Origin of the sequence: Streptomyces sp. NPDC057253 (assembly GCF_042669125.1) — a bacterium.
Lineage (GTDB): Bacteria > Actinomycetota > Actinomycetes > Streptomycetales > Streptomycetaceae > Streptomyces.
The window spans coordinates 1-55,502 of sequence record NZ_JBHUXV010000032.1 but is presented as its reverse complement, the minus strand read 5'-3'; the positions used below and the strand labels follow the sequence as shown (position 1 = coordinate 55,502).

The window sequence follows — 55,502 nt, the reverse complement described above, 5'->3', positions numbered from 1 at the left end:
GGCGGGGTCCGGGTTGGCGGGGTCGGGGTTGACGGGGTCCGGGTTCGCGCCGTCCGGATTGGCTCCGTCCGGCTGGGCGCCCGAGGTGCCGCCCGCGAGCCCCTTGTACCGGTAGGCGACGTACCGGTCGGAGTTGCTCCAGTAGGCGTAGGGGGTGGCCTGCTTGCGGGCGTAGGGGCGGGTCTCCTCGTAGGCGAGGTAGTAGGTGTGCGTGTAGTCCGTCCAGCCGCCGAAGATGACGACGTGGGAGCCGTTCTCGGGGTTGGACGGGTTGTGGAAGAGCAGGATGTCGCCGGGCTGGAGGTCGTCCTTGGCGATCCGGACGCCGTACTGGCCTAGGCTGCCGGTCCATTCGTTGCGCGGCAGGCTCCAGGCCATGGAGACGAAGCCGGAGCAGTCCTGCCGGTAACCGTCGCCCCAGTACTCGGACATGCTGTACGGCACCCGCGCGGCGACCCACTGCTTGGCCCGCCTGATGATGTCGGCGCGGGTGGTGGTGGGGGTCTTGACGGGGGCGGGTTTGGCGCCGGGGCCGTGCAGGGGGGCCTTGTCGCCCTGGGGGGTGTCGGGCTCGTCGGCCGTGGGGGTGCGGGGGCGGGCGGGGGCCTGGGGAGCGGCGAAGGCGGGGGCCGCGTGCAGGGCGCCGAGGGCGGTGGCGGCCGTGGCGGCGAGGATCACGGCACGGGCGGCGGCGGGGTGAGCGCTGGTCGGGCGGGGGAGTACGCGGCGCCAGTGGACGCAGCCGGGGCAGTCGCAGTCCTTCTCGGGATCGATTTCCTCGAATACCGGAGTCTCCATGCGGCGCCCCTCACACTCCAGGTCGAAATGTTCGCAACTGTGCACAATCGTCAGTTTCTCAACTGTCACCCGGACACGCATGCTGACGGTCCGAATGATGTACGGCGCCCCTGGGCGCGGTCCGCGGCACCCTCCCGCATCCGGTAGAGTCATGCAGGTCAGCAGGCGCCGCTAGCTCAGTTGGTTAGAGCAGCTGACTCTTAATCAGCGGGTCCGGGGTTCGAGTCCCTGGCGGCGCACGCATGATCGAAGGCCCCCCGTGGAAACGGGGGGCCTTCGACGTAGACGGACACACCACACCCGCATGCCGCAGCCCGAGGATCAGGAAGAGGCGGCTGGGGGTCCGGGGGTCATCCCCCAGAAGACACAGCATCAGCGGGTCCGGGGTTCGAGTCCCTGGCGGCGCACGCATGATCGAAGGCCTCCTGCGAAACCTGGGGCCTTTGATGTTGAGGGCGTCCCCGGCGGCCCACGCGCACCGGCTCGTCCCTGGCGGCGCACGCACACCGGTTCGAGCCCCCCGTGACACACGCGCATCGGTTCGAGTTCCTGGTGGCGCGTCGGCACAGCAGGCGCTTTCGTCGGGCGACAGGCCCTCTTTGATGACAGGCGCCACAATGAACGCGTATGACCGGTAAACACCGCGTTTCGCATCTTGCGATCATGAGGAGCGCCGTAGAACCCTGGTTTGCAAGATGCTGCGTATACGCGGCAGTTGGGGGGCAAGGAGTCGGTTGCCTGGGTTGCGGGGAAAGGGGCCCCGCCGCTGAAGATGCCGGAGGGGGCGTCTGCAACCGGAAGGTCGCTGTTACCTGTCTAATGCTGTGAAGATTGTGGTGACTGCGGCCCACCACTGATACGTCTGTGAAGGTCGAGGGGGACCTGACCAGCCGTAAGGAAACGACAACACGCGGTTCGTTCGCGTGTGGGGGGATGACTCATGACGTCGACGCCGACGGGCGCCCGGCAGAATTTCGACCCGTCCGACACCACTCAGCTCAGGCTGCCTTCGCACCGGACCGGCACCCTGGGCCGGATAAAGAAGACGCTTCCGAAGTACGACTACGAGCACTACAGCCGATTGGCCGGCCCCCTGACGCAGCCCGACCCGGGCCAGCCCTACAAGGTGCAGTACCGCTCACTGATCTCACAGGAACCGCACCGCATCAGAGTCGCCCTGATGCTCGCCGCGGCCCCGGTGCTCTCGCTCGTCCTGCTGTTCTGGCTGCTCCAGCCCGAGCACTGGACCGAGCGCGACTACCCGGCCTTCTCGTGGCTGCCGGCCCTGGACATCGTGATGCTCGTCTCGATCGGCCTGATCGAGTTCTTCCGCTGCATGAACGTCCTGTCCAACGCGCACGCCACCCTCGTCGCCCGGGACCCGATCCCGGTCGTGCCCGAGACCGGCACCAGAGTCGCCTTCCTCACCTCCTTCGTGCCCGGCAAGGAGCCGCTGGAGATGGTGACGAAGACCCTGGAAGCCGCGGTGCGCATCCGTCACCGCGGCCTCATGCACGTCTGGCTCCTGGACGAGGGCGACGACCCGGCGGTCAAGGAGGTGTGCGCGCGCCTCGGTGTGCACCACTTCTCCCGCAAGGGCGTCGAGAAGTGGAACCAGCCCAAGGGCCCGCACCGCGCCAAGACCAAGCACGGCAACTACAACGCCTGGCTCGACGCGCACGGCGACCAGTACGACTTCTTCGCCTCGGTCGACACCGACCACGTGCCGCTGCCCAACTACCTGGAGCGGATGCTCGGCTTCTTCCGCGACCCGGACGTCGGCTTCGTGATCGGCCCGCAGGTCTACGGCAACTACGACAACTTCGTCACCAAGGCCGCCGAGTCCCAGCAGTTCCTCTTCCACGCCCTGATCCAGCGCGCCGGCAACAAGTACGGCGCCCCGATGTTCGTGGGCACCTCCAACGCCGTACGGATCAGCGCGCTCAAGCAGATCGGCGGGCTGTACGACTCGATCACCGAGGACATGGCGACCGGGTTCGAGATCCACCGCCACAAGAACCCGGCCACGGGGAGGAAATGGCGCTCGGTCTACACGCCGGATGTCCTCGCCGTCGGCGAGGGGCCCAGCGCCTGGACCGACTTCTTCACCCAGCAGATGCGCTGGTCGCGAGGGACGTACGAGACCATCCTCAAGCAGTACTGGAAGGGCTGGTACTCGCTGCCGCCGAGCAAGCTCTTCAACTACACGATGATGATCATCTTCTACCCGATGTCCGCCCTCAACTGGATCCTCGCGGCCCTGAGTTGCGCGCTGTTCCTGGGCCTGGGCGCCTCGGGTGTGAACATCGACCCCACCGTGTGGCTGATGCTCTACGGCAACGCCTCCGCGCTCCAGATCGGCCTGTACATCTGGAACCGCCGCCACAACGTCTCGCCGCACGAGCCCGAGGGCTCCGGCGGTGTCGCGGGCATGGTGATGTCGGCGCTGTCCGCCCCGCTGTACGCGAAGGCGCTGGTCGACTCGGTGCTGCGGCGCAAGAGCAAGTTCGTGGTGACGCCCAAGGGCGACTCGGCCAGCCCCGACCGGTGGTTCGGCACCTTCCGCTACCACTGGTACTTCATCGCGATCTTCGGTGGCTCGATCGGCGCCGGTGTCGCGCTCGGGCACTCGCACCCCGCGATGATCATCTGGGCGACCTTCGCCATGCTGATCACCGCGACACCGATCTTCACCTGGCGGCACATGCTGCGGCAGGCCCGCAAGAAGTCCGCGGGCGCACCGCCCGCCGCAGTGGTTCCGGCTCAGGCGCCGGCTCAGGCCGCGGCACGGACCGAGTACCAGCCGCAGCCGCTGCCCTCCGCCCAGCACGCTCCGGCCCACAAGCCGAGCTGGGCGGACTCGCACACGCACGACGAGGGCAACGACCAGACGATGCAGATCGCCCTCGGTGGATTTGGGGGACGTAAGGAATGAACGACCGTGCAGGCCGCCGTCGCGCCCGTCGACTCGCGATCGGTACGGCGGTGGTGCTCGCGCTGGCCGGGATGAACGGCCCGTGGCTGTACCGCTTCGGGACGGCGAAATACCACCAGTACCAGATCAACAGACCCGAGTACAAAGCCGAGAACGGCAAGTGGGAGATCGTCCAGTTCCCCAAGGAGTACCGGCAGAACACCATCCACGCGGCGCTGCTGCGCACCGGGAAGGTGCTGCTGGTGGCCGGCTCCGGCAACAACCAGGACAACTTCGACGCGAAGAAGTTCGACACCCGGATCTGGGACCCGGTCAAGGGCACCATCAAGAAGGTCCCGACGCCGGCCGACCTCTTCTGCACAGGGCACACCCAGCTGGCGAACGGCAATCTGCTGATCGCCGGCGGCACCAAGCGCTACGAGAAGCTCAAGGGTGACGTGACGAAGGCCGGCGGCCTGATGATCGTCCACAACGAGAACCCGGACAAGCCGATCACCCTGCCGGCGGGCACCAAGTTCACCGGCAAGGAGGGCGGCAAGACCTTCGTCTCCAAGGACCCGGTCGTCGTCGAGCGGGCCACGAAGGTCTTCGACAAGAAGACCGGGAAGTTCCTGCGCAACGACCCCGGGCTCGGGCGGATCTACGTCGAGGCGCAGAAGAGCGGGCGCAAGTACGAGACCGGCACCCAGGACAACTACCGGATCCAGGGGCTGACCGGGGCGGACGCGCGCAACACCTACGGCATCGCGCAGAAGCTCGCGCTCGACAAGAAGGACTTCCAGGGGATCCGGGACGCCTTCGAGTTCGACCCGGTCGCCGAGAAGTACATCAAGGTCGACCCGATGAAGGAGGCCCGCTGGTATCCGACGCTCACCACCCTGAGCGACGGGAAGATCCTCAGCGTCTCCGGGCTCGACGACATCGGTCAGCTGGTGCCGGGCAAGAACGAGGTCTTCGACCCGAAGACCAAGAAGTGGACGTACACCTCGAAGATCCGTCAGTTCCCGACCTACCCGGCGCTGTTCCTCCTGCAGAACGGCAAGATCTTCTACTCCGGGTCGAACGCGGGCTACGGTCCGGACAACGTGGGGCGCGACCCCGGCGTCTGGGACGTCGACAGCAACAAGTTCACGAAGATCCCGGGGCTCAGTGACCCCAAGGAGATGGAGACCTCCGGGACCGTGCTGCTGCCTCCGGCCCAGGACGAGAAGTTCATGGTGATCGGCGGCGGCGGGGTCGGTGAGTCCGCGAAGTCCAGCAACAAGACGCGGATCGTCGACATGAAGGCGGACAGCCCGAAGTTCGTGGACGGGCCGACGCTGGAGAAGGGGACGCGGTATCCGCAGGCGTCGATCCTCCCCGACGACACCGTGCTGGTGTCCGGGGGGTCGGAGGACTACCGCGGGCGCGGGGACTCCAACATCCACCAGGCGCGGCTGTACCACCCGGACACCAACACGTTCGAGTCGGTGGCCGATCCTCTCGTGGGGCGCAACTACCACTCCGGGTCGCTGCTGTTGCCGGACGGGCGGGTGATGTTCTTCGGGTCGGACTCGTTGTACGCGGACGCGGCGAACACGAAGCCGGGGGTTTTCGAGCAGCGGATCGAGATCTACACGCCGCCTTATCTGTACCGGGATTCGCGTCCTTCGCTGTCCGGGGGGCCGCAGACGATCGCTCGGGGGGCGTCCGGGACGTTCACCTCACCGCAGGCTTCTGTGATCAAGAAGGTGCGGTTGATTCGGCCCAGTGCGTCCACTCATGTGACCGATGTGGATCAGCGGTCCATCGAGATGAAGTTCACGGTGTCGGGGGACAAGGTGAAGGTGACTGTGCCGGAGAACAAGAATCTCGTGCAGTCGGGGTGGTACATGCTGTTCGTCGATGACGATCAGGGGACGCCGTCCAAGGCTCAGTGGGTTCGAGTTCCCTAGCTTCAAAGACGCTCCCGCACCTATGTCTTCGGGTGCGGGAGCGTTGTGGCTGGTCGCGCAGTTCCCCGCGCCCCTAGGGCGTTGAAGCCTTTGCCAGTTTCAATGCGTAGGTTGGCCACCACTCCCCCGCCTTCGGGCCGCCCTTGCACTCGCCGTCCGACTCTCCTGGGCGCTTGACCCACAGGTACGCGTCCACCAAGGGGTCTGCCGTCTTTATCGTCGGGGTTTCTCCCAACGCCCTTCCCGGTGGGTTGCACCAGCGTTCGCTCTCGTCGCCGGACTTGTACGGGCCGTTGCCGTTGCGGCTGGTGTCGATGACGAAGTGTTTGTTGCCCACCTTTGAGGAGAGTTGCTTGCCGTAGGCGATGGAGTCCTCGGTGGAGTAGAAGTTGGAGACGTTGACCGAGAAGCCGTCGGCCTTGGCGATGCCGGCCCATTTGAGGGGCTCGTAGATCTGGTCGGGGTGGCCCCAGCCGGCGTTCCCCGCGTCCAGGTAGACCTTCGTGTTCTTCAGGGACTTGAGCTTCTCGATGGCGCCGCTGAGGAGGTCGTAGCGCTCCTCGTGGAACTCGTCCTTCGTGCAGCCGTCGACCAGGTGCAGTACGGCGTCCGGTTCGAGGATCACCGTGGCCGCGCGGTCGCCGATGCCCGCGGCCACGCCGTCGATCCAGGCCCGGTAGGCGTTGCCGTCGGCGGCGCCGCCCTGGGAGTACTGGCCGCAGTCGCGGTGCGGGATGTTGTAGAGGACCAGCAGGGCCGTACGGCCCGCCTTGTCCGCGGCCTCGGTGAAGCCGCGGGCCTCCTGCTCGGGATTCTCCACGCCGATCCACTCGCCGGTGGGCTGCTGGGCGATCTTGCGGATCTGCTCGGCCTCGTCGTCCTTGCCGCTCTTCTCGTACTGCGCGACCTGTCGGGCCGCGTTCCCGTCCGGGTTGACCCAGAACGGGTCGGCCTCCTTGGGCTGCTGGGTGATCCGCGCACCGGCCTTGTCGCCTTCGTCCCCCTTGTTCCCGCCGTCCGGCGTGGAACACGCGGCGAGCAGCAGTGCCGCCCCCAGCACCGCCGCGGAAGCCCCTGTGCGGGTCGCCGTCCTGGCCCCCCTGCTGACGTACATCCAATTCCCCCCTGGGTGCACCGTGGCAAGTCTCAATCGTGACACACCGGTCGCGCCGCTCACGAGGTCGCCGGAGCCTTGTCCAGGAGCTGTTACAGCCCCGAGGGTCGGGGTGGGTGCGCGCCCGTACGGGGGCGCTCGTCGGTGAAGGGGAGTGCTCAGCGATGCGGTACGCCACCAGGGAGATCCGGCTGGCCTCGGCGCTGGTGGAGGCGGCCGACACCCTCGTCGACGGCTTCGAGGCGATGCACTACTTACAACGGGTCTCCGATCACTGTGTGGAGCTGCTGAACGCCCGGGCGGCGGGGGTGATGCTGATCGACGGGGGCCGGTCGGTGCTGCTGGCCGCGAGCAGCCGGCACGAGCGGACGGCGCTGGACCTGCTGGAGGCGCAGCACGGCGGCGGACCCTGCCTGGAGAGCTACGGCTCCGGCCAGCCCGTGCCGCCGGTGTCCGTCCGGGTCGCCCACGCGGCCGCCCGTTGGCCCGACTTCACCGAACAGGCGCTCCGGCACGACATCGTGACGACCTTCGCGGTCCCGCTGCGCCGCCGCGAACACACGCTGGGCGCGCTCAACGTGTTCGTGCCGGCGCCGGCCGAGGCCACCGCCCCGGCCCCCGACGCCACCCTCGGGATCCAGGTCGCGCAGGCGCTCGCCGACGCCGCCGCGCTCGGCCTGCAGAACCGCCGCGCCTACACCCGGTACCGCACGCTGTCCGGGCAGTTGCAGGAGGCCCTGTCGAGCAGGGTCCGCATCGAGCAGGCCAAGGGGATGCTCGCGGAACGCTGGGGGGTGCGCGCCGACCGCGCCTTCGTCGCGCTGAGGCAGTACGCGCGGCGGCGCCGGCTCCCCCTGGACCAGGTGGCGGGCACGGTCATCGAGGGCACCGAGGACGACGCCGAACTGCGCCGCGAGATCGACGAAGGCTCCGCGGGGCCCGTGTAGAACCCTGGCCCAGCAGGGCTGATGACGGAGAGCCACGGGTTCGGGACCTGGCGTCAATCGGCCTCTAGGCCCGGGCGCTCATCCGTTCTAGAGTCTTCCCTTAGGGATACGGCCCCAGCCCCTGGCCGCAGTCAGCACCGACCGTGCTTCCCAGGCCTCCCGCGCCGTCGCCGGGCTACTCCCGCAGCCCGAGCGCGCGCGGTCGAGGACCAGCCCGGTCGGCGACTTCGGGGGGAGCGGGTCGCCGACCGGGCCGGGTGGTGCCCGCCCCCGCCTACAGACCGGTGCCGGTCAGGTACGCCGAGACGACCACGTTCGCCGTGTAGCTGCGGCTGGACCGGTCGAAGGTGCCGCCGCAGGTGATCAGGCGCAGTTCGGCGCGGCCGGGCTCGCGGGGGCCGTAGGCGCGGTGGGCGTCGAAGGCGTTCCGCGTGAGGACCTGGACGTCGTCGACGGTGAACTCGGCGACCCGGCCGTCGTCACGGATCACCCGGACCGTCTCGCCGGGCTTGAGCGCGCTGATCTTGTAGAAGACGGCGGGCCGGGTCTCGGTGTCGACGTGCCCCACCATCAGGGCGGTCCCGGCGGCCCCCGGTTTCGCGCCGGCCGCGTACCAGCCGACGACCCCGGGCTGGTCGAAGGGCGGCGGGTCGAGGGCGCCCCGCGCGTCCAGGCCACGGGCCACCACCGGCGCCTGCACCCCGAGGTCCGGGATGTCCAGGCGCTGGGGCCGCGCCGCCTTCAGGGGCTCGGCGGCGGGGGGCAGTTCGACTGATCCGGGTGGGCGGCCGACGGCGGCCACGTCACCGGTGGTCGGCGCGGACATGCCGTGCCGTACGTCGGTCACCTCGCGCCCCCACAGCCACAGTCCGAGCAGCAGCATCGCCCAGGCCACACCGGTCAGCAGCCGGCCGGTACCGGAGCCGCGGTCCCGCCCGGGGTCGTCGCCCTGGTCCGCGAAGCGGTCGGAGAGTCGCTCGGACATCGCCGGTCAGTCCGTCCCGCGGCTCCGGCGGCTGCTCCGCAGCACGACGGCCACCGCGGCGACGCCGGCGAGCACCAGTCCGGTCACCGCGTGGCCGGTGCCGGGGCCGGTGGCGCGGGGCTGCATGGTGGTGAGGTGGGTGGTGGAGAGACGGGTGGCGGAGAGGTGGGTGGCCGAGAGGTGGGTGGCGCTCCAGCCGCCGCCCGCGTCGACGGGGGCGGCGGGGGACGCCGGTGCCGTGGGCGAGGGGGCGGTGGTGGAGCCCTTCGCCGCTACGACGGTGATGCGGCCCTTCACCTCGAAGTCGGCGCAGGTGATCTTCACGTCGTAGGGCCCGGGCTTGATCGAGGAGCGGACCCGGGTCTCGCCGGCGAGGCTGCCGCCGGACCCGGTCAGCCGGGCGTCGGCGACGAACGCGGCCGAGGCGGCGGTCGCCGTCTTCCCGGCGCAGCCGGTCACCCGCAGGGTGAGGTCGGCGCCGGGGGCGGGGGTCGAGGGGGTGACCGAGACGCTGCCGCCGTCGGCCGCCTGGGCGACCGGGGTGAGGGCGGCGACGGCCAGGGTCGCGCCACAGAGAGTGAGACGTAGGGAACCCATCGTGAACCTCCAGATATCTGGAGAGTCCCGCGGGGCGGGCGGGACCGCATCCCGGGGTGGCCGGTCACTGCTCCGGATGGGGGACGGGGAATGCCTCGGAGCAGGGAAAACAGGGGATCCGGGGCCGTGTGGAAGTGCCGGGGGCCGAGACGCGGGAGTGCCCGGGGGCCGAGACGCTGAAGCGCGCTCATTGCTGTCGCGGAGCGGCTGCATAGCATGGTCGTCTCACCCGCTCACCGCACGCAGGAGTCCGCACCCATGACAGAGCGCAAGCCGATCGAATCGTGGCTGACCGACATGGACGGGGTGCTGATGCACGAGGGCATCCCGGTGCCAGGCGCGGACGCCTTCATCAAGAAGCTGCGCGACTCGGGGCGGCCCTTCCTGGTGCTGACGAACAACTCGATCTACACCGCGCGCGATCTGCACGCCCGGCTGAGCCGGATCGGCCTCGACGTGCCGGCCGAGAACATCTGGACCTCCGCGCTGGCCACCGCCACCTTCCTGGACAACCAGCACCCCGGCGGGACCGCCTATGTGATCGGGGAGGCGGGTCTGACCACGGCACTGCACGACACCGGGTACGTGCTCACCGACTCCGACCCCGACTTCGTGATCCTCGGGGAGACCCGGACGTACTCCTTCGAGGCGCTGACCAAGGCCATCCGGCTGATCAACAACGGGGCCCGGTTCATCGCCACCAACCCCGACAACACCGGCCCCTCCCCCGAGGGCGCGCTGCCGGCGACCGGGTCCGTGGCCGCGCTGATCACCAAGGCGACCGGCAAGGAGCCGTACTTCATCGGCAAGCCCAACCCGCTGATGATGCGGACCGCGCTGAACACCATCGGCGCGCACTCGGAGACCAGTGCCATGATCGGCGACCGGATGGACACGGACGTCCTGGCCGGTCTGGAGGCGGGGATGGAGACCTTCCTGGTGCTGACCGGGCTGACGACCAAGAAGGACATCGACCGGTACCCGTACCGGCCGACGAAGGTCGTGGACTCCATCGCGGATCTGGTGGACCGCGTCTGAGCGCTGGGGCCGCTGGGCCTGCTGGGTCCGCTGGGCCTGCTGGGTCCGCTGTGCCCGCTGTGCTTGTGGTCACCGGCGTCTGCGGGTCAGGAGGATCGCGGCGCCGGTGCCGAGGAGGACCACCGTGGCGACGAGGGCTACGCCGGTGAGCGGGCCGAGGCCGGTGCCGGCGAGTTCGTCGGCGAAGGGGAGGCGGGGGTCGCGGGTCGCGGATCCGGTCGCGGTTCCGGTCGCGGGGGCGTCGGCACTGCCGGGCTCGCTCTCGATGCCGAAGCGGTAGTCGTTCGACTGCCCCACCCAGTCGCCGTCGTCGTCATGGCGCTGGACGACGGACGCGTTGACGGTGACGTCGTTGGGAGCGGTGTCCGCCGTGAGGGCCAGGCGGATCCGCACCGTGAGGGTCTTGCCGGGGGCGACGGTGAAACCGGGGAAGCCGTCGTCGAAGGCGCCCACGAGTTCGTCGGCGTCGGTCTTCTCGAAGCGGACGGGGTGGGCGCGCTCGCCGTCGTAGAACTCCAGGTGGGGCTGACCGGGTTCGAGGGCGCGGCGGTCGTCGACGAGGACGACCACGGGGTGGATGTCCGTCCGGGTGCGGGTGGTGGTGTTGGTGAGGTCCAGGTACCAGGTGCCGAAGCCGCCGCCGGGCACGTAGGTGGCGGGGCCGCCGTGGAGACGGGTGGTGATCGGGAAGTCGCTCCGGTCGGAGCTGGGGTCCGCGTGTGCGGGGGGCGTGGGCAGGAGGAGGGCGGCTGCCGCCGCGAGACCGACGGAGGCGGGTGTGGACAGTCGCATGAACACATGACCATGCCGGACGGGGGCGCCCGTGCGGGGCGCCATTCCGGTGAGTGCCCTCGAACGGTCCCGGGAGACCGCCCGATCGGCCGACCGTCCGCGCCGTCAGGCGTCCGCCCTGCCGAAGAGGGGGGCCAGGACGAGCTGGGCGGCTCCCTCGGCGATGTCGCCGGGCGCGGTCCGGACGGGGACCGCCGGTTCGCCCGCGCGCCGGGCGCGGTCGTCGAGGACGGCTGCGACGCCTCGTAGGAACGCGTCCGGGTCGGTGGCGACGGTACGGCCGCCCAGCAGGACCAGGTCGATGTCGAGCAGGGCGACGAGGTTGCCGGCCGCGATGCCGAGGACCCGGGCGGCTTCGGCGAGGTCGCCGCGGGTCACGGCGGCCAGGCAGAGCGCCTCCACGCAGCCGCGGTCGCCGCAGCCGCAGAGCGGTCCGTCGAGCTGGACGACCTGGTGACCGAACTCCCCGGCCCCGGTCCTGGCAGCCCGCCGCACGGCCCCGTCGATGACGAGCCCGGCACCGAGCCCGGTACCGAGGTGCAGATACGCGAACGATCCGCGTTCCCCGGCGACCGCGAGCCCCAACGCGGCGGCGTTGGTGTCCTTGTCCACCACGACGGGCACTCCGAGCCGCCCCACGAGCGCGTCCCGCAAGGGAAACCCGTCCCACTCGGGAAACCCGGTGACGCGGTGGAGTACGCCCTGCACGTGATCTAGAGGGCCGGGGAGGGCTAGGCCTACGCCTAGGAGGGGTGGTGGGGAGAGGGGCGTGCGGGGAGCGGGGGTGTCGGGGGCGGGGAGGGTGTCGGGAGCCGGGAGGGGGGTGGGGGCCGGGCGGGTGCCAGAGGCAGGGAGGGGGGCGGAGGCCAGAAGGGGGTTGGCTGCGGCGGGGGGCATGGCGGTGATCCCGGGGGAGGAAGCCGGGTTTGCAGGGGAGGAAGCCGGATCTGTGGGCGCGGCGACCTGGTCTGTGGGCGCGGCAGCAACGGGGGACGTGTCGGCTTCCGCAGGCCGGGCGGGCGAGGGTGCGCCCCGGCCCACCAGCGTCTCCACCTCCCCCGCGACCGCCGCCATCACCGCCTCCGCGCCCGCGCCCAGGTCCAGCGGCACGCAGCGCTCTGCCACCACCGTGCCCGCGAGGTTCACCAGGACCAGACGTAGAGCGTCCCGGTCCAGGTGTACGCCCACCGCGTGGCCCGCCTCCGGTACCAGGCGCAGTACTGTCCGCGGCTTGCCGCCCGTCGAGGCTCGGCGTCCCGCCTCGGCGGCGAGGCCCTCCTCCCGGAGTCGGCCGGTGATCTTGCTGACGGCCTGGGGGGTCAGCCCGGTGCGCTCGGCGAGTTCCAGCCGGCTGATCCCCTCGACACCGGCCCGCCGCAGAAGATCCAGCACGAGCGCGGTGTTGTGGTTGCGCAGCGCCAGAAGATTGACACCACCACCCACTTCTCGCGAGCCGCCCACTCCCCGCAAGCCACCACCCTCCGCCGTGCCCGGCGTCTCTCCGCCCGGCTGCCCACTCGTCCCGTTCACGCCCCCCATTCTCCTCCCCGCTTGCACTTTGGCAACAGCGTTGCGAAAGTGGGGGGCATGACTGCTGCTGACCTCCGCGTGGGCCTCGTCGGGTACGGCCTCGCGGGCTCCGTCTTTCACGCCCCGCTGATCGCCGCCACCGAGGGGCTCGTCCTCGACACGGTGGTCACCTCGAACCCCGAGCGGCAGGAACAGGCCCGCGCCGAGTTCCCGGACGTCCGTACCGTCGCCGACGCCGACGAGCTCTTCGCCCGCGCCGCCGACCTGGACCTGATCGTCATCGCGTCGCCCAACAAGACGCACGTCCCGCTCGCCGCCACCGCCCTGAAGGCCGGCCTGCCCGTCGTGGTCGACAAGCCGATCGCCGGTACGTCCGCCGAGGCACGCGAGCTCGCCGCCCTCGCCGAGGAGCGCGGTCTGCTGCTCTCCGTCTTCCAGAACCGCCGCTGGGACAACGACTTCCTGACCCTGCGCAAGCTCCTCGACGAGGGCGAACTCGGCGACGTATGGCGCTTCGAGTCCCGTTTCGAGCGCTGGCGCCCACAGCCGAAGGGCGGCTGGCGCGAGTCCGGCGACCCCGCAGAGATCGGAGGTCTGCTCTACGACCTCGGCAGCCATGTCGTCGACCAGGCCCTGACCCTCTTCGGCCCCGCCGCCACCGTCTACGCCGAGACGGACATCCGCCGCCCGGGCGCCTCGATCGACGACGACACGTTCATCGCGATCACCCACGCGAGCGGAGTCCGCAGCCACCTCTACGTCTCCGCCACCACCGCCCAACTCGGCCCCCGTTTCCGGGTCCTGGGCTCGAAGGCGGGCTATGTGAAGTACGGCCTCGACCCGCAGGAGGCCGCCCTCAGGGAGGGCGCGCGGCCCGGCACGTCGGCCGAGTGGGGCCGCGAGCCCGAGTCGCTCTGGGGCCGGCTCGGCGCCGGAGAGTCCCCCGTGACCGGCGGTGGCAGCCCCGTCCCCACCCTCCCCGGCGACTACCCGGCTTACTATGCGGCCGTGGCCAGGGCCCTTTCCGAGGGCGGCACCAACCCGGTGACCGCGCTGGAGGCGGCCGCCGCCCTCGACGTACTGGAGGCGGCACGCCGTTCGGCCCACGACGGAGTGGCGGTGAAGCTGTGACGCACAACACCGAGCTGACCCCGAAGTTCCACCCGGAACTCACCCCGCCCCTGGAGGAGCTGGAGGCGCAGGAACGCCGCCTGGTCTTCCGGCAGTTCACCTTCGAGGACGCGTGGGCGCTGGGCTCGCTCCTGGTCGACATGGCCCGGGAGCGGCAGGCGCCGGTGGCCATCGACATCCACCGCGGCGGCCAGCAGCTCTTCCACGCGGCCCTGCCGGGCTCCACCCCGGACAACGACGCCTGGATCGACCGCAAGCGCCGGGTCGTGGAGCGCTACGGCTCCGCCTCCTACCTGGTCGGCGCCCGCTTCCGCGCCAAGGGCAGCACCTTCGAGGAGTCCTCGCGGCTGGACCCCGACGAGTACGCGGCCCACGGCGGCTCCTTCCCCGTCACGGTCGAGGGCGTGGGCGTCGTCGGCACCGTGACGGTGTCGGGGCTGCCCCAGCTCCAGGATCACCGTTTCGTGGTGGAGGCGCTGGAGGAGTTCCTCGGCAAGGACCGTTAGCGGCAGGGGCTGTTGGCGGAAAAGGTCCGTCGGCGGCAAGAACCGTTGGCGGAGCGGGGATTATCGCCGGGCTCTCCCACGTTGGCACCTGCCATGAGGGAGATCATCGGCAAGTACGGCATCTGGAACGGCGGCGGTCTGCGCGGCGAGGACCCGGCTCTCGGGGGCGAACGCGCGGAGGCCGCCGCCGAGTTGGAGGAACTCGGGTTCGGCGCGATCTGGCTCGGCGGCAGCAGCTCCGCCGCCCACGCCGCCCCGCTCCTGGACGCGACCTCCCGGCTGGTCGTCGGCACCAGCGTCCAGAGCATCTGGGACCACGGACCCGAGACCACCGCGGCGAGCTTCACCGAACTGAACACCGCCCACCCCGGCCGCTTCGCCCTGGGTCTGGGGGTCAGCCACGCCAAGCTGGCGGAGCAGTACCGCCGCCCGTACTCGGCCCTGGTCGCCTACCTGGACGCCCTGGACGGGGCGGGAGTTCCGGCCGAGGGCCGGGTGCTGGCCGCCCTGGGCCCCAGGACCACCGAGCTCGCCCGGAACCGTTCGGCCGGCTCCATCCCGTACCTGGTCACCGCCGAGCAGACGGCGAAGTCCCGTGAACTCCTGGGCGAGGGGCCCCTGTTGATCCCGGAGCTGAAGGTGGTGCTGGACAGCGACCCGAGCCGCGCCCGCGCCCTGGCCCGTGACTACCTGGCCATCTACCTCGGCCTGCCCAACTACACCAACAACTTCCTCCGCAACGGCTTCACGGAGGACGACCTCAAGGACGGCGGCAGCGACCGGCTGGTCGACGCGGTGTACGCCTGGGGCACGGACGAGAGGATCCGCGCCCGTATCGACGAGTACCTCGCGGCGGGCGCGGACCACGTGGCCCTCCAGATCGTGGACGGCGGCCCGCGCTACAGCCTTCCGAGGGAGGCCTGGCGCAAGCTCGCATCCTTGCTGGCCTGAGGTTTTCAGGGACGCGGGGCTGTATCGATGTGCGGCTCCGCCGCGTGGGCGCGACAAACCACCGACGGCCCGCGGTCGCCGGACTGCGCGCGGTCCCCCGGTTCTCCCCGCGGAGCGTCTACGCATCCTTGAACTCCTGCCGCTGACGCCCGAGCCCCGAGATCTCCAGCTCCACCACGTCCCCCGCCCGCAGATACGGCTTGGGCTCGGGCTCCCCCATCGCGACCCCCGCCGGCGTACCGGTGTTGATGACGTCACCGGGGTAGAGGGTCATGAACTGGCTGACGTAGCGCACCACTTCGCCCACGGGGAAGATCTGCTCGGCGGTCGTGCCGTTCTGCTTCAGCTCGCCGTTGACCCACAGCTTCAGCGAGAGATCCTGGGGATCGCCCACCTCGTCCGCCGTCACCAGCCACGGCCCCAGGGGGTTGAACGTCTCGCAGTTCTTCCCCTTGTCCCAGGTCCCGCCGCGCTCGATCTGGAACTCCCGCTCGGACACGTCGTGCGAGATCGCGTACCCGGCGACATGGGCGAGCCCCTCCTCCACGGACTCCAGATACCGGGCCGTACGTCCGATGACGACCGCCAGCTCGACCTCCCAGTCGGTCTTCTCCGACTTCCGCGGCACCAGAACCGTGTCGTGGGGCCCGACCACCGTGTCCGCGGCCTTGAAGAAGATCACCGGCTCGGCGGGCGGCTCGGCCCCCGTCTCGCGGGCGTGGTCGTGGTAGTTGAGCCCGATGCAGACGATCTTCCCGATCCGCGCGAGCGGCGGCCCGACCCGCAGCCCGGTCGCGTCGAGCACCGGCAGCTCCCCGGACTCCGCGGCCGCGCGGATACGGCCGAGTGCCGCGTCGTCGGCGAGCAGCGTCCCGTCGATGTCGTCCACGACACCGGACAGGTCCCGCAGGACCCCGTCGGCGTCGAGCAGGGCGGGCCTCTCCGTGCCCGGCGTTCCGACTCGCAGCAGCTTCATGGTCACTTTCTCCCTCGATCGCGGGGCCGCCCTCCGAGGGGTGCAGCCATCGGAGGACTGGTCGATCCTCCAAGGTCACCGTCCACTCCGCAATACCCGGTTCACGGACTGGACTGGTCAGCGGTGAGACACCGGACCGGTCAGCGAGAGGCCCCGGACCTGTCACCGGTGGCGCACCGGACCGTTCAGCGGTAGAGCACCGCCCGCTCCACCGCCGCCCACGTCGAGCTGGTCACGACGTACAGCGCGGCCGCGAGCGGCACCACCGCCACGGTGAAGAGAGTGAAGAAGGACATGTACGGCATGAGTTTGCCCACCGCACCCGCACCGGGCACCGGCTGCCCGTCCGTCACCGGCACGACCGGGTTCGCGGCCATCATCCGCTTGGTCCGGCGGTAGTTGAAGGTCGCCACCACGATCACGAACACGAACAGGCAGACGTAGACGAGCCCGGCTCCCCCGAACACCCCGCCGTCCCCGAGCGCGTCCGCCCAGCGCCCCCCGAGCGGCGCGGCGAACAGCTCGTGGCCCAGCAGCGCGTTGGCCCGGCCGCCGATCGTGGTGTTGGAGAAGAGGTGGTACAGCAGGAAGAACGCAGGCATCTGGAAGAGGCCGGGCAGGCAGCCGGAGAACGGTGAGACCTTCTCCTCGGCGTGCAGTTCCATCACGGCCTTCTGGAGCTTCTCGGGGCTGTCCTTGTGCTTCCTCCGCAGCTCGGCGATCTTCGGCTGGAGCCTCGTGCGGGCCTTCTGACCGCGGGCGGCGGCGCGGGACAGGGGGTGCACGAGCAGTCGTACGAGAGCGGTGAACAGGACGATCGCGGCGGCGGCCGCGGTGGCGCCGAAGAGAGGGTGGAGCAGGTCGGCCAGGTGCTGGACCAGGTCGGCGAAGACAGACATGGGTGAGCCCTCCGGGGGTCTCGTCGTGCCGGAACGGTGAAAGGCGGCATGACGACCCGCGCGGGGTGCACTGCTACGGAGGTGAAGCCCTACGCGGTGGTCGTCCGGAGGGCGTGACCGGGGGCTCGGGGCCGGGGGCGGCCCTTGGCGTCGGGGTCGCGCTGGGGGAGGAAGGCCGTACGGCGGTCCCGGTCGCGGATGGCCGTACGGACCCGGGTGGGCGGCACGGCGGGTGCGCAGCGCGAGGCGAGCAGCGAGCAGGCGGCGAAGGCGGAGCCGGCCGCGGCGGTCGCGGCGAGCGCGACGGCGGCGGAGAGGCTGCCGGTGTCGAGCAGGACGAGGTCGAGGACGAGGAGCAGCAGCACGGCGACGGGACGCACCGACGTCCAGCTCCGGCTCATGACCACTCCCCCTCTCCGGCGATTCTCATGGCGACGTAGGTGAATCCGCCGGCTTCTCTCCCTGCGGACGCGTCCTCCCCCGGTTATACCTGATCGACCACGACCGGCTGCAAGAGCCTCTTCGGCCTGCGCAGAGCCCGGCTGACCGGGTTCGGGGGCTCGGGGTCGAGGCCCGGCCCCGGCAGCATGAGGACGTCCTCGACCGGTACGACGATCCCGCAGGCGGGGCATTCGCCGTACGAGCCGAGTTCGGTGCCGCAGTCGGCGTGCTGGAAGACGAGGAGCACGCTGTCGCCGTGGTGCTCGCGGCCCCAGCGGCTGAGGGCGCGCAGGGTCGGCCACAGGGCGGTGCCGCGCTCGGTGAGGACGTACTCGTCGCGCGGCGGGGACTCCTGGTACCGGCGCTTTTCGAGGATGCCCTCCTCGGTGAGCATCTGGAGGCGGGCGGCGAGGACCGCGCGCGGGATGCCGAGGTGGACCAGGAAGTCGTTGTAGCGCCGGACGCCGTAGAGGGCGTCGCGGACGACGAGCAGGGTCCAGCGCTCGCCGACGACCTCCAGTGCGCGGGCGATCGAGCATTGCTGTGACGTGTAGTCCTTGCCCAGTGCCATGACGCCCACTGTAACCATTTTCCCGCCATGGGTTCAATGACCGAACCTACTCTGCTACGGTCGTCCGCATGCCAAGGTTCAATGAACGAACTCTCGCCGAGGTGAAGCCGCCGGCACCGCCCCCGGAGTCGTCGTCCCACCCCCGCGCCACCCTCGCCCTGACCAGCGCCGCCACCGCCGTGGCCCTGATGACGTACACGGCGCCGATGGTCACGCTCCCCGAGGTCGCCGCCGACCTGCACACCCCGCTGTCCGCCCAGGCCTGGCTCCTGAACGGCACCCCGCTCGGCCTCGCCGCCCTCCTCCTGGTCGCCGGCTCCCTCGCCGACGACTACGGGCGTCGCCGGATCTTCGTCGCGGGCACCCTGGCGCTCGGCCTCATCACCGCCCTCGGCGCGCTGACCTCCTCGACCTTGCCGTTCACCCTGGCCCGGATCGCCCAGGGCGCGGCCAGCGCGGCGCTCCTCGCGAGCAGCCTGGGCCTGATCGTGCACGCGTTCCCCTCACCGCGGGGCCGGCTGCACGCGACCGGCGTCTGGGGCGCGTTCGTGAGCGGCGGCATCGCGGTCGGCCCGCTGCTGGGCGGCGCGATGCCGAACTGGCGCGTGTCGTACGGCGTTCTCGGCGCCGCCCTCGTGCTCGTGGCCGCCCTGTCCGCACGCCTGTTGTCGGAGTCCCGGGCCCCGCGCGGCGGCCGCCCCGACCTCCCGGGAGCCGTGACCTTCGGGCTCGCCCTGGTCGCCCTGGTCGCGGCGCTCACGCTGGGCCGGGACGGCTGGCTGCGGGCGCCGGTGGCCCTGCTGTTGCTGGCCTCCGTCCTGCTGCTGGGCCTGTTCGCCGTGGTCGAGCGGCGGTCGGCGACCCCGATGATCGACCTGGGTCTGCTGCGCCACCGCCGCTTCCTCGCCTCCTCCTCCGGCGGTCTGTTCACGGGGTTCGCGGTGATCGGCCTGTTCAGCTTCCTGCCGGCCCTCCTCCAGCAGACCCTCGGCATGAGCGCGATGCACACGGCCTGGCTCTTCCTGCTTTGGTCCGGCCTGTCCTTCGCGGTGGCCCTCCAGGTCAGGCGCCTCGCGGGCCGGGTGCCGCCGCGCTGGCAGCTGGCGCTCGGCTTCCTGCTGCACGCGGCCGGTGTGCTGACCATGCTGGGCTCGCTCGACGCGGGCTCCTGGGTGCGGCTGCTCCCCGGTCTGGTGATCGCCGGTGTCGGCAGCGGCCTGCTGAACGCGGCACTCCCGCTGATCGCCGTGGAGTCCGTCCCGGCGGGCCGGGCGGCGATGGGCTCGGGCGCCCAGCAGACCTTCCGGTACATCGGATCCTGCGCCGGGGTCGCCCTGACGATCGCGATCGCCACCTCGTCCGGCAGCGGTCTCGCCCATGGCTCGGACCTCGCGATGCTGGTCTCGGCCGGGCTGGCGCTGGTGGCGGCGGCGAGTGTGGTGGCGCTGCGGGAGCACTGACCCCGTCAACGCGGCCGCGTCGAGACCAGGACGCCCCACACCACCAGCCGGTACCGGGACGTGTACTCCGGGGTGCACGTGGTGAGGGTGAGGAACCAGCCGGGCGCGGTGTAGCCGTAGGAGGGGTGGACCGACGAGCGCGGGACCGGGCGGATCACCCCCGAGTCGCGGGCCGAGGTCTGGCGCAGGGTCCTGTCCACGGCGTACGTGTGGACCGCGCTCCGCGTCTCCACCCGGACGGTGTCCCCGGGCTCGAGGCGGTTGAGGTACCGGAAGGGCTCGCCGTGGGTGTTGCGGTGTCCGGCGAGCGCGAAGTTGCCGACCTGGCCCGGCTGTCCGGTGCCGGGGTAGTGGCCGACGTACCCCTTGTTGAGCACGCTCTGCTTGCCGACGCCCTCGGCGACGGGCACGCGGAGGTGCAGGCGGGGGATGACGAGGACGGCATAGGCCCCCGACCAACTGGGCTGTGAGCGGGTGGAGTTGCCGGAGCGGGGTGACCCGGCCGCGGTGGAGGAGTCCTTGCCGGATCCGGTGACGGAGTCGCCCTCGCCCGTGGTGGGACCGTCGGCCGTGCCGAGGTCCTCGCCCTCCTGCCCCCACTGCCGCTCCAGCGCCTCCACCTTGCGCCGGGCGCCCTCGCGGGCCTCGCGGTTGGTCCACCACAGCTGATGGACGACGAGCAGCATGAGGACGACCCCGACGGTCACCAGGACCTCGCCGCCGGTCCACAGCGCACGGCGGCGCCGGGCGCGTCGGCGGCGGATGCCGTGGTGCACGATGCGGGACCGCATGCGGCCGCACGATAGGGGCCCTACCTCCAACTCACCAGAGGCAGACGCGCGGAGGCACGGCCCGTCCGAGATGCCGCACTTCTTCCACTGGTTTTAGAAAGGGATGTCAGAACTCTCGACAACCCCACTGGCCACACCCGATGCTTCGTCGTGGCATGAACGGGACGGGCTACGACGCCGGCGGGACGCCGCGTCGCCCCTCGGAGTTCGGAGTAGCAATGATCCGACGCAGAACGCTGCTGACAGCCGCAGGAGGCACCCTCCTCGGCAGCGCACTGGCCACCGGTACCGCCCGCGCGGACGCCACGATCGCGGTCAACCCCGGGACCTCCTACGGCACTTGGGAGGGCTGGGGCACCTCCCTGGCCTGGTGGGCCAATGTGTTCGGGGCGCGGGACGACTTCGCCGACATCTTCTTCACCACCAAGTCGACCACCTACAACGGCACTTCGCTGCCCGGCCTCGGCCTCAACATCGCCCGCTACAACCTGGGCGCGTGCAGCTGGAACACCGTGGGCGGCGAGGCGATGGTCGCGTCGGCGAACATCCCCGCCTTCAAGCAGATCGAGGGCTACTGGCAGGACTGGAACAACGAGGACCCGACCTCCTCGGCCTGGGACTGGACGGCGGACGCCAACCAGCGGGCGATGCTGGTCAAGGCGACGTCACGCGGGGCCACTTCGGAGCTGTTCGCCAACTCCCCCATGTGGTGGATGTGTCTGAACCACAACCCCTCCGGCGCCTCCGGCGGCGGCAACAACCTCCAGTCCTGGAACTACCGCCAGCACGCCTCCCACCTCGCCTCGGTGGCCCTCTACGCCAAGAACAACTGGGGCGTGAACTTCTCGACGGTCGACGCCTTCAACGAGCCCTCCTCGTCCTGGTGGACGGCGACCGGCACGCAGGAGGGCTGCCACATGGACTCGACGGTCCAGGCCGCCGTACTGCCGTACCTGCGCAGCGAGTTGAACAACCGCGGCCTGACCGGGGTGCGGATCTCGGCCTCGGACGAGACGAGTTACGACCTCGCCCGCACCACCTGGAACTCCTTCAGCTCGACCACGAAGGGGTACGTCAACCAGGTCAACGTGCACGGCTACCAGGGCTCGGGCGGCCGTAGGGACCTGTTGTACACGGACGTCGTCACGACGGCCGGCAAGAAGCTGTGGAACTCCGAGACCGGCGACGGCGACGGCACCGGTTACACCACGGCCTTCAACCTCCTCTACGACTTCCGCTGGCTGCACCCCACGGCCTGGGTCTACTGGCAGGTCATGGACCCGACGGCGGGCTGGGGAGTGATCAAGTACGACGCCGGCACCCTCCAGGCCGGCGCGATCGAGACGAAGTACTACGTGCTGGCCCAGTTCAGCCGGCACATCCGCCCCGGGATGAAGATCCTCGACACCGGTGTGAGCAACGCGGTCGCGGCCTACGACTCCTCGGCCAGGCGCCTGGTCATCGTGGCCCTGAACACCTCGACCTCGGCCCAGACCCTGACCTTCGACCTGTCCCGCTTCACCACGGTGACGGGCGGCTCGGGCGGCCTGGTCCCGCGCTGGAACACGGTGACGACGGGCGGCGACACGTACACGTCGTACTCCAACACCTTCCTGAGCGGGAAGTCGGTCGCGGTGCCGTTCGCGGCGAAGGCGGTGCAGACCCTCCAGATCGACGGCGTGACGATCTGAGTCCGGCGTGATGCGGGCCGGGGTCCTCCGTGTTACCCGGCCCCTGGCCTGCACCTCTCTCTCCTTTGTCACTGATCGGCAGTACGGTGTCCCCCATGCGCCCCGACACGCCTGCCGAGAACGTCGACCACAACGCCGAAGCGGCTCGCCTGGAGCGGACCGCCGACCGGTATCCCGAGGACGCCGAGGCCCTGCTCGTGCAGGCCGCGGCCCATCTGGAACTGGCCGGCGACCGCCCCGCCGCGTCCTCCCTCTACGACCGCCTGCTGGCCGCGCAGGACGGCCTGGAGAACCCGTTTCTCGTCCGTGCCCTGAAGGCCGCGAACCTCTGGGAGTACGGCCATGAGGCCGAGGCCCGCGCGATCATCGAGGGCGTCCGCGCGGCGGCTCCCCGGGACCCGGCACCCTGGGTGATCGTGGCGGAGGCCCTGGAGTCCCACGACGAGCTGGAGCAGGCGCAGGAGACGTTCACCGAGGGCGCGAGGGTCCTGCTGACGGACGTCGCGGAGCCGCCGTACTCCACGCATCCCCTGCTGTTCGGCCGCCACCGCGTCCGCCGCATGCTGGGCCTGGCGCACGACGACTGGGACGTCCTGGCGGACACCCTGCACAGCTCCCCGGTCTCCCTGGACGAACTCCACGACCCCAAGCGCGTGTGGTCCCTCGGCTCGGACAACCCGGCGGAACTCCAGGCGGAGATCAGCCGCCTGCGCGCCGAACTCGGCACGTACCGCGAGGCGTTGTCCCGCCCGTTCCCGGTGGCGGTCCTGCACTGGCCGGCGTCCGAACTGGCGGAGCTGCTGGCGACGTACCCCTCGCTGGAGTCGGAGTACCCCTCCCACGAGGAGCACCTGGCGACGATAGAGGCCTCCCTGCGGGAGCTGTCCGCCTCCGGCACCCCGAACCTGGGCATCGTGTCGGGCACGGTCCCGTCGTACGAGGCCTTCGCGGCCTCGGAGGGCATGTCCCCGGCGGAGGCGTCACTGCTCCCCCAGTACGCCACGACCCTGGCGGCGAGGGGCCGCGCGGTGGAGTGGCCGCCGCAGCGGGGGACGGCGTGCTGGTGCGGGTCGGGGCGGGTCTATGGGGAGTGCCACGGGGAGTAGGTGGCGGTCGGGAGGGGGCGGGCGCGAGGAGTCGCGGGCCGGCTCCTCGGTCCTCGATGACCGACACCCTCGATCTTTTGGTCTCTCCGGACCGATGAATCCACCCGCATTCCGAGGTCTTCCTCTGTGACACCTCCCGTCCCGTCGGCGGACGGGGGAACGGCGCACCCGATGCCACGGAGGACCCATGGAGACCGGGACGAGGAATCCGATCCGGCTGTACATGTCGATGTCGCTCGACGGATATGTCGCGGGCCCGGACGACCGACCGGGCCAGGAGCTGGGGCGGGACGGCGGACGGCTGTTCAACTGGCTCGACGACCGGGAGTCCGACGGCCCCAGCGGCCAGGTCTACCGCGAGGCGCTGGCGACCGGCGCGCTGATCTCCGGCCGCCGGACCTTCGAACTGGCCCGCCGCTGGCATGGCGACCATCACGACGGCGTGCCGATCCTCGTCCTGACTCACCGGGTGGCGGACGGGGACGCGCCACCCGGCCACGCGCGCTTCGTCACCGACGTGGACGACTGCGCCCGTCAGGCCCGCGAGGCCGCCGGTGACCGGCCGGTCATGGTCCACGGAGCGTCCGCGGCACAGGCGCTGCTGCGCGCCGGGCACCTCGACGAAATGGAGATCCACCTGATCCCGGTGCTCCTCGGAGAGGGCCGACGACTCTTCGACCACCTGGGCACCGGCCACATCGAACTCGACCTGGTCCGACGGCTCGACGACCGGGACGTCACCCACCTGCGCTACCGGGTGCGCCGCCCCGAGGAGTCCGCGTGAAAACGCTCTTCGTCTCGTACCGAGTCACCGACCTGGACCGCTCGCTGGCCTTCTACACCGCTCTGGGCTACGTCGAGTTGGGCCGAGTGGAGGCCGGCGACGCAGGCCACCTCTTGCTCCTCAGCTTCCCGGACGAACCGGCCGCCTCCCTGGAACTGGTCCACCGCCCGACCGACGGCCACGTCGAGGTGGGCACCGGCTTCGACCACTTGGCAATCCAGGTCGACACCCTGACAGACACGCTGGCACGGCTCACCGAGGCAGGCCTGACCCCGAGCCCGCCCCAACACCCGGGCGGCCCGCTGGGCCCCAGCACAGCATGGCTGACGGACCCGGACGGCTACCGGATCGAGCTGGTGGAGTGGCCGAGGGGCCACGCGGGGGGCATCACGGCGGCTGACTTCTCCTGAGCGGGGCGTGACGCAGCCCGGACACGAAGGCAAGCCACGCAAACAGATCGCCAACTACGGCAAAAATCCACATGGTTGGCGTTGCCCGGCCACTGGCACATCGCTTCCACTTGCCGCTGCCACAGGTGAGTCCAGCAGCGGGGGAGTCGATGCAGAATGAACGTACGGCGGCGCACACTTCCGGCCATGACCCTGTTCGCCGCCCTGATGGCAGGCTGCGTCTCAGCAGGTCACGGAACATCCGCGGACGGACCGCTGAACGGACCCGACTACACCGACGCCGGCTCGGGCGAGGAATGCCTCCCGCAGAAGAAGGGCGGCAGCGCCTGGTTCGGTGGGGACGAGTTGCACAACTACGGCCACAAGGCAGTCGTCATCGACAGGGTCACCCTGAGGAAGCCGATCGGTCTGCGCCTGGTCGAGTCGCTCATCGTGTCCAACTCGACGGCTTCCATCGGCTACGGCTACGGCTGGCCCCCGACTCCAGAGGCCCGCAACCAGCCGGGCATCGACTGGCCCCACCGCCGCAGGGCAGTAGGAGCAACCATCGCCCCCCAACCGAACGACACGAAGGTCGCGAACAACCTGGTCCTGCACCTCCAGGTCACCGGATCGTCAGACGTACACATGACCGGAATCCTGGTCGAGTACCACACCGGAAGCTCCCAGTACGTGTGGCACAACGTGCTGGGCCTGACCGTGGAAACAAAGAAGCCCACATGCTGAAGACCGCCCCGGCAGACCCACCTCTCACGACACCGGACATGGCAGCCACAGCCACTCCGCGACAAGCCCCGACGGAACAACTCCTCCCCGAGACGCCCACGCGCGCCCCCACTCACAGCAAGCCGCTCAACAAACCCGGCGTGCCCCCGAATTGCGACCGCGCATCCCCAACCCCGGCACACAAAACAGCCGACCCTGCCCCCACTCCCCCGGGCCCCATCCCCCAGGCCGCCCGCTCGCTTCTTCCCCGTGCCGGAGCGGACTGGGTCAAGGGTCGGCCGCAGGCCGATCGCCGCAGGCGACACGACCGCAGGGAGCGCCCTTGACGCAGTCCGCGGAGGCACGACACTGCAAAGAAGCGGGCGGCCCCACAGCAACATTTCGATAGGCGGACCAACCACCACCCTAGGTCGGCCCGTGCGAAGTCCCAGGCCTGAAGACTCTCGCGCCGGTGCAGCTGGGTGGCACCCGAGCTGTTGTCCTGTCCCTGCACCACCTGGCGTAGGTCTCGATCTTGCACTTCATCGCAGGCTTGATCGGTCGATGCCTGCTTTTGAGATCATGAGGGCGACGGCCGATCCTGGGTTTACCACCGAACTGACGCCTTCCAGGCGCTTCCGAGCTGCTCAGGAGGTCGCGGCAACCGACCCCTTCCCGGCACAGAATCAGCTGCACCCGGGCCGGCAGAATGCTCTTGTGTCAGATGCCGTGCCATCCTCTCCCGCCGTGTCCGCCCGCATGAGCCGTCAAGGCTCCCGCGACACGGCACCCGAGGTCGCGGTGCGAAAGCTCCTGCACGCCGCAGGCCTGCGTTATCGAGTGAACGTGCCAGTCCCGGGCATGCCGCGCCGCACCATCGACATCGCCTTCACCAAGACGAAGATCGCCATCTTCCTGGACGGCTGCTTCTGGCACGGTTGTCCGCAACACGCAACGCATCCCAAGGCGAACGCGGAGTGGTGGCGCACCAAGCTCGACAAGAACATGGCCCGTGACTGCGAGACCACGGAGCATCTCAAGCAAATAGGTTGGACCGTGCTCCGCTTCTGGGAGCACGAGCATCCTGCGGACATTGCCCGGACGGTGGCCGAGGCAAGAGGGACATCGGATGCGTCTCACAAGCCTCACGTGTAGCCCCGCTCGGCGCATGCCAAGTCTCGCGACTTCCTGTGTGTTGTCCGCGCCCCGCGCTACCGTCACTATTGATCATATTGGTTGATGTGACCCACAAGGTGAGGCGATGACCACCGACTGGCAGTTCGACGTACCCATTGCCGGGAGCAAGCATCTCCCCCCGGATGCACGGTACATGGAGGCACTCAGCAGCCAGGGGTACGGCTTCGACGTGGCCATCGCCGATCTTGTGGACAATTCCATCGACGCCGGCGCCAAGGATGTAGTGATCCACTTCCTCCGAGACGGTGACCAACTCGTAAGCCTCCTCGTCGTGGATGACGGCAAGGGGATGAGTGACGAGGACCTGGACATCGCCATGACCGTGGGCGGCCGTCGTAACTACGGCGCAGGAGCACTGGGCATGTTCGGGACCGGTCTGAAGTCTGCCTCGCTCAGCCACGCCTCCGCCGTCACTCTCGTCAGCACAACCAAACGGACCCGAGCAGCGGGACGCCGCTGGTTGATGGAGCGAGCCGTCTCCGGATTCCAGTGCGACATTGTCGCGCCCCAATATGCACAGAACCTCATTGATCGGTATGCCGATCGGCCCATCATGTGGCAGGGCACCGTGGTGCGTTGGGATGGGGTGAAGGATTTTCCCAAGCATGGTGGAGGCGGGCAGACCGACCGATACCTTCAGCGCACCATTAACAAGCTGGGCCTGCACTTGGGTCTCTATCTCCATCGCTTTCTCGCGAAGGACGACTTCAATATTACGATCGCCGTGGAGGATGTCAGTACCGGTACAGTTTATCTGGACTTCGGGGTCGAAGCATTGGACCCCTTCGACTATCCAGTGAGCGGCAATCCTGAATACCCGCGTCTATTCACCGCCACCGTCCCGCATGTGGGCGACGTGAAGCTCGATGCCCACATTTGGACGCCAAAGTCAAATGTCGACGAGTACAAGGCCGTAGGTTCTGTCATCGACCGTCAGGGGTTCTATTTCTATCGGAACGATCGACTGGTACAGGCCGGGGGCTGGAACAACTTCCGACAGCCGGAGCAACACCTCTCCCTCGCTCGTGTCGCAGTGGACCTCCCTCGACACTTCGGCGATGTTTTCCGACTCACTGTCAAGAAATCCGGGGTCGAAACCTCTCCCGAGTTCACCACGGCTCTGGAAAAAGCCGCGGACGCCGAGGGGAACACTTTTCTTCAGTATTTCAATGACGCGGATACGGTCTACCGAGACTCCCGCAAGAGGTCCAGCACCACACGCAAGGCAGTTGCTCCTCCCGGAAAGGGAATCGCTCCCGCCGTCCGTGAAACACTGATGGAAGAACTCCCGACGATGTCGCACATGGATCCGATTTCGATCCGGTGGCAGAAGCTCGACAATGAACTCTTTTTCCAGATCGATCGCGAGGACAGTACCATCATCCTCAATCAACACTACCGATCTGCGATCCTGGGAGGCCGCCGCGGCGGCCTCAACGACGCGCCTCTCCTAAAATCTCTGATGTACATCCTGCTTCATCAAGTTTTCGAGAAGGAGTACAGCGGAAGCCGTGAGAAGGACAACCTGCAACTCTGGCAAGCGATCCTCGTCTCGGCGGCTCGGGCAGAAATGAACGGAGTGGTCGATGATGGCTGACGGCAGGTATGTTCCGTGGACCGAGGTCGAATACTACCTGGGAAAAGGGCAAGCAACTACTTTCCCCCTTTCTGATCCTTCTTCGCGGCCCGAGGTTTCGTATGTCGTGGGTCACGGCGGACAAGAGATAGCACTGCACGTCGAACTGGACCGCAGACACCGTCCACCAAGATCTTCCATGGCCGCTATTCGTATAGACCAGATCGCAGAGCGTGGCATACGTCTGGCCAGGATTCGAACTACACAAGTGACCTTGATGCGTGACTTTCACGACTTCCTGTCCGCAATCGCTGACAGAATCGTGACGCAGGGCCGCAATCTCGACCAGGCCTACGCGGAAACAATAAGGGCATGGAACGCCCTTCTGAACAGACCTCACGGCTTCAGTACGGAGAAACGTATCGGCCTCATGGGTGAGCTGGCCGTCCTCAACGGCTTTGCCGACGAGTACGGCTGGACCACAGCTGTTGAAGCATGGACGGGTCCAGAAGGCGAGGAGCACGACTTCGGGCTGCCAGAATTTGACTTCGAGGTGAAGACGACCGCGTCCGAGCAACGGCGCCATACGATCCATGGCGTCGGACAGCTCACCCCGACACCGGATCGCCCCCTTTGGTTCGCGTCACTGCAACTCACACGCGGTGGAAGCAACGGTCGCACACTCGCCGACTGCGTAAGCTCCGTGAAAGCCTCCGTCGCCGAGCATGCTCCGGCTTCCCTGCTTCGTTTGGACAGCAAGCTGGCCGCAGCCGGCTGGTCCGACGATCTCCCCGACGATGAACGTTGGACGCCACGGGCCCAGCCCCTCGTTCTTGATGCCTCGGCAGTGCCGCGGCTGGACCCGACACTCCTTCCCGAGTCCGTCAGCGAACGGATCTCGAACATTCAGTACACGATCGACGTCACCGGATTGCTGCCGACCGTTACGCCTCCGTCCACAGCTCTGAACGAATTCCGCCTGCCGTAACGTCTTAGGAATATCGCCATGCCCGATGAAGAAGCCGTACGCCTCACACTGCACAAGTCGGCCCTCGCAGGAATGCAGGCCAACCGGCCGAAGAACCTGCAGCGAGCGCTTGAGTACCAGGCAGAGGACGAGGGTCCGCAGGCAGAAGCTCACGCCAGCGAAGCGGATTTCCAGAACAGGCTCTACTCCTCTCATTCCACAGATCAGCTGGTGGAACTCTGGCGTAAGCAGCTCACTCAATGGGACTACACCGAGCAACCTGCCTGGTCGGACACGGAGTCACGCACCGACGAACGACGAGCCGCGGTCTTTGACCTCCTGGGTCTGCAGGACGAAACGCGCAAGCTCCTGAACGCGCTCATCCCTGTGCCCAAGGCCGCTGGCGCGGTGGTCATCAGCGATGACTTCACCCCTTGGTACACGCCCCAGTCTCAGCAGGGCCGGAGCTGGTACTGGCCGGCCTACAGGCGTCTGTTGGTCGACAAGGGTTGGCCAGAAACGGCGGTGGCCGATCTGGACTCGGCGTCGGACCGTGTCGTCGAAAGGCTCGCCAACCCGACCGATGAGGCTGCCTACCAATCCAAGGGATTGGTGGTCGGCTACGTGCAGTCGGGCAAGACTGCAAACTTCACTGGCGTCATCGCCAAGGCAGTGGACGCCGGGTACCGGTTGGTCATCGTCCTCGGCGGAACTCTCAACCTGCTTCGCGCGCAGACACAGCGGCGTCTCGACATGGAACTCGTTGGACGCGAGAACATCCTGCGCGGAGCGGCAGAATACGAATCCGACTATGCCGACGATCCAGCCTGGTCCAAGGGGAAATTCCTGTCCCACAATGGACTTCCCTCGGCCCTCGGCGGCTTCGACATTGTTCGCATGACCACACGGGACAACGACTACAAGAGTCTGCTGCAGGGTATCGTAGCCCTTGAGTTCGAGAAGCGGGAACCGGCCGTTCCCCTATATGATCCTCGGAATTTGCACCGGGCGTCGGCTCGTTTGATGGTCGTCAAGAAGAACAAGACTGTCCTCACCAGGCTGGTCAAGGATCTCAATAAAATCAAGACGCCGCTTTCCGAGATTCCAGTCCTGATCATCGACGACGAATCCGACGAGGCTTCCGTAAATACCTCGAACCTCAACAAGCCTGATGCAGAGCGCACGGCAATTAATGGGAAAATCTCGGAACTACTGGAGATGCTTCCTCGCGCTCAGTATGTCGGATACACGGCTACTCCATTCGCCAATGTTTTTATCGACCCGAGTGACGCCGAGGACATCTTCCCCAAGGACTTCATCGTCTCGCTACCTCGTCCAGAGGGGTACATGGGTGTCCAGGACTTCCACGACCTGGATTCCGTTGTCCCACAGGAGGAGCGCACGTTCGCAAACTCTAACGAGAAGGCTCACGTTCGAGACATCGTCCTGGACGACGAGGATGACGATTCAGCTCTCCAGCAGGCCCTGGACATGTTTGTTCTCACCGCTGCGATGAAGCTTTACCGAGAAGAAAATGGCCTCGGGGATCGTTTTTTTCAACACCACACGATGTTGATCCACGAGTCGGTCAGTACCGCGCATCACCGTGAGCTTCTCGGCCGTGTCACACAGTTGTGGTGGAATTCTGGGTATACTAGCGCCAGCGGTCACGAGCGCCTGCGGGAACTCTTCGAAACCGACCTCGCCCCCGTCTCCCATGTCAGGGGAGAAGGGCAAGCTGTTCCCAGCTCCTACGATGAGTTGGCACGCCACATCGGCGCTGCAGCGATTCGCATCGGTGGCGACGACCAGCCGATCATCGTCGTCAATGGCGACAAGGACATCGAAACAGGCGAGGCCGACTTCGACAAACGTTCGATCTGGAAAATTCTTATCGGCGGACAGAAGCTAGCCCGAGGGTTTACCGTCGAGGGCCTCACAGTCACTTACTATCGCCGTCGCACGAACAACGCTTCCACCTTGATGCAGATGGGGCGCTGGTTCGGGTTCCGCAAGGGGTATCGAGACCTCGTCCGGTTGTATCTCGGGCGAGAAGAGACGATGGGCACAAAGGACATCGACCTGTACGAGGCATTCGAGGCGATCTGTCGCGACGAGGAGACCTTTCGCAATGAGCTTCAACAATACGCGGAAACGATCGACGGACGCCCGCAGGTGACACCTGCGCAGATCCCTCCATTGGTGTCTCAGCACTTGTCGTGGTTGAAACCGACAAGTCCCAAGAAGATGTTCAACGCACAGTTGGTCGAAAAGCGTTCCCCCGGGCAGTGGGAAGAGCCGACCGCCTACCCCTCGTCCGCTCCGGCGCTTCGTCACAACACTTCCCTGTGGACTCCTGTGTTGGAGTCGCTGTCAACCGCTCCGACCGAGTACTCCTACAGCTTCGAATCGGCGACCCATCGGTTCAGCGCACTGACAGGGGTGATCTCTTCCGCCGATCTGCTCTCTCTGCTCTGTTCCCTCAAGTGGGGAGTGGAAGCGCAGTTCGCACCACATCTCGCTTATCTGAAGGAGATCACGGCATCCGCCAAGGTCGAGGACTGGGTGATCCTCGCCCCTCAGCACGCAACGGGCAACAAGAAGGTCATACTGGGCACTGGAGATCGGCCATTCTCGTGGTTCAACCGCACCCGTCGCCGCGGCCCTCTCTTCGGCGCGATCAGGGACCCGAAGCATGTCGGCGTTGCTTTGCGCATCGCAGGGGCACTGCCTTCCAGTGGTGATCCGACCACCGAGCAGTACGTCCGCGCCAACCGCGGGGTCGTCGTTCTGTACCCAATCGTGGAACCACAGCACAAGGCAGAAGTAGAAGCAACGGGCAGGATCGATACGGGCAAAGTCGTCATTGCCTTCTCATTCGTAGCGCCGGCTTCTGCGCGAAGCAAAGACGGCAGGGTTGTCACCTTCACCACCATCGATTCATCGGACGCAGCGATCATCAACATGGACGAGGAATGAACATGTCCTTGCCTTGAATCTTTCGCCATGGTGGTACGCGCTGGGCTGAGGTTTGATCGGCACAACGTCTGCCGCCCTCGATCCCCGTACCCTGGAACCTGCGCGGGGCGGCCCGCGCAGTGGGGAGGGGGAGCCGCACTTGTCGGAGCAGCGATTCACCGCAATCGAACTGTGCGCAGGCGTCGGGGGACAGGCCATGGGCCTGGAGCAAGCAGGGTTCGACGTGACCGCAACTGTCGACATTGATCAGGACAGTTGTGAGACTCTGTCGCACAACAGGCCCCACTGGTACACGATCCACGGCGATCTCAAACGCATCGATCCGTTGGACCACGCGCCGTTGGACCACGCCGACATCCTGAGTTGCGGGCTACCGCGCTCCCCCTACACCGTGGCGGGCAAGCAACTGGCTACGGAGGACAAGCGGGACACCTTGCAGGCCGTCCTGGACATGGCGTCCTTCGTCAGGCCGCGGGTTCTCCTGCTGGAAACCATTCCGACTTTCCTCAGAGCCGCAAAATTCGACGCCGAGCGTCAGAAGGTGCAGGACGCCGCTGCGGACCTGGGCTACCAGATGACCTCAGCGGTACTGTCTGCCACGGACTTCGGCGTACCTCAGCGTCGTGCGCACGGCTTCATGATTGCGATGCATGCCGAAGATCTCTCCTGCTTTGGCTGGCCCGAGCCGAGCCCCGGCCCATGCCCCACCCTTGGTCAGACCCTCTTTGATTCAATGTCCTCCGGGGGCTGGCCGGAAGCCGCAGAATGGGCCGCCCACGCCTCGGAGCCTGCTCCCTTGATCATGGGCGGGGCAACGGGACGCGGTGGAGCAGACCTCGGAGCAAGCCGCGCGAAGGCGATCTGGGCACGCTGGGGCGTCTACGGCGGCAGCATCGGGGACAGGGTTCCGGGACCCGACTTTCGGTTGAATCGAGACGTGGAGCCTCGCTTCGGGCTCCCCAAGCTCACAGTGGAGCAAGTTGCGCTCCTCCAGGGCTTCTCCCCAGACTGGAAAATCTTGGGTCGGAAGACATCCGCCTACCGGCAGATCAGCCAAGCGACACCGCCCCCGATCGCCGCAGCCCTCGGACGCGAAGTCGCCAGGGCCCTACGGCAGTCGCCTCGCACGGCTTCGTAAAGACCCAGTTCGATGCACCCACAAGGCATCGCCACAAGAGACTGGCCGCACACCTGGGTGATCGCTATTAGACTGCACCACCATGACCACCGCCTCATCCGAATCACCCACCGGTACGCCATCGGGCGTCCCTTCGATCAAGGTGGTCGACCTGTTCTCGGGCGCAGGCGGCTTCTCCGCCGGCTTCCGCGCGTACGAACCGTACGGCCCCGGGTCTTCGCCGTTCGAGTCCATCGCGGCTGTCGAGTACGACGAGGCGGCAGCCGCTACGTACGCGGCCAACTTCGGACAATCTCACGTTGCCAACGTTGACATCGCCACATGGAACCCTGCCCCATACAGGGACGAAGCGGACGTCGTCATGGGTGGCCCGCCGTGCCAAGGTTTCTCCGCTTTGCATCGGAACAACCCCGAAAAGCCCAAGGCCGACGACCCGCGTAATCGTCTTTGGATTGAATACGTTCGCGTAGTCGCGTCGATCAGACCCAAAATCTTCGTACTGGAAAATGTGGACCGCTTCCTGAAATCTCAGGAATTCGAAAGCCTCAAGGAGGCTACGGCAGCAGGCGAGCCACTGGCCGATTACACGCTACGTTGGAAGATCCTCAATGCAGCTGACTATGGTGTGCCACAAGCACGCCGCCGAGCCATTGTGATCGCGACACGTAACGACGTCGGCGCCCCACTGGAACATCCTCTCCCCACACACTCCCGTGACGCCGATGCGCTCCAACCGAGCCTGGACGAAGTCGACGAGCATGAGCAACTTCGTCCATGGCTTTCTGTCGGGGAAGCGGTGTTCTCGCGCACACCCAAGAAGGCGCCCAAAACAGATCTACCCGCTCGCACGAACAAGCCGTTGGGCGTCGCCCTGCCGGGCCCGTACAAGACCACAGAACTCCATATTGGCCGAAACCCCACATCTTTGTCGCTGGCCAGATACCGCGCTATCCCTCCGGGCGGGAATCGTCACGACCTGACTGGTAAGTCAGCCACCATCAACGGCATCGAAACTTACCTGTCTACGGAAAGTTGGGACAACCACAGTACTGGTTCGGGCGACGTCATGGGGCGCCTGCGCGAGGATCGGCCGTCCGTGACAATCCGTACGGAGTTCTACAAGCCCGAGAAAGGGCGATATCTCCACCCGAAAGAAAACCGTCCCATCACTCACTACGAAGCCGCCCTGATCCAGGGTTTTCCCCTCGACTTCAAGTGGTTTGGCAGCAAGGTACAGATCGCACGTCAGATCGGCAACGCTGTTCCGATCGGCCTGGGTCGAGCTCTCGCCAGGGCCATCCATCGACATCTAACCGGGTGAGTAGAGCTTGTCAAGGCTGACGCCACTCCTCGGTGGCGGCACCTCCGAGACCGGCTCCTTCCCACGTACCGGAGCTTCGGCAAAGAGCTTTTCGAAGCGTTTTGCAAGTTCGTCCACCGAATGCTGCGGGATGCGTCCGTCATCGGGACCGTCCGGCAGGGCATCGACAGGCATGGGCCGAGCATTCTCGGCTTCGCCGATCCAGTAGCGCCGAGCCTCTGCGTCCCCGCCATCGTCCGGAGCCAGGACGTCATACACCAGTGTGCTTCCAGCAGCGTTGATTGCTGTACCCAGGCCGTTCACGTCGCGTCCGGTCCGTACAACTCCACATTCCAGAAGGCGAACTATCGCTCGAGCTGTCGGACGATGATCGATGACTTCGAAGCGCAATACAGTGTTCAGTACGTCCTGTACACCACAGGCAGATACCGCTGGACCGTAGTCGTCGCCATCCCGAAACATCTCGGCGGCCCACCACAAACGCGCGAACGTCTGCTTGTAGTGCACGCCGACGAAACGGTCCGCCGTTGCACGCACCCCCTCCTTGGTGACTCCCTTGTGACGCCAAAGCACATAATCCGGAGCAACTACGAGTGCGAGGAAGTTCCATAGACCGCTGTTCGCCGCTTCCCGTCTGGTCATCCTCATGGTCGCGTGCAATCGCGGGGCCAACCACCCGTCAGCGGCAGCCCTGTCATTTTCGTGCCTACGACGCGCTTCGTCGAGCAGTTGTCGGACCGGGGCGACTCTCCACCGTGCAGCAGGCGGGGCTATGCCCTGTGCCAACCGGAGCAGGGCGACCTTCGGCGGCGCTTCGCTGCCGGAGAGCACACTGTGTGTCAAGTACTTGGCAGCCACAATGTCCGGCACCAAAGAAAAGTACTCAGGCAGATCCGCGGATGAATATTTCATCGCCGCTCCTCACTCCCCACTCTGATTCAGAGTACGCAGCCCGTTGCCCAGGTTTCTGCTGACCTTCGCACGACGGGCCGCCGCGTACTGAATTCGCGGCTGGAGATCCTGCCAGCCTCCCTCGGTTCGGCGCAGATGGATCTCCAAGAGAGCATCCGCCGGCGAGAGCTCGGGGAGAACGTCTGGCAGCATCGAGCGCAGCACCCCGTCTTTCCAACCCGCGGGCCATTGCGGTACATCGTCGTCCAACTCAACATCACCCACGGCAGCGTGAAACATCGCCGTCCACGCCTCCGAAGCGATCTGCGCGGCCAGCACCCCGCGCACAGCTTTCTCCGTGGGCCCACCACGTCCGTTGAGGAATTCGGCAAGGCCTTCGAACCCGGTATTGAGGTGCACGGTGGGCATGTCTCCCGTGGTTTCCACCAGCCACGGTGCCTCTTTGAACGGTCGAAGCCACTCATACGGCCCGTCCCGGAAGTCAACCTCCTGGATGTTCAACTCTTGCTGCCGCGTCGGAGTACGTTCGTTGAGCTCGACGGACCAGGTCTCTTCGGCGGTGCCAATGAGCCTTCCCGACTCTCCGTCGACGGTGGCCACCACGTTGATCGTGAGGAAGGCGCGTGAGTGGTACTCATCTCGCGCGAACCTCAAACTGCCGGACCAGTTGCCGTCGTCGACAGGCGAGAGCTTCGCGACTGTGCGGGTGTTGGTGGCCGCCTCGGTCAGGATGGCGACACATACGACATCACTCCAGAGCCCGGACGCCAACTCCTTCGAAGGCAACACGGCTCTCAAATCCAGCCGAGCTTCGTCCCACTGAGAGCGTTCGGCCTCATGCAGCGCCACAACACGCTGCTCACGAGAGATCATGCTGAGAGGCAAGGCCCGGCCGTCGAGCTTGGCCTTGGTGACCTCGAATGCGATCTCGCCGCCCAGAGTGCTGTAAGGGAACACGATGTTCATGCCGATACGCCCTTCCCCTTCTGCAGATCGACGATGAGGCGCGCATGGCGGGCCGCCACCGGGTGGCTGGATGCATCGGTGACTCCGCTGAAGGATGCGATGGCCACACCCGGCTCGAAGTGCAGCGTGTCATCCTCCACTCGACAGTTTTCACCGGCGATGAGCTTTGCCCACTCAACCGACGGCTTGCCTCCGGACCGGACATCGAACTTGGCCACCGGCACGAGTAGCCAGGGGTCTTCCCGCCTGGGCAGTTTGACCTCGACCCTGACGTTCCAGGCCCCGCGCGCGTCAACCTCACCCTCGACATGGCGGACCACGGGATGCCGCTCAGGTCGACGCGCTTCAGTCGAAAACGCGTCGATGCGAAGCAGTTCTCGAAGGACGGCCGGGCCGCCCTCCTTGCGTGCCTCACGCCGGCCCACAAGACTCCGCACCGCCGCGGTCATGCTCTTACGGAACTCGTCGATTCTTGCGCGAGCTCCGCGGGCGTACGTTGTCACGAGGTCTTCCGTCTTGGTCCAGTCGTTGTGTTCCGGAGGTTCCGAAGCACGCAGAAACATTTCCGCCAGCTCGACGTCGTCCCCCGTGGTTCCGGTCGCCTTGCCCGCCAACAGCACTGCTTGGAAGGCATCAGTGCTCAGGGGGAGGTCCGTGACCCGACGAGTCATGACCGTCATGCGATTGCCTCTCATGCACACGAGGCGATTGGGCTCCTGGTCCTCGTCGTCCGCCGCAGTGACCAGGAGAACCGCTTTGTGCTCGATGCTGGATCCGGGGCGGACTCCCGCATCCTTGCGCGGTGGCACCCACAACGAGACGTGCGCCATGGCCACCTGAGCGGTGTCAGTGCGCTGTTCGACGGTCTCTCCGTCGAGAAAAGCCTTAAGCGCGCGCGTCCGAGCGGGCTGGTAGCGAGAGGGGTCGACCTTCTCCGCGGGGATCACCACTTGGCCGTTGCGCAAGGTGGTCACGGAGGCTTCCAGCACAGGACGGCCGTCCCGACCGGACGTCATGGCGGCCCAAAAGTTGTCGGCCAATGCCCGAACCAACTTTTCGTGCATCTCCTGCAAGCTCTCGGCATCGCCTGCAGCATCGTGAGCACCGACGATGAGGAACGATGTGCCCGGGTCCGGGTTCTCGCGTTCCAGATGCAGGGACTTGGCAGTTTCCTCATCCGCCCACCAGGAACGGGCCACCCCCTCGCGCGCGGGTTCCGTGTCCGCCTCGCCGAGACTGACGAGTCCGGCATACGCCTGTCCGTTGTTCTGATGCCAGGGCAGTTCGAGACGCCCAAAGAAACGCCGTTCATGGCGTCCCTCATGCGCGTGCGACAAAGTGCTATTGACCAGTACAAGCCCGAGACGGCTCGTCGCCCAGAGAGTGATCTTCCCCAATCCGTACGAGCCGCCAGCCACCCCGCTGCCTTTGTGGCTGTTGAGTTGGTCCCTGAGCACGGCGGCGAACTTGCTGTCGTCGCCGTAGTCAGGTCCGGTCAGCCCCGTGCAGTTGTAGTCGTCCACTCGAAGCAGCAACAAGGTGTCGGACTCGTGCATGTCGCGCAGACCCTCGGCTATGACTCGGCCGACCTTGTGCTTCTGCGTGGCCGCAGCTTGCAAGTGCGGCTCGATCTCGCTCCAGCGCAACGCGTCCTGAAAAGACCTGAGATGCTCGCCCGAAAGTTCGTTGAGCGTGTAGCGCACGCGTACCGGCCGATGCGGATCATGCTGCTCGTCCAGGCTGTTCTGCGTTGCCTCCCGCGCCAACACAGCGACGTCGGCCTCGAATGCGAAGGCCGCCGCGTTGCCGAACTCCCTACCCCCGTCTGCGTGCGCCGGGCGGGGCATCCACTGGACCGGGCGTCGCGTCACAGCGTCGGCCTTGCGGGTGTACACCGTGGCCTCATCCGTTCCCAGAGCAGTGGCTATCGCTCGCTTCCTGTCCTCACGAGGTTCGGCCCGCCCGGTCACCCATGCGGAGACGGCGGCCGGCGTCACGTTGAGCATGTCTGCCAAAGCAGTCTGGGTCATGCCCTGTTTGCGTAGCTGTCGCTCAAGCCAAATGCCGAACTCCTGGGCGCTACTGATCACCTCTGCCACCGCATCTCCTTGATGGATCAAGTGGGAGCGCGATCGTATCAAAGGAGTTTTGAACTGGCCTCCGATCAACAAAAGTTGATTGTTTCTAAGATTCTTGGAGGCCAGTCGGCGGTCCCCAACGATCCACGTCCGACCTGGCTTGCCCTACCTTCAGCCCGGCAACGCCTCCCAAGGCTCGGTTCTTGACGTAGGTCTCCTCCCAGACCTTGCGGGACACATCACACGTCACGGACGTGCATTGATCTGCGCCTCATAGTGCGTCTGAGCCTGGTCCAGAACGTCCTCGGGATCACAGCCGTGCGCCCGGAGCCAGTGCAAGACGTCCGTGATGACGTTGATGACGGCTTCCTCGGCCAGAGCCACGCCGAGACGGCTCGGTTCCGACGCGCTGGACTGCTCCGCCTCCGTGTAAATGCCCAGCAGTGCCTCGGCCCGCGCGACGCCAGGTACCGCCACATGACCGATCGGCGAGGTGAGTCTCGTGGAGAGTTCGCACCACGTCACTTTGTGATCGGCACCAAGTTGCACCCCCCAGCGGTCTGCAATGGCATCGACAAGGGCCACGCCTCGGCCGGCCACGGCGTCGGTGGCGGCATCCACGAGAGTGGGCAAGGCCCGCGTGTCGGGGTCGCGCACTTCGATGCGCAGGTTCGCGCCGTTCATGGAGACCATGAGCGTGGCCGGAGTGCCGACGCCCACGTGGGTGATGACGTTGGACACCAACTCGGAGACACACAGCTGAGCCTCGTCGGAGATGTCCTGCAAGCCCCAGATGCCCAGGTGGAGCCGCATGATCCGGCGCAGGGCGCCCACTTCCTCCGGTGCGGCCGTGAAGGCCAGGTCCCACGGTTTCCGGCACATGCACGTTTCCTGGACCAGAAAGACCCCTCTCCTCGCACACGCCGCACGAATGTCGCGGAGTGTCACGCGCCCTCACGTTGAGTCGCACTGGACCAGACTGGCGTGCGCTCATCCCGTTGTGCAATGTGCAGGAAAGGATTCCCACTTCCGAGTGATTGGCAGGCAGAGACCTTGGCGCGAGACTGAACGCCCGATATCCGAAAGGTGGTTGAGATGGCCGGATCGCCCACGGCACGCCGTCGCCGGCTCTCGATCGAGCTGAAGAAGCTCCGCGAGAAGAGCGCGCTCACCTGCGCGCAGGTCGGCGAGTCCCTGGACTGGAGCGGCTCCAAGGTCAACCGCATGGAGACGGGCAACGGCCGGGTTCAACCGTCGGACATCGATGCTCTGTGCCGCTTCTACGGCACCACCGACGAGCTGCGGGAGTTCCTGAAGTCATTGGCGCGGGAGGCCAAGACGCGTGGTTGGTGGCAGGTGCACGGCTCCGGTGTCCCCGAGTGGTTCAACATCTACATCGGCCTGGAGCAGGAAGCCTCCACATTCCGCCAGTATCAGTGCGAACTGATCCCTGGCCTCATGCAGACCGAGGCGTACACCAGTGAGCTGCACAGGACAGGGGCCCACATGTCGGCCGCGGACATCGACAAGGCCGTGCGGGTCCGCATGGAGCGCCAGGCCATGCTGACTCGAACCGACCCGCCCGAAGCCTGGTTCATCCTCAACGAGGGTTCTCTGCGCAACGTCATCGGGGATCGGGCGCTGATGCGTGAGCAGTTGGAACGCGTCCTGGAATCGGCCGAGTTGCCGTGCGTGACCCTGCAGGTGCTCCCCTTCGACTCAGGCACCTACCCGGCCACCGGCACCTTCACCATGCTCGGCTTTCCTGACCCGGAGGACCAGGATCTGGTGTACCGCGACGGCATCACCGACGCCGTGTACCTGGAAGGCGAGCATCATGTTCGTGAGTACACCAGGGCCTTCGACGGCCTTCGAGCCGCAGCCTTGAGTCCTCAACGCTCCACCCATTTGATCAAAACGGTGTTGAAGGATTACGCAAGGTGAACACTGCAAGAGTCGATGCCGGCCGCCATCCGGCGTGGTTCAGCTCCTCGTACAGCAACGGCGCAGGAGGTGAGTGCGTCCAGTGCGCCCCGACCGGCGACAAAATGCTCGTGCGCGACTCGAAACTGGAGGCAGGTCCCGTGATCACGCTTGGGGGCGAGGCATGGCGCGCCTTCACGGGTGGTGTCGTGGGCACTGACGTTTGATGTACCGACAAAGGGTTCCCTGAGCGGCTCTCATTCCGCTGTAGGACACTCCCCTTAGGACAGCGGACGACAAGGAGCAGACGATCGTGAGCGCACAGCACGCCGAGACGCCCGGACCTGCGGCGCTGCCGTTGAAGACCATCGGTGACATCCGAGCCGCTCTTCGGGCGGGCCACGGCTTCCCCGGCGACCGAGAGTCCTTCGAGGCAGATCTCCAGCGCGCGCTGGAGGCTTCGTCGGAGACCGACCTCAACGCTGTCGCAGCGGTGATCGTCGACTACCGGGGCAGGATCCGCCTTTATCAGGATCCAGAGTTCGACATCGCCGTACAAGAGGGCATCGACCTTGCGGCGCGGCTGAAACAGGAGGCACCGGACCGGTGAGCGGTGTGATCGCGGACGTGACCGTGCGAGCGGCCGCTCGGGCGAAGGCTCTGGGAGCCCAGGAGGCGCTGGAGACGCTCCGGCAGGAACTGGAACAGGTGCCCAGGCTCGGAGTCCTGCTCAGTGCTCCTCACCAGGACGGCGTCGAAGTCCGTAAGACGAGGATCGAACCCCGCGAAGGAGTGCCTGGGCTGGCAGTGGCGTATGTGTATACACCGGCACCACCGCCCCCCACTGTGGCGATCGTCGCCGTGACTCCTGACGATGGCGTTGCCTCTGAGTAGTGGGCACGTCGTTCGTACCCTGCCCGGTCAGAGAGGGCACGTCACAAGACCCCGGACGAAGCCGGCCCGTGCGGCCCACGCGATCAGTGACGCCCCCGAAGCTTCCCCAGCAGCTGCTTCGCCTGCGCCCGGCGTCGCGGATCTGACGCGGCTCGTCGTGCCTGTTCGGTGGCGCGGCGGCCCTGCGGGCTCCTGGCGAACTCCTTGATGCGTTCGATCATGCGCGGCATGGTGGTCTCTCCCTTGGTCTGGGCGACTTTCCTTCCCAGGTTCGGCTACCCCTTACAGGTCGACTCAGCCATCGCTCCCGGCGCGTGTTGTGCACCTCGGCTACCGGACACTCACTCTCCGAACCGACCTGATCACCTGTTGGCAACTTCCTTCATCCTTGGCAGAGTTGAGCGACACCGGCGAGGCTCACGGGACACGGAGCGACAGTGCAGGTATGGAGACAGGTCTGGCTGTTCCTGTGTGCCGTAGGCCTCGCGTTCCTGGCCCTTGCCCATCCCCGTAGCCACGACGACGTCGTCGACGCCACCCAGTTCAGCATCGCCTTCTTCGCGACGCTGCTCACCGGTGAGGCGGTCATCTTCGCGTTGACCTTCTCCGCCGCCAGCTCATGGCCGTCGTTACGGGCGATCGACGGGCACATCGCGTTCCGGGAGTGGGTGCTCATCGGATGGTTCGCGGCACTGTCCACCGGCTGCGGGCTGCTCGGCGACAACGCCACCAGTGCCACCTACGGCGCCCTGTTGTTCCTGCTGGCGAACATCTACGGCGTCTTCTCCTTCGTGCGCCTCTTCGGCCTGGCCAGCATCGGGGGCCGCAATCAGCTGTTGCGCCGTACGCTCGCCGACGCACTGGCCCGGCAAAGGGGCGGCAGCCGTCTCGGCCCGCCCTCCCCCGGTCTCGATCACGATCCCATCGTCAACTCTTATCTGGGCACCGTGAGCCAGGCCGCGACCGGCAACGATCCGACCGCCGTCCGCCATCTCGTCGACCAGTTGGTGGAGACGGATGTGCCGGTCGAGGCCGTCGACGACGCCATCACCGTGCACCTGGACGTACTGCACCGCCTCGTGCGGGCCACGCTCGCCGGCGGCGCCGATCCGATCCAGGTCGTCTCCTGCGCCCACGCGCTCATCGACTCGGTGATCGGACACTGCAGGCGTCTGCCCGACCCCGCGCCACCACTCGGCGCCCTCAGCCGCTACCTGGCATGGCTCGCCAACACCGCCCTGCTGATGTCGGTACGTGGCGTCGCCTCCAGCCGGGCCGCCCGTGAGCTGGCCGCCCTCACCACGGACGCACGGCTGAAGATCCTGCGCTGCGTCGATCCGGACCCCAAGTCCGCCGCCCACCCCGACGAACTCGGTTCCATTCTCACCGGCCCGCTGCAAGTGCTCCTGTGGACCGGCGACTTCACCGAGTTCCACGGGGCCCATCAGGCCAGTGCGCTGTACGGGACGTACGAGATCCTCACCGGGACCAAGTTCATGGGGAACTACTGGGACGGGGCGTCCGTCCTCAGCCAGTTGCGTCAGTCCCTGTACGGCGATCACGGCCGTCTGGCCACCCCCGAGGCCGATGCGTCCCGGCGCGTCTTCGGTTCGGTGGAGGCCTACGACCACTTCTGGGCCCTCGCTTCCGTGACCGCGCTCGCCACCCTGCGCGGCGCGCGGCTGGCCCATCCGCCGGAACTGATACGACCCGAATTCACGCCCGACCAGCAGTTGTTGGGTGCCTACCTGCGGACTTTCGCCACTCACCGCTACTTCACCACCGCGGCTCAGGCCCGCGAGGCTCTCCTGAGTCTCGTCTGCCGCGCCGACCCTCCCGGTTCGGCCGCCGCGGAGATACGGGACGCCCGAGGCGGTCGCACCTACCGGCTGCCCGTCCCGCTGGTCGAGCCCCAGCAGCGACCGGCCGCGATGGTGCTCGCCATCGCCTGCCGCCTGGCCCCGCTCGCTCCCACCGACAGCGACACCGAACTACGCGACTTCCTCGCCGTACTCCCCGCTCCTGCCCTGCAGGCGACCGCCCGCCTCGCCGCCCGGGTCCTGCCGGGGGCCGCCACGGAGAGCGACCCCGTCGAGGCCGTCGTCACCGGCCTGACCGTCCTGCGGCTGGTCGGCGCCCACACCCGGGAGGGATCGTGACCGACCCCGTCATAGACGTGGCTGCCTGGCGCGAACGGCTCGCCGGGCTCGAAGCTCCGGACGTGACCGCCGTCGTGGTAGTGCAGTGCCATCAGGTCTGGCTCCAGCCCGAGTTCACGGCCTTCCGCAACGAAGTCGACCATGTCCTCATGGCCGCCCAGCTGCGTCGCGGGAACCAACTCGCCATCACCCGGGTCATCCTGCACAACCTTCCCCTGACCCCCGCGACGGTCTCCCGACCGCCTGCCGTCGACCGGGCCTTCGCCGAGTGGCACGAGCGGCTGTCCGCCACCGGAGTCCTGCTCTGCCCGGCCGACTCGTCCGCCGCGCCGCGCGTCCACCGGCTCATACTTCGCGGCAACCAGTCCGGTGCGGACATCCCGGATATGGTCGAACTGTTGAAAAACGGGGACTGGACCGACCCCCACAGAGCCGAACTGGCGTTGCGCACCGTCACCACCGCTGGCGCGACCACGCCTCTCACCGGCTACGACATGGATTTCGACGGTCCGTTCGGCGACGCCGACCCTTCCATCTACATGTAAGTGCACCCGCAACCGGCTCGACGGAACACTTGGAGACAAGGTGCCCTACGCCCCCGAGACCCCGCAGGACCACGACTTCCTCACCCAGGCCATCGAGCTGTCCCGCCACGCCCTCGAGGACGAGGGCAAGACCCCCTTCGGCGCGATCGTCGTCATCGACGGCGAGGTCGTGGCGACCGGCACGAGTTCGGTCGTAGAGCTGCGCGACCCCACCGCACACGCCGAGGTCATGGCCCTGCGCGCCGCCGGGGCGAAGCTCGGGCGGCACCTGATGGAAGACGCCGTGCTGTACTCCAGCAGCGAGCCGTGCCCCATGTGCCTGACCGCCTGCTACTGGGCGCGCGTCCCTCGTCTCGTGTATGCCGCCACCAGCCATGACGTCGCCGTCAACGGCTTCGAGGACCTTCAGTTCTACCGCGAGCTCGCCCTTCCCAACGCCGAGCGGACGCTCCTCACGGAGACCTCCGCAGGTGGCGAGGCCCGTGAGACCGCGGCCTCGGCCCTCGCCGGTTGGGCGGACAAGCTGCCCTTTCCCGTGGTGCCGAAACTCTGACATCCACAGCACGCGAAGACGACCACCGCACGCGAAGACGACGACCACGGCCGCCCGCCGGGGACCAACGACGACAGCTGATCAGCACCCTCCAGGAGACCACGCATGCCCACCGTCCACGGCACCGCGCCCCGCGGCATGCAGCACTGCGAGACCACCACCCTCGGTGTGCTGCTCCGGCACCAAGAAATCGATCTCTCCGAGTCCATGCTGTTCGGGCTCGGTCGGGGGCTGGCCTTCGTCTACTGGGACAGCAAGAGCATGGGGTTTCCCTTTCTCGGGGGGCGGGTGAAGCCGTTCGAGCTCAGCCGGAATCTGGCCGACGGGCTCGGGCTTGAGCTGTCGGTGCGGGAGACCGCCTCGCCGCGCAAAGGGTGGGCGGATGTCGTGGACGCCATTGGGGGCGGGCGGCCCGTCGGGCTTCAGCTCGACAGTTTTCACCTGGAGTACTTCACCGCGAAGGTGCACTTCGGGGGGCATGTCGTCGCCCTGTACGGCTATGACGACCAGGTCGCCCAGCTCGTCGACACCGAGCAGCAGGGCGGTGCCGTGACGACCAGTCTGGGGAGTCTTGCCGAGGCTCGGGCCGCGCGGGGGCCCATGGCCGCCAGGCATCGGTCCTTCACCCTCACCGCGGCCCCCGACCTGCCCGCTCCCGAGAAGAGCATCGTCCCCGCCATCACCGCCTGCGCCCACGCCTTCCTCAACCCGCCCATCGCCAACCTGGGGCACCGCGGCATCGACAAAGCCGGCAAGGCCGTACGGAACTGGCTTCGGCGGAGTGCGGACCCCGGGCGGGATCTGCCGCAGGCCGCCCTGCTGATGGAGAAGGCCGGGACCGGGGGTGCGCTGTTCCGCAATCTCTACCGGGACTTCCTCGCCGAGAGCGGGCAGTTCCTCGACAGCGGTCATCTGCGCACCGGACACCGGCTGTACGGCGAGGCCGCCGCCCTGTGGACGGAGGTCGCCGCGCTGATCGGCAGGGCGGGTGCGTCGGGTGATGAGCAGTGCCTCGTGCAGGCCGGCGATGCCCTTCACGACCTCGCACGCCTCGAACGCGAGGCCATGGAGGCGCTGAGCCGGCTGGAGGGCTGAAGCGGGTCCGGCGCCCGCTGCGGGGATACTGCCTCTCAGGCACCCATCCCGGAAGGCGACGACACCATGCTCATCCTCTTTGGCACCAAGAGTTACCTGTACCAGCTCGCGATACTCACCCTGGTGTGCGGGCGGTGCGGGAACCCCGCCGCGCACACCCTGCGCAAGCGGGTCACGAAGTTCACGCTGTTCTTCGTGCCGCTGTTCCCGATCTCCACCAAGTACGCCACGCAGTGCACCTTCTGCGGTGCGGAGAACAAGGTGAGCGCGGAGGAGGCGGAGCAGTTGCAGGCGCAGGCCGCCTCCGGTGGCGGGCAGGGCGGTCAGGTGTACGGCGGACAGGCCCCGCAGCAGCCGTACCAGAGCTGAGGCCTCGGGAGGGAGTTACGGGGACGAGGGAGGCGTGGGCGTCCCGCAGTGGTGGTCGGTGGGCGGGGCTTCCGGGTCGGTGGGAGGGGTCGGCGGCGGCGGAGTGCTCGGATCGGCCGGGGGCTCCGAGGGCTCCGACGGTTCCGGTGACTCCGGTGGCTCCGAGGGCTCCGGTTCCGGGGTGGTCGGAGGTGCCGAGTACGTCGGCGGCTGGGGGCTCTCCTCGACCGGGCCCGGATCCACGGGAGTTGGGGTGCTCGGCTCCGGTACGGGTGTCTCGTCGCCGGGGGCACCGGGCTTCGGCGACTCTGGCTGGGGGTCCTCTGGCTGCGGGTCCTCTGGCTGCGGATCCTCGGGCGCGGGCTGCTGCTCCTTCGGCGGCTGCGACGGCTCCGGCTCCGGCTCCGGCTCCGGCTCCGGCTCCGGCTGGGCAGGCTGATCCGGCTGCGCGGGGGGCGTCGGCTCCGCAGGGGGCGTCGACTCCACGGGCGGCGCCAGCTCCACAGGCGGCGTCGACTCCACGGGCGGCTCCGGCTCCGCAGGACTGGGGCTCGGTGTCGGGTCCGGTCCCGGGGTCGAGTCCGTCGGTGCGTCCGGGGCGGACCGCTCGCGAGGTGCCGGAGTTGCGGGCTCTCCACCGGCCGCGACCAGCTGGACTCCCCCGGCATCCTCCGCTACGACCGTCCCCGCCGCGTCACTCCCAGCCCCGCCCCCGCCACGCTTCCGGTCCACCGGCTGGTCACCGCCCGGCGTCTCCCTCGCGACCCCGGCCGACGGGTTCACCACCGGTCCCTGAGCCACCGGCACCCGTCCCGGCGAAGTCACCGTCGCCGGGGACTCGTTGACCCCGAGGGACAGGACGACCGCGATGGCCGCGGCCGCCGCCGTACCGGAGGCGAGGGCGACCTTCGTCTTCGGGCCCGCCGCACGGGCCGTACGAAGAATCCCGTGGCCGCCGGAAGAGAAGGCACCCGCGGAACCGCCGGAGGCCACGGTGCCCGCAGACCCCCCGACACCCGCGGAACCCCCCACAAGCGACGCCAGGACCTTCCCCGCACCCCCACCACTGCCCGCCACCGCGAGAACCAGCAACGCCGGCCCCACAATCGCCGGCAGCCGGTCGTTCGCCCGGATCAGCACGGCCAGCCGCCCCCGGCACTCGTCGCAGACATCGACGTGGGCGAGGAGGCGTTCGGACTGGCGTGAGGTCGCGTTGCCGCGGACGTACGCCGGCATGCGGACCCAGTGGACCTCACACGCGGGATCCTCGGGCGCCTCGGTCTGTGAGCGCAGGAACGCCTGGCGCATGCCTTCCCGGGCCCGGTGCAGCAGTACGGCCGTCGCGCCCTGCTTGGCGCCGATCTGCCGGCCGACCGACTCCAGCGGCTGGCCCTCGGCGTCGGCGAGCCACAGGGCCCGCACCCAGCGTTCGGGGAGTTCACCGAGGACGCGTACCAACAGGTCGGTGGCGGAGACCTGTTCGGCCGGGTCGTCCACCTGACCGGCGGAGGCCTGCTCGGGGATCTGCGGATCGCGCGGGGTCTCGTGCGTGGCGTGCGTGGCGCTCGCGGCGGAGGAGGCGAGGTGCCGCACGGTCGTCATGAGGTACGCCGGGACGTTGTCGATCTCGTGCCCGGCGGACAGCCGTCGCCACACGCGGAAGTGCGCCTCGGCGACGAGGTCCTCGGCCGCCCAGGTGTTGCGGGTGAGCGAGCGGGCGTAGGCGACGAGGCGCGGCTGCTCCTCCTCGTAGATCCGCACGTACGCGGCGGTCGCGGAGGGGGACGCCTGGGCGGGCACTCTGGCGGGTTGGTCGGTCATGCAGGAACGCTCCAGTTCCCGGCGATCGGGGTGCGGAAGGGTTTGTCAGCGTAGATGACAAAACTTTCAATCACTCAGTTCCGGCCGTGATTCAGATCACAGCGTGGAACTTCTGCCTCCGCGTAATGAATCGGCACGGTCACGACTCGACAGGGCAACCGACTCACAACCGGCGGCAACCAACTCACAACCGACACCCCCAGACGGAGATCACCGCTCATGCGCCTCACCACCCTCGAACAGACCGTCCGCGCCCGACTGATCACCTCCGAGCACCCGGAGCTCCCGATCCGCCCCAGGCTGCGCTACAGCGCCGCCGAACCCTTCGCGGTGCACATCGACTTCCCGGCGTACGTGTCGGCCGACGGCGAGGGTGTGACATGGATGTTCGCGCGGTCGCTGCTGGAGGAGGGACTCGGGAATCCGGCCGGGGAGGGGGACGTACGAATACGGCCCTGCGGCCGGGCCAGAACGGTCATCGAGTTCCACTCACCCCTCGGCCTGGCCGTGATCCGTTTCGGCACGGCCACCCTCCGCCGCTTCCTCCTTCGTTCCTACGACGTCGTCGAGCCGGGCACCGAGAACCTGGGCCCGGTCCTGGACCACGGGCTCGCGGCGCTGCTCGACGAGGTGTGATCCGGCGATCCCGACAGGGGCGCACCCCGCCCCGCCGCAGCTCTCACACCCCGCGCGCGAAGCCCGCCACCGCCTCGAAGTCGGCGTCCCGCAAACCCAGTCGGGGATCGACCCAGTGCAGCAGAGCCCGGCCGTCATGGTGCGCTGCGACGAACTCGCGGTCCCTGGCGCCGAGTTCGTCGTCGAGCCAGGCGAAGGGGCGGCCGGCGGCGTGGGTGACGAGATGGCGGGTCTTCCAGAACGTGCCGTCGGGGCCGTTGCCGACGGGGACGGGCCACTCGACGACGGGGAGGGCGGGGAGGCCGAGGACGGGCGCGATGTAGGTGTTGGCCTCCTGGCGCCAGGTGGTCGCCCAGACGAGCTCGTACCGATCCGCCAGGTCCAACAGCGCCCGCCCGTGCCACGGGTTGAGCCAGACCCGCAGCGGCCGCACGCGAGACGGCGGCACACCGGGGTGCTGGGCGACCCAGCCCTGGGGCTTCATCCGGTGGGTGGTGTAGCCCTCGGGCCGGCGTTCGGGCTTGGCGGCGTAGGGGTTGAGGGGGCCGTCCACGTCGAGGTAGAGGAGGGGGCGGGGCACCTCAGAGGGCCTCAGGTCGGCGTCGCTGCCAGTCCGCGCGCGTGAGTTCGTACTCCACCTCGCCGTGCTCGGAGCCCTCGGCGGGTTCCGGCCAGTCGCCGGTGTAGGTGCGGAGGTAGGTCAGGCCGGACTTCTCCATCACTCGGCGGGAGCGGTGGTTGACGGTCATGGTGTTGGCGGTGACGCGTTCGACGCCGAGGTCGGTGAAGCCCTTGTCGATGAGGGCTCGGGAGCCCTCGGTGGCGTAACCCCGGCCCCAGGCTGCCTTGTTGAGGCGATAGCCGAGTTCCACGACGGCCGGGGTGGTGTCGTCGAGGGGGCGGAACTCGAACCAGCCGAGGAAGGTGCCGGTGGACTTCTCCTCGGCCGCCCAGTAGCCGCGGGTGCCGAGGCCGGGGTGGTCGTGGAGGAGGCGGGGCAGGGTGCGGGTGCGGATCGTGTCGGGGGGTGTCGGGGCGCCGCCGGTGAGGAACCGCATCACCTCGGGGTCGCCGTCCAGCGCGACGAGATGCCCGGCGTCGGCCTCGGTGAACGCCCGCAGTCGCAGTCGTGCCGTCTCCAGGAAGACGTACGTCACTGGCTCCTCCTTCGGAACGTCCGCGATCTCCGCGACCAATGGGTGTCCGCGGCCGATTCCGTCAGGCTCGCCGACCCGCGCTCCGCGCGCCACCTGATTACGCTCGCCGACCAACGTCCCCACCTGCCACCCGAATACGCTCGCCGGGCCGCGCCCCACCTGCCACCGAATACGCTCGCCCCGACGGGTTCGGACGGCGATCGGACGGGGGTCGGTGCGTGTTCTTCTTGGTTCCGTTGCTCATGCTGGGGCTCGTGGGCACGGCCTGCGCGCTTGTCGGCTACGGCGGTGGCCGTACGGCCGACTGGTGGGTCGGACGGGTCGAACTCCCCGTCGCTCTGCGCGGGTTCGCGGCGTTGGCGGGAGCGGTGGCGGCCGGCGTGTACGCGTGGGGGCTGCTGTACGTGGGCGGTGCGGTGCTGGAGGCCGAGGACGGCGGTGCGAGTTCGTCGCCGATCCTGCCGTGCCGTGTCGACGAACGGGCCATCCACGTCAATGACTACTCGGTGAGCTTCCTGCCCCTCGACTTCGTCTGCGAGACCAACGACGGCGGCAGTTACCGGACCGAGGAGGTCCCCGGGTACGTCACCCCGGCCGCCCTCGGTCTCGCCCTCGCCGCGGCCGGCCTTGCCATCTCCTCCGGGTATGTGTCGGAGCTGCGGCTGCGGGCGGCGGCGCGGGAGGGCGGGACCGGGTGAGCGGGTGAAGGGCGTCAGGCCGTCAGGACCAGTTCCGCCTTGCCGAACAACAGGGCGTAGCCGGAGGGGAGTTGGGCGAGGACGCGGTCCACGAGTTCGTCGCCCACCAGTGCCGGCAGCACGCTCAGCACCGAGCTGACGTCCCAGCGGGCCGTCGCCGGGGTCGCGCCCTCGATGCGGGCGGCCACCGCGTCCACGAACTGCCGTGCGGACAGCGGTCTGTTGAGGGGGATTCGGGAGGCGACGACCCGGGCCGCCTCCTCGGGCAGGGCGCGGGCGAGGTCGACGCGCTCCTCGCCGGTGACATGGTCGCCGAGGGCGGACAGGACGACGCGGGTGACGTGTTCGGCCTCCGCTCGCGTCGCGTACTGTCCGGCCTCCCGCACCGCCTCGACGAGGCCGGTCCAGCTGGGTCGGTTCGCGCTCATGTACAGCTCTCCTGGGGGTCGTTGCGCCGGGCGCCCCGCGGCCGGACGGACCACTGGTACTTGCCATGTCGGCCCGTACCGGCCCGCGGGACGCCGTTCGTCTGTCGCGTGGGGTTCAGCCGCTGATCTGCCGGGGTCCGCTGCCGCCGCCGGTGATCTGGATACGGCGGGGCTTGGCCTGTTCGGCGACAGGGATCCGAAGGGTCAGCACTCCGGCGTCGTACGAGGCGTCGATGCGCTCGGTGTCGAGGGTGTCGCCGAGGAAGAGCTGACGGGTGAACGAGCCCGTGGGCCGTTCGGCGACGATCAGTTCCGCGCCCTCGGGAGCGGGGTTGCGGCGCTCGGCACGGACGTTCAGGACGTTGCGCTCGACGTCCAGCTCGATCGTCTCGGGGTCGATGCCGGGGAGGTCGAAGTGGACGACGAAGTCGTCCCCCGACCGGTATGCGTCCATCGTCATCGCGCTGGGGCGGGCGTTGGAGCCGAACACCTGCTGCGCGAGCCGGTCGAACTCACGGAAGGGGTCGGTACGCATGAGCATCACGGTCCATCTCCTTTCCACAGACTCTGGGGTGCGATGCCCTACGCCTTCTTATATAGCTCGGAGCGAGGAAACTTGACAACCCCCGACTCAGGTTCGGGTGACGGCCCCGGTCCGGAGCTAGCCTCGACCACACATCGACCGAGGAGGCAGACATGGCGAAGGTGCCGAGTGCGGTGGTCGCGGCGGGCGGACTCGTCGGCGGGTACGGCGTGGCGCGGTGGACGAAGAAGCGGCAGCTGGGCGGGGCGGTGCTGGCCGTCGCCGGGGCCGCGGCGGCGCGGCAGTGGCGGGAGCGGGCGGGCGGGCCGGCGGCCGGGGCGCTGACAGCCGCGTATGTCGCCGCCTTCGCCGGGTCCCATCCGCTGGCCAAGAAGGTCGGGGCGTGGCCGGCGGTGTTCGGCGTGGCCGGTGCGGTGGCACTGGCGTCGTGGGTGGTGGCGGATCGGGGGGCCTGAGCGCCTACTGGGGTGCCGAGTTCTGTTGTCGGGCGAGTGTGGGTCCGTCGTGGCTGGTCGCGCAGTTCCCCGCGCCCCCGCTGCGCTGGGCTTGGGCCGGGCGCCTAGGGAGGTGCCGGGTCCTGTTGTCGGGCGAGTGTGGGTCCGTCGTGGCTGGTCGCGCAGTTCCCCGCGCCCCTGGGTGGGTGCAGTCACCTGTGCCACGACGTGCCGTTGGCCGCGTACGGCGCGCAGGGGACGGGGTGGGGGGTGTCCGCCCGCAGCGGCCGGCGTCCAGAACAGGGCACTGTTGAAGCGACCGAGCCGCCGGACCGAGGACGGATACCCCCCACCCCGGCACCGACCCACTCACCCGACCGCACGCGCTACACAAGCCCCCACCGGACAGCAACGGGCCGCCGCAGGCATCTCAGGGGCGCGGGGAACTGCGCAAAACGCCCGCCCCCACCACGCCGCAGACAAACAACCGCGCCTCACCCCGCCGCAGTCAACGGCTTGGCCACATCCTCCAGCGACCGCCTCTCCGCCCGCACAGCCAAGAACGCCGCCACCAACCCCGCCGCACACATCAACCCCGCGCCGATCTGGAACGCCAACACCGTGTCCCCCACCCGCCCCGTACTCGTCAGGTCAGCGAACAGCAGCGGTCCGCTGATCCCTCCCGCCGCCGTCCCCAGGGCATAGAAGAACGCGATCGACATCGCCCGCGTCTCCATCGGGAACACCTCCGACACCGTGAGGTAGGCACTCGACGCCCCCGCCGACGCGAAGAACAGCACCGCGCACCAGCACGCCGTCAGGGAAGCCGCGCTCAACGACCCCCGGTCGAACAGCCACGCCGTCCCGAACAGCAGCAGCCCGGACAGCAGATACGTCGACGAGATCATCACCCGCCGCCCCACCGTGTCGAACAGCTTCCCCAGCAGCAGCGGCCCGCAGAAGTTACCGACCGCGATGACCGCGAAGTAGTACCCCGTGTCCCCGGTCGGCACGTCGAAGAACGTCGTCAGGATCGCCCCGAACCCGAACGTGATCGCGTTGTACAGGAACGCCTGCCCGATGAACAGCGAGAACCCGAGCACCGACCGGCGCCGATAGTCCGAGAACAACGTCCGCGCGATCTCCACGAACGTCACGCTCCGCCGCTGACGGATCGTGATCTCACCCTCCGGCCGCGGCAGGGAAGCGCCCCGCTCCTCCTCCACCCGCGACTCGATCGAGGACACGATCCGCTCGGCCTCCTCGTCCCGCCCGTGGATCAGCAGCCACCGCGGACTCTCCGGCACATGCCGCCGCACCAGCAGAATGACGAACGCCAGCACCGCCCCCAGCGCGAACGTCAGCCGCCACCCCACGTCCTTCGCGAAGAACTCCGTGTTCAGCGCGACGATCGACAGCAGTGAGCCGCCCACCGCCCCCAGCCAGAAGCTCCCGTTGATGATCAGGTCGACCCGCCCCCGGTACTGCGCCGGGATCAGCTCGTCGATCGCGGAGTTGATCGCCGCGTACTCCCCGCCGATGCCGAACCCGGTGAGGAAGCGGAACAGGAAGAACCACCAGGCGTCGAAGGAGATCGACGTCAGCGCGGTGGCCGCCAGATACACCGCCAGCGTGATCATGAACAGCTTCTTGCGGCCCCATTTGTCGGTCAGCCGCCCCCAGAACAGTGCCCCTACGCACGCTCCCGCCACATACAGCGCCGCCGCGATGCCGGTGACCTGCCCGGAGGTGATCGACAACCCACTGCCCGGCTCCGACAACCGGCTCGCGATGTTGCCGACGACCGTGACCTCAAGGCCGTCGAGGATCCATACGGTGCCGAGTCCGACGACGATCGTCCAGTGCCAGCGGGACCAGGGCAGCCGGTCGAGTCTGGCGGGGATGTCGGTCGTGACGGTGCGGCCGGTGTCGGCTTGTGCGGTGGTGGTCACGGAAGGGCTCCCTCCTCGTCGAGCTCCTCGTCGAGCTCCTCGTCGAGCGAACCCCACCCGGGTGCCCCGGCCACCGTCTCCTAGGCCGAGCGCCTCGGAATCCGGCACCGGCCAGGCACCGGACAGGCCCCGGTCAGGAACCGGTCAGGCCCCGGCTCACGCCCCCAGCGCCCGCGTCACCGTGTAGATCAGCAGCCCCACCAAGGACCCCACCACCGTGCCGTTGATCCGGATGAACTGCAGGTCACGCCCGATGTTCGCCTCGATCTTCCGCGTCGTGTGCTCGGCGTCCCACCCGGCCACGGTGTCCGTGATCAGGGAGGTGATCTCCCGCCGGTAGGTGGTGACCACGTACACCGCGGCCCCCTCCACCCACCGGTCGACCTTCGCCTGCACCTTCGGGTCGGCGGCCATCCGCGCACCCAGCGACAGCAGGGACGCCCGCACCCGCAGCCGCAGCTCACTGCGCTCGTCCTCGGCCGCGGCGACGATCATCGACCGTACGGCGGTCCAGGCGGACGCGATCAGGTCCTGCACCTCGCCACGCCCCAGCACCTCGCCCTTGAGCCGCTCGACACGCGTGCGGGTGTCGGTGTCGGACTGGAGGTCGGAGGCGAAGTCCGTGAGGAACCGGTCCAGGGCCCCGCGCGCCGGATGCGACGGCATGTCCCGCATCTCGGTCACGAAGCGCAGCAGCTCCTTGTAGACCCGCTCGCCGACCTTCTTGTCGACGAACCGCGGGGTCCAGCCGGGCGCGCCGCCCTGCACGGCGTCCATGACCTGCGCGTCGTGCAGCACCAGCCAGTCGTGGGCCCGGGCCACCACCAGGTCGACGACCCGTCGGTGGCCGCCGTCGGCGACGACCTTCTCGAGCATCTTCCCGATGCCGGGCGCGATCTCCTGGGCGTCGGCCCGCCGGGTGATCGCCTCCCCGACCACGGCCTGGACGTCGGAGTCCCGCAGGACGGTGAGCGCTCCCCTGAGGGCCGCCGACAGCTCGGCGGTGACCCGGTCGGCGTGGTCGGGGTCGGCCAGCCAGGCCCCGAGCCGGCTGCCGATCCCGACGGCCCGCAGCCGCTGCCGTACGACGTCCTCGGAGAGGAAGTTCTCGCCGACGAACTCGCCCAGCGAGACCCCCAGCTGGTCCTTCTTGGTCGGGATGATCGCGGTGTGCGGAATGGGCAGGCCGAGCGGATGGCGGAAGAGGGCGGTGACCGCGAACCAGTCGGCCATCGCGCCGACCATGCCCGCCTCGGCCGCCGCGGCGACGTAACCCGCCCACGGGCCGGCCCCGGAACTGTCCGCCCACTTCGCCAGCGCGTAGACCAGCGCCACGAAGAGCAGCAGCCCGAGCGCGGTGAGCTTCATCCGGCGCACACCACGCTGCTTCTCCTCGTCCGCGGCACTGAAGGTGTTCATCGCGCGGACGGCCGAAGCGGGGGCGGACCGCTTCCCATCAGATGGTTCTGTTTGCCCAGATTCCGTACGTTCCATCCGCTCCACCCGTTCGGTGATCCCTCACACATTGTCCCTTCCTGACCGACTCCTGGAACGGAACAAGAGTTCCCAGCGTCTGACCGGACGAGGGAACCGGAGGGGGTCTCGTCACTTGTCCCCAGCTTTATGCCTCATCATGAGCTCATCAGATCGGAGCCCCGGGCTCCCATCTCCTGAGGAGAACAGCACCACATGACACGGCGTCATGGTTACGCCCTGCTCGCCGCGATCGTCGCAGTGATCGTGGCCCTGTCCACCGCCATCTACGTCGGAGTGGCGGCCGACGCCGGCACCAGGGACCGGACCGCGCTGTCCGGTTCCGGGCCCTCGCGCCCCTCCGCCGCCCCCGCCTCCACCGGAACCTGGGTCGGCGCCTGGTCCGCCTCCCCGGTCGGCGGCGAGCCCGGCACCGCGAGCGAGGGTCTGGCGGGCCGCTCCGTCCGCAACGTCGTGCACACCAGTGTCGGCGGTACGAGTGCCCGCATCACGCTGTCCAATCTCTACGGCCGGACCGCGCTGACCGTCACCCACGCGTCCATCGCGCTCGCCGCGGGTCACCGGACCGCCGCGG

54 protein-coding genes, 1 tRNA gene and 1 pseudogene (1 of these 56 running past the window's edge) are annotated in these 55,502 nt (G+C 68.1%); 33 read left to right on the top strand and 23 right to left on the bottom strand.

Features of this window, described 5'->3' with window-relative positions:
* On the bottom strand, window positions 1–798 hold the 5' portion of the coding sequence (locus tag ACFULQ_RS19620; RefSeq protein WP_383545512.1) for a peptidoglycan-binding protein. 567 nt of this gene lie to the left of the window's left edge; 798 of the gene's 1,365 nt are visible here — the first part of the coding sequence; its start codon is at window positions 796–798; the stop codon falls past the left edge of the window.
* A gap of 165 nt (window positions 799–963) precedes the next feature.
* Between ACFULQ_RS19620 and ACFULQ_RS19615 the strand changes: the two genes are divergently transcribed.
* The 3 genes from ACFULQ_RS19615 to ACFULQ_RS19605 all read left to right on the top strand — a co-directional run bounded on the left by ACFULQ_RS19615 (window position 964) and on the right by ACFULQ_RS19605 (window position 5,667).
* Window positions 964–1,037, top strand: a tRNA-Lys gene (locus tag ACFULQ_RS19615).
* Between the two features lie 701 nt (window positions 1,038–1,738).
* Window positions 1,739–3,733, top strand: coding sequence for a glycosyltransferase family 2 protein (locus ACFULQ_RS19610; RefSeq protein WP_383545509.1), 1,995 nt, complete (start codon window positions 1,739–1,741; stop codon window positions 3,731–3,733).
* Window positions 3,730–5,667 (top strand): galactose oxidase-like domain-containing protein, encoded by a 1,938-nt coding sequence (locus ACFULQ_RS19605; protein WP_383545507.1) that lies wholly within the window; start codon window positions 3,730–3,732, stop codon window positions 5,665–5,667. Before ACFULQ_RS19610 ends, ACFULQ_RS19605 begins: the two co-directional genes overlap by 4 nt.
* Before the next feature lie 73 nt (window positions 5,668–5,740).
* Here ACFULQ_RS19605 and ACFULQ_RS19600 read toward each other — a convergent pair whose 3' ends face one another.
* Window positions 5,741–6,781, bottom strand: coding sequence for a glycoside hydrolase family 6 protein (locus ACFULQ_RS19600; protein ID WP_383545504.1), 1,041 nt, complete (start codon window positions 6,779–6,781; stop codon window positions 5,741–5,743).
* Window positions 6,782–6,945: 164 nt separating this feature from the next.
* Between ACFULQ_RS19600 and ACFULQ_RS19595 the strand changes: the two genes are divergently transcribed.
* The gene (locus ACFULQ_RS19595; RefSeq protein ID WP_383545501.1) at window positions 6,946–7,728 is read left to right on the top strand and encodes a GAF and ANTAR domain-containing protein; all 783 of its coding nucleotides are present in this window, start codon (window positions 6,946–6,948) and stop codon (window positions 7,726–7,728) included.
* Between the two features lie 274 nt (window positions 7,729–8,002).
* On the opposite strand, the gene ACFULQ_RS19590 is transcribed toward ACFULQ_RS19595, so the two are convergent.
* Window positions 8,003–8,713, bottom strand: a complete 711-nt coding sequence (locus tag ACFULQ_RS19590) for a class F sortase (RefSeq protein ID WP_383545498.1) — start codon at window positions 8,711–8,713, stop codon at window positions 8,003–8,005.
* 6 nt (window positions 8,714–8,719) lie between these two features.
* On the bottom strand, window positions 8,720–9,310 hold the full coding sequence (locus tag ACFULQ_RS19585; protein WP_383545495.1) for a hypothetical protein: 591 nt from the start codon (window positions 9,308–9,310) through the stop codon (window positions 8,720–8,722).
* Window positions 9,311–9,568: 258 nt separating this feature from the next.
* Here ACFULQ_RS19585 and ACFULQ_RS19580 point away from each other — a divergent pair, with 258 nt between their 5' ends.
* On the top strand, window positions 9,569–10,348 hold the full coding sequence (locus tag ACFULQ_RS19580) for an HAD-IIA family hydrolase (RefSeq protein ID WP_383545493.1): 780 nt from the start codon (window positions 9,569–9,571) through the stop codon (window positions 10,346–10,348).
* 69 nt (window positions 10,349–10,417) lie between these two features.
* On the opposite strand, the gene ACFULQ_RS19575 is transcribed toward ACFULQ_RS19580, so the two are convergent.
* Both ACFULQ_RS19575 and ACFULQ_RS19570 read right to left on the bottom strand, forming a co-directional pair.
* Window positions 10,418–11,140, bottom strand: a complete 723-nt coding sequence (locus ACFULQ_RS19575) for a hypothetical protein (RefSeq protein ID WP_383545490.1) — start codon at window positions 11,138–11,140, stop codon at window positions 10,418–10,420.
* 105 nt (window positions 11,141–11,245) lie between these two features.
* On the bottom strand, window positions 11,246–12,679 hold the full coding sequence (locus tag ACFULQ_RS19570) for an ROK family protein (protein WP_383545487.1): 1,434 nt from the start codon (window positions 12,677–12,679) through the stop codon (window positions 11,246–11,248).
* A gap of 48 nt (window positions 12,680–12,727) precedes the next feature.
* Between ACFULQ_RS19570 and ACFULQ_RS19565 the strand changes: the two genes are divergently transcribed.
* The 3 genes from ACFULQ_RS19565 (at window position 12,728) to ACFULQ_RS19555 (ending at window position 15,258) form a co-directional block, all read left to right on the top strand.
* The gene (locus tag ACFULQ_RS19565; RefSeq protein WP_383545484.1) at window positions 12,728–13,801 is read left to right on the top strand and encodes a Gfo/Idh/MocA family oxidoreductase; all 1,074 of its coding nucleotides are present in this window, start codon (window positions 12,728–12,730) and stop codon (window positions 13,799–13,801) included.
* Entirely contained in the window at window positions 13,798–14,307 is a 510-nt protein-coding gene (locus ACFULQ_RS19560) for a heme-degrading domain-containing protein (protein WP_383545481.1), read from the top strand. Before ACFULQ_RS19565 ends, ACFULQ_RS19560 begins: the two co-directional genes overlap by 4 nt.
* A 93-nt stretch (window positions 14,308–14,400) precedes the next feature.
* The gene (locus tag ACFULQ_RS19555) at window positions 14,401–15,258 is read left to right on the top strand and encodes an LLM class F420-dependent oxidoreductase (protein WP_383545478.1); all 858 of its coding nucleotides are present in this window, start codon (window positions 14,401–14,403) and stop codon (window positions 15,256–15,258) included.
* Between the two features lie 118 nt (window positions 15,259–15,376).
* Here the strand turns inward: ACFULQ_RS19555 and ACFULQ_RS19550 are convergent, their stop codons facing one another.
* The 4 genes from ACFULQ_RS19550 to ACFULQ_RS19535 all read right to left on the bottom strand — a co-directional run bounded on the left by ACFULQ_RS19550 (window position 15,377) and on the right by ACFULQ_RS19535 (window position 18,145).
* Window positions 15,377–16,234, bottom strand: coding sequence for a fumarylacetoacetate hydrolase family protein (locus ACFULQ_RS19550; RefSeq protein WP_383545475.1), 858 nt, complete (start codon window positions 16,232–16,234; stop codon window positions 15,377–15,379).
* 185 nt (window positions 16,235–16,419) lie between these two features.
* Complete coding sequence (locus tag ACFULQ_RS19545; RefSeq protein WP_383545472.1) at window positions 16,420–17,133, bottom strand: YidC/Oxa1 family membrane protein insertase; 714 nt, start codon at window positions 17,131–17,133, stop codon at window positions 16,420–16,422.
* An 89-nt stretch (window positions 17,134–17,222) separates the two neighbouring features.
* Complete coding sequence (locus ACFULQ_RS19540) at window positions 17,223–17,534, bottom strand: DUF6412 domain-containing protein (protein WP_383545469.1); 312 nt, start codon at window positions 17,532–17,534, stop codon at window positions 17,223–17,225.
* 83 nt (window positions 17,535–17,617) lie between these two features.
* On the bottom strand, window positions 17,618–18,145 hold the full coding sequence (locus tag ACFULQ_RS19535; protein ID WP_383545466.1) for a winged helix-turn-helix transcriptional regulator: 528 nt from the start codon (window positions 18,143–18,145) through the stop codon (window positions 17,618–17,620).
* Between the two features lie 68 nt (window positions 18,146–18,213).
* On the opposite strand from ACFULQ_RS19535, the gene ACFULQ_RS19530 reads away from it, so the two are divergent.
* Entirely contained in the window at window positions 18,214–19,605 is a 1,392-nt protein-coding gene (locus ACFULQ_RS19530) for an MFS transporter (protein ID WP_383545463.1), read from the top strand.
* A 5-nt stretch (window positions 19,606–19,610) separates the two neighbouring features.
* Here ACFULQ_RS19530 and ACFULQ_RS19525 read toward each other — a convergent pair whose 3' ends face one another.
* Window positions 19,611–20,396 carry a class E sortase gene (locus ACFULQ_RS19525; protein WP_383545460.1) on the bottom strand — a complete coding sequence of 262 codons (786 nt, stop codon included), beginning with the start codon at window positions 20,394–20,396 and terminating at the stop codon, window positions 19,611–19,613.
* Between the two features lie 218 nt (window positions 20,397–20,614).
* Here ACFULQ_RS19525 and ACFULQ_RS19520 point away from each other — a divergent pair, with 218 nt between their 5' ends.
* From ACFULQ_RS19520 to ACFULQ_RS19470, 11 genes are all read left to right on the top strand, one after another.
* Window positions 20,615–22,087, top strand: a complete 1,473-nt coding sequence (locus tag ACFULQ_RS19520; protein WP_383545457.1) for a beta-1,6-galactanase — start codon at window positions 20,615–20,617, stop codon at window positions 22,085–22,087.
* 95 nt (window positions 22,088–22,182) lie between these two features.
* Window positions 22,183–23,193, top strand: coding sequence for an SEC-C metal-binding domain-containing protein (locus tag ACFULQ_RS19515; RefSeq protein ID WP_383545454.1), 1,011 nt, complete (start codon window positions 22,183–22,185; stop codon window positions 23,191–23,193).
* A gap of 187 nt (window positions 23,194–23,380) precedes the next feature.
* On the top strand, window positions 23,381–23,977 hold the full coding sequence (locus ACFULQ_RS19510; protein WP_383545451.1) for a dihydrofolate reductase family protein: 597 nt from the start codon (window positions 23,381–23,383) through the stop codon (window positions 23,975–23,977).
* Window positions 23,974–24,387: a VOC family protein gene (locus ACFULQ_RS19505; protein WP_383545448.1), complete on the top strand. Its 414-nt coding sequence runs from the start codon at window positions 23,974–23,976 to the stop codon at window positions 24,385–24,387. Before ACFULQ_RS19510 ends, ACFULQ_RS19505 begins: the two co-directional genes overlap by 4 nt.
* A gap of 186 nt (window positions 24,388–24,573) precedes the next feature.
* Window positions 24,574–25,113, top strand: a complete 540-nt coding sequence (locus tag ACFULQ_RS19500) for a hypothetical protein (RefSeq protein WP_383545446.1) — start codon at window positions 24,574–24,576, stop codon at window positions 25,111–25,113.
* Window positions 25,114–25,851: 738 nt separating this feature from the next.
* Complete coding sequence (locus ACFULQ_RS19495) at window positions 25,852–26,247, top strand: very short patch repair endonuclease (protein WP_383545608.1); 396 nt, start codon at window positions 25,852–25,854, stop codon at window positions 26,245–26,247.
* 106 nt (window positions 26,248–26,353) lie between these two features.
* Window positions 26,354–27,886, top strand: coding sequence for an ATP-binding protein (locus ACFULQ_RS19490; protein WP_383545443.1), 1,533 nt, complete (start codon window positions 26,354–26,356; stop codon window positions 27,884–27,886).
* Entirely contained in the window at window positions 27,876–28,853 is a 978-nt protein-coding gene (locus tag ACFULQ_RS19485) for a PD-(D/E)XK motif protein (protein WP_383545440.1), read from the top strand. The genes ACFULQ_RS19490 and ACFULQ_RS19485 overlap by 11 nt, the downstream gene beginning before the upstream one ends.
* Window positions 28,854–28,871: 18 nt before the next feature.
* Window positions 28,872–31,811 (top strand): Z1 domain-containing protein, encoded by a 2,940-nt coding sequence (locus tag ACFULQ_RS19480; RefSeq protein ID WP_383545437.1) that lies wholly within the window; start codon window positions 28,872–28,874, stop codon window positions 31,809–31,811.
* Between the two features lie 139 nt (window positions 31,812–31,950).
* Window positions 31,951–32,949, top strand: a complete 999-nt coding sequence (locus tag ACFULQ_RS19475; protein WP_383545434.1) for a DNA cytosine methyltransferase — start codon at window positions 31,951–31,953, stop codon at window positions 32,947–32,949.
* A gap of 82 nt (window positions 32,950–33,031) precedes the next feature.
* Window positions 33,032–34,270 carry a DNA cytosine methyltransferase gene (locus tag ACFULQ_RS19470; protein ID WP_383545431.1) on the top strand — a complete coding sequence of 413 codons (1,239 nt, stop codon included), beginning with the start codon at window positions 33,032–33,034 and terminating at the stop codon, window positions 34,268–34,270.
* On the opposite strand, the gene ACFULQ_RS19465 is transcribed toward ACFULQ_RS19470, so the two are convergent.
* From ACFULQ_RS19465 to ACFULQ_RS19450, 4 genes are all read right to left on the bottom strand, one after another.
* Window positions 34,259–35,182: a DUF6339 family protein gene (locus ACFULQ_RS19465; protein ID WP_383545428.1), complete on the bottom strand. Its 924-nt coding sequence runs from the start codon at window positions 35,180–35,182 to the stop codon at window positions 34,259–34,261. The two genes, ACFULQ_RS19470 and ACFULQ_RS19465, sit on opposite strands and share 12 nt — an antisense overlap.
* A gap of 9 nt (window positions 35,183–35,191) precedes the next feature.
* Window positions 35,192–36,148: a hypothetical protein gene (locus ACFULQ_RS19460; RefSeq protein ID WP_383545426.1), complete on the bottom strand. Its 957-nt coding sequence runs from the start codon at window positions 36,146–36,148 to the stop codon at window positions 35,192–35,194.
* A complete protein-coding gene (locus tag ACFULQ_RS19455) occupies window positions 36,145–38,247 on the bottom strand; it encodes a helix-turn-helix domain-containing protein (RefSeq protein WP_383545423.1) in 2,103 nt (700 codons plus the stop codon). Before ACFULQ_RS19455 ends, ACFULQ_RS19460 begins: the two co-directional genes overlap by 4 nt.
* A 225-nt stretch (window positions 38,248–38,472) precedes the next feature.
* Window positions 38,473–39,108 carry an ATP-binding protein gene (locus ACFULQ_RS19450; protein ID WP_383545420.1) on the bottom strand — a complete coding sequence of 212 codons (636 nt, stop codon included), beginning with the start codon at window positions 39,106–39,108 and terminating at the stop codon, window positions 38,473–38,475.
* 213 nt (window positions 39,109–39,321) lie between these two features.
* Here ACFULQ_RS19450 and ACFULQ_RS19445 point away from each other — a divergent pair, with 213 nt between their 5' ends.
* The 4 genes from ACFULQ_RS19445 to ACFULQ_RS19430 all read left to right on the top strand — a co-directional run bounded on the left by ACFULQ_RS19445 (window position 39,322) and on the right by ACFULQ_RS19430 (window position 41,043).
* On the top strand, window positions 39,322–40,170 hold the full coding sequence (locus tag ACFULQ_RS19445) for a helix-turn-helix domain-containing protein (protein WP_383545417.1): 849 nt from the start codon (window positions 39,322–39,324) through the stop codon (window positions 40,168–40,170).
* Complete coding sequence (locus ACFULQ_RS19440; protein ID WP_383545414.1) at window positions 40,167–40,376, top strand: DUF397 domain-containing protein; 210 nt, start codon at window positions 40,167–40,169, stop codon at window positions 40,374–40,376. The genes ACFULQ_RS19445 and ACFULQ_RS19440 overlap by 4 nt, the downstream gene beginning before the upstream one ends.
* 86 nt (window positions 40,377–40,462) lie before the next feature.
* Complete coding sequence (locus ACFULQ_RS19435; protein WP_381065041.1) at window positions 40,463–40,759, top strand: DUF6247 family protein; 297 nt, start codon at window positions 40,463–40,465, stop codon at window positions 40,757–40,759.
* Window positions 40,756–41,043, top strand: a complete 288-nt coding sequence (locus ACFULQ_RS19430; protein ID WP_383545410.1) for a hypothetical protein — start codon at window positions 40,756–40,758, stop codon at window positions 41,041–41,043. The genes ACFULQ_RS19435 and ACFULQ_RS19430 overlap by 4 nt, the downstream gene beginning before the upstream one ends.
* 83 nt (window positions 41,044–41,126) lie before the next feature.
* On the opposite strand, the gene ACFULQ_RS19425 is transcribed toward ACFULQ_RS19430, so the two are convergent.
* Complete coding sequence (locus tag ACFULQ_RS19425) at window positions 41,127–41,264, bottom strand: hypothetical protein (protein ID WP_383545610.1); 138 nt, start codon at window positions 41,262–41,264, stop codon at window positions 41,127–41,129.
* Between the two features lie 216 nt (window positions 41,265–41,480).
* Between ACFULQ_RS19425 and ACFULQ_RS19420 the strand changes: the two genes are divergently transcribed.
* The 5 genes from ACFULQ_RS19420 (at window position 41,481) to ACFULQ_RS19400 (ending at window position 45,764) form a co-directional block, all read left to right on the top strand.
* Window positions 41,481–43,202, top strand: a complete 1,722-nt coding sequence (locus ACFULQ_RS19420) for a hypothetical protein (protein WP_383545407.1) — start codon at window positions 41,481–41,483, stop codon at window positions 43,200–43,202.
* Entirely contained in the window at window positions 43,199–43,747 is a 549-nt protein-coding gene (locus ACFULQ_RS19415) for a hypothetical protein (RefSeq protein WP_383545405.1), read from the top strand. The genes ACFULQ_RS19420 and ACFULQ_RS19415 overlap by 4 nt, the downstream gene beginning before the upstream one ends.
* Before the next feature lie 40 nt (window positions 43,748–43,787).
* Window positions 43,788–44,300, top strand: a complete 513-nt coding sequence (locus ACFULQ_RS19410) for a nucleoside deaminase (protein WP_383545403.1) — start codon at window positions 43,788–43,790, stop codon at window positions 44,298–44,300.
* A 105-nt stretch (window positions 44,301–44,405) separates the two neighbouring features.
* Window positions 44,406–45,395 carry a BtrH N-terminal domain-containing protein gene (locus ACFULQ_RS19405; RefSeq protein WP_383545400.1) on the top strand — a complete coding sequence of 330 codons (990 nt, stop codon included), beginning with the start codon at window positions 44,406–44,408 and terminating at the stop codon, window positions 45,393–45,395.
* 66 nt (window positions 45,396–45,461) lie between these two features.
* Complete coding sequence (locus ACFULQ_RS19400) at window positions 45,462–45,764, top strand: zinc-ribbon domain-containing protein (RefSeq protein WP_383545398.1); 303 nt, start codon at window positions 45,462–45,464, stop codon at window positions 45,762–45,764.
* A 15-nt stretch (window positions 45,765–45,779) separates the two neighbouring features.
* On the opposite strand, the gene ACFULQ_RS19395 is transcribed toward ACFULQ_RS19400, so the two are convergent.
* Complete coding sequence (locus tag ACFULQ_RS19395; protein WP_383545396.1) at window positions 45,780–47,585, bottom strand: sigma-70 family RNA polymerase sigma factor; 1,806 nt, start codon at window positions 47,583–47,585, stop codon at window positions 45,780–45,782.
* 219 nt (window positions 47,586–47,804) lie between these two features.
* On the opposite strand from ACFULQ_RS19395, the gene ACFULQ_RS19390 reads away from it, so the two are divergent.
* Window positions 47,805–48,221 carry an SsgA family sporulation/cell division regulator gene (locus tag ACFULQ_RS19390; protein ID WP_383545393.1) on the top strand — a complete coding sequence of 139 codons (417 nt, stop codon included), beginning with the start codon at window positions 47,805–47,807 and terminating at the stop codon, window positions 48,219–48,221.
* Window positions 48,222–48,264: 43 nt separating this feature from the next.
* On the opposite strand, the gene ACFULQ_RS19385 is transcribed toward ACFULQ_RS19390, so the two are convergent.
* Together ACFULQ_RS19385 and ACFULQ_RS19380 are read right to left on the bottom strand one after the other, a co-directional pair.
* Window positions 48,265–48,801, bottom strand: a complete 537-nt coding sequence (locus ACFULQ_RS19385) for an HAD domain-containing protein (RefSeq protein WP_383545390.1) — start codon at window positions 48,799–48,801, stop codon at window positions 48,265–48,267.
* 1 nt (window position 48,802) lies between these two features.
* Window positions 48,803–49,378, bottom strand: coding sequence for a GNAT family N-acetyltransferase (locus ACFULQ_RS19380; protein ID WP_383545387.1), 576 nt, complete (start codon window positions 49,376–49,378; stop codon window positions 48,803–48,805).
* 218 nt (window positions 49,379–49,596) lie between these two features.
* Between ACFULQ_RS19380 and ACFULQ_RS19375 the strand changes: the two genes are divergently transcribed.
* The gene (locus ACFULQ_RS19375) at window positions 49,597–50,076 is read left to right on the top strand and encodes a hypothetical protein (protein ID WP_383545383.1); all 480 of its coding nucleotides are present in this window, start codon (window positions 49,597–49,599) and stop codon (window positions 50,074–50,076) included.
* Between the two features lie 14 nt (window positions 50,077–50,090).
* Here the strand turns inward: ACFULQ_RS19375 and ACFULQ_RS19370 are convergent, their stop codons facing one another.
* Complete coding sequence (locus ACFULQ_RS19370; RefSeq protein WP_383545381.1) at window positions 50,091–50,504, bottom strand: DUF2267 domain-containing protein; 414 nt, start codon at window positions 50,502–50,504, stop codon at window positions 50,091–50,093.
* A 115-nt stretch (window positions 50,505–50,619) separates the two neighbouring features.
* Window positions 50,620–51,045, bottom strand: a complete 426-nt coding sequence (locus ACFULQ_RS19365; RefSeq protein ID WP_383545605.1) for an Hsp20/alpha crystallin family protein — start codon at window positions 51,043–51,045, stop codon at window positions 50,620–50,622.
* A 155-nt stretch (window positions 51,046–51,200) separates the two neighbouring features.
* On the opposite strand from ACFULQ_RS19365, the gene ACFULQ_RS19360 reads away from it, so the two are divergent.
* A complete protein-coding gene (locus ACFULQ_RS19360; RefSeq protein WP_383545378.1) occupies window positions 51,201–51,503 on the top strand; it encodes a hypothetical protein in 303 nt (100 codons plus the stop codon).
* A gap of 473 nt (window positions 51,504–51,976) precedes the next feature.
* On the opposite strand, the gene ACFULQ_RS19355 is transcribed toward ACFULQ_RS19360, so the two are convergent.
* On the bottom strand, window positions 51,977–53,434 hold the full coding sequence (locus ACFULQ_RS19355; protein ID WP_383545375.1) for an MFS transporter: 1,458 nt from the start codon (window positions 53,432–53,434) through the stop codon (window positions 51,977–51,979).
* A 156-nt stretch (window positions 53,435–53,590) separates the two neighbouring features.
* Window positions 53,591–54,928: a DUF445 domain-containing protein gene (locus tag ACFULQ_RS19350; protein WP_383545372.1), complete on the bottom strand. Its 1,338-nt coding sequence runs from the start codon at window positions 54,926–54,928 to the stop codon at window positions 53,591–53,593.
* 195 nt (window positions 54,929–55,123) lie between these two features.
* On the opposite strand from ACFULQ_RS19350, the pseudogene ACFULQ_RS19345 reads away from it, so the two are divergent.
* Window positions 55,124–55,502 (top strand): annotated as a pseudogene (locus ACFULQ_RS19345) (SGNH/GDSL hydrolase family protein); the annotation flags it as partial.

Excerpts from the sequence above, each read along its gene's own strand:
- ACFULQ_RS19610 (WP_383545509.1), top strand. The coding sequence starts at position 1,739 with ATGACGTCGACGCCGACGGGCGCCCGGCAGAATTTCGACCCGTCCGAC.
- ACFULQ_RS19605 (WP_383545507.1), top strand. The coding sequence starts at position 3,730 with ATGAACGACCGTGCAGGCCGCCGTCGCGCCCGTCGACTCGCGATCGGT.
- ACFULQ_RS19600 (WP_383545504.1), bottom strand. The coding sequence starts at position 6,781 with ATGTACGTCAGCAGGGGGGCCAGGACGGCGACCCGCACAGGGGCTTCC.
- ACFULQ_RS19595 (WP_383545501.1), top strand. The coding sequence starts at position 6,946 with ATGCGGTACGCCACCAGGGAGATCCGGCTGGCCTCGGCGCTGGTGGAG.
- ACFULQ_RS19590 (WP_383545498.1), bottom strand. The coding sequence starts at position 8,713 with ATGTCCGAGCGACTCTCCGACCGCTTCGCGGACCAGGGCGACGACCCC.
- ACFULQ_RS19585 (WP_383545495.1), bottom strand. The coding sequence starts at position 9,310 with ATGGGTTCCCTACGTCTCACTCTCTGTGGCGCGACCCTGGCCGTCGCC.
- ACFULQ_RS19580 (WP_383545493.1), top strand. The coding sequence starts at position 9,569 with ATGACAGAGCGCAAGCCGATCGAATCGTGGCTGACCGACATGGACGGG.
- ACFULQ_RS19575 (WP_383545490.1), bottom strand. The coding sequence starts at position 11,140 with ATGCGACTGTCCACACCCGCCTCCGTCGGTCTCGCGGCGGCAGCCGCC.
- ACFULQ_RS19570 (WP_383545487.1), bottom strand. The coding sequence starts at position 12,679 with ATGGGGGGCGTGAACGGGACGAGTGGGCAGCCGGGCGGAGAGACGCCG.
- ACFULQ_RS19565 (WP_383545484.1), top strand. The coding sequence starts at position 12,728 with ATGACTGCTGCTGACCTCCGCGTGGGCCTCGTCGGGTACGGCCTCGCG.
- ACFULQ_RS19555 (WP_383545478.1), top strand. The coding sequence starts at position 14,401 with ATGAGGGAGATCATCGGCAAGTACGGCATCTGGAACGGCGGCGGTCTG.
- ACFULQ_RS19550 (WP_383545475.1), bottom strand. The coding sequence starts at position 16,234 with ATGAAGCTGCTGCGAGTCGGAACGCCGGGCACGGAGAGGCCCGCCCTG.
- ACFULQ_RS19545 (WP_383545472.1), bottom strand. The coding sequence starts at position 17,133 with ATGTCTGTCTTCGCCGACCTGGTCCAGCACCTGGCCGACCTGCTCCAC.
- ACFULQ_RS19540 (WP_383545469.1), bottom strand. The coding sequence starts at position 17,534 with ATGAGCCGGAGCTGGACGTCGGTGCGTCCCGTCGCCGTGCTGCTGCTC.
- ACFULQ_RS19535 (WP_383545466.1), bottom strand. The coding sequence starts at position 18,145 with ATGGCACTGGGCAAGGACTACACGTCACAGCAATGCTCGATCGCCCGC.
- ACFULQ_RS19530 (WP_383545463.1), top strand. The coding sequence starts at position 18,214 with ATGCCAAGGTTCAATGAACGAACTCTCGCCGAGGTGAAGCCGCCGGCA.
- ACFULQ_RS19525 (WP_383545460.1), bottom strand. The coding sequence starts at position 20,396 with ATGCGGTCCCGCATCGTGCACCACGGCATCCGCCGCCGACGCGCCCGG.
- ACFULQ_RS19520 (WP_383545457.1), top strand. The coding sequence starts at position 20,615 with ATGATCCGACGCAGAACGCTGCTGACAGCCGCAGGAGGCACCCTCCTC.
- ACFULQ_RS19515 (WP_383545454.1), top strand. The coding sequence starts at position 22,183 with ATGCGCCCCGACACGCCTGCCGAGAACGTCGACCACAACGCCGAAGCG.
- ACFULQ_RS19510 (WP_383545451.1), top strand. The coding sequence starts at position 23,381 with ATGGAGACCGGGACGAGGAATCCGATCCGGCTGTACATGTCGATGTCG.
- ACFULQ_RS19500 (WP_383545446.1), top strand. The coding sequence starts at position 24,574 with ATGACCCTGTTCGCCGCCCTGATGGCAGGCTGCGTCTCAGCAGGTCAC.
- ACFULQ_RS19495 (WP_383545608.1), top strand. The coding sequence starts at position 25,852 with ATGAGCCGTCAAGGCTCCCGCGACACGGCACCCGAGGTCGCGGTGCGA.
- ACFULQ_RS19490 (WP_383545443.1), top strand. The coding sequence starts at position 26,354 with ATGACCACCGACTGGCAGTTCGACGTACCCATTGCCGGGAGCAAGCAT.
- ACFULQ_RS19485 (WP_383545440.1), top strand. The coding sequence starts at position 27,876 with ATGATGGCTGACGGCAGGTATGTTCCGTGGACCGAGGTCGAATACTAC.
- ACFULQ_RS19480 (WP_383545437.1), top strand. The coding sequence starts at position 28,872 with ATGCCCGATGAAGAAGCCGTACGCCTCACACTGCACAAGTCGGCCCTC.
- ACFULQ_RS19470 (WP_383545431.1), top strand. The coding sequence starts at position 33,032 with ATGACCACCGCCTCATCCGAATCACCCACCGGTACGCCATCGGGCGTC.
- ACFULQ_RS19465 (WP_383545428.1), bottom strand. The coding sequence starts at position 35,182 with ATGAAATATTCATCCGCGGATCTGCCTGAGTACTTTTCTTTGGTGCCG.
- ACFULQ_RS19460 (WP_383545426.1), bottom strand. The coding sequence starts at position 36,148 with ATGAACATCGTGTTCCCTTACAGCACTCTGGGCGGCGAGATCGCATTC.
- ACFULQ_RS19450 (WP_383545420.1), bottom strand. The coding sequence starts at position 39,108 with ATGTGCCGGAAACCGTGGGACCTGGCCTTCACGGCCGCACCGGAGGAA.
- ACFULQ_RS19445 (WP_383545417.1), top strand. The coding sequence starts at position 39,322 with ATGGCCGGATCGCCCACGGCACGCCGTCGCCGGCTCTCGATCGAGCTG.
- ACFULQ_RS19425 (WP_383545610.1), bottom strand. The coding sequence starts at position 41,264 with ATGATCGAACGCATCAAGGAGTTCGCCAGGAGCCCGCAGGGCCGCCGC.
- ACFULQ_RS19405 (WP_383545400.1), top strand. The coding sequence starts at position 44,406 with ATGCCCACCGTCCACGGCACCGCGCCCCGCGGCATGCAGCACTGCGAG.
- ACFULQ_RS19400 (WP_383545398.1), top strand. The coding sequence starts at position 45,462 with ATGCTCATCCTCTTTGGCACCAAGAGTTACCTGTACCAGCTCGCGATA.
- ACFULQ_RS19395 (WP_383545396.1), bottom strand. The coding sequence starts at position 47,585 with ATGACCGACCAACCCGCCAGAGTGCCCGCCCAGGCGTCCCCCTCCGCG.
- ACFULQ_RS19390 (WP_383545393.1), top strand. The coding sequence starts at position 47,805 with ATGCGCCTCACCACCCTCGAACAGACCGTCCGCGCCCGACTGATCACC.
- ACFULQ_RS19370 (WP_383545381.1), bottom strand. The coding sequence starts at position 50,504 with ATGAGCGCGAACCGACCCAGCTGGACCGGCCTCGTCGAGGCGGTGCGG.
- ACFULQ_RS19365 (WP_383545605.1), bottom strand. The coding sequence starts at position 51,045 with ATGCTCATGCGTACCGACCCCTTCCGTGAGTTCGACCGGCTCGCGCAG.
- ACFULQ_RS19360 (WP_383545378.1), top strand. The coding sequence starts at position 51,201 with ATGGCGAAGGTGCCGAGTGCGGTGGTCGCGGCGGGCGGACTCGTCGGC.
- ACFULQ_RS19350 (WP_383545372.1), bottom strand. The coding sequence starts at position 54,928 with ATGGAACGTACGGAATCTGGGCAAACAGAACCATCTGATGGGAAGCGG.